This is a genomic window from Pseudarthrobacter sp. RHLT3-21 (assembly GCF_059383495.1).
Genome location: NZ_JBWZCI010000001.1, coordinates 230,687 through 287,769, shown reverse-complemented (window position 1 = coordinate 287,769; position 57,083 = coordinate 230,687). Strand labels below are relative to the sequence as shown.

The 57,083-nt window shown below is 64.9% G+C and carries 52 protein-coding genes and 1 tRNA gene (2 of these 53 running past the window's edge); 16 read left to right on the top strand and 37 right to left on the bottom strand.

The features are described from left to right. The 25 genes from AC50YA_RS01315 to argS all read right to left on the bottom strand — a co-directional run. Positions 1-1,025 carry the 5' portion of a bifunctional lysylphosphatidylglycerol flippase/synthetase MprF gene (locus tag AC50YA_RS01315; protein ID WP_494980590.1) on the bottom strand. Its footprint begins 1,525 nt before the window's first position, so 1,025 of the gene's 2,550 nt are visible here — the first part of the coding sequence; it begins with the start codon at positions 1,023-1,025; its stop codon lies off the left edge, out of view. Next, positions 1,022-2,329: an alpha/beta hydrolase gene (locus AC50YA_RS01310; protein ID WP_494980589.1), complete on the bottom strand. Its 1,308-nt coding sequence runs from the start codon at positions 2,327-2,329 to the stop codon at positions 1,022-1,024. The genes AC50YA_RS01315 and AC50YA_RS01310 overlap by 4 nt, the downstream gene beginning before the upstream one ends. A 4-nt stretch (positions 2,330-2,333) precedes the next feature. Continuing rightward, complete coding sequence (locus AC50YA_RS01305; protein WP_494980588.1) at positions 2,334-2,765, bottom strand: DUF2550 domain-containing protein; 432 nt, start codon at positions 2,763-2,765, stop codon at positions 2,334-2,336. 10 nt (positions 2,766-2,775) lie between these two features. Continuing rightward, positions 2,776-3,060 carry a F0F1 ATP synthase subunit epsilon gene (locus tag AC50YA_RS01300; RefSeq protein ID WP_160672012.1) on the bottom strand — a complete coding sequence of 95 codons (285 nt, stop codon included), beginning with the start codon at positions 3,058-3,060 and terminating at the stop codon, positions 2,776-2,778. Position 3,061: 1 nt separating this feature from the next. Continuing rightward, positions 3,062-4,516 (bottom strand): F0F1 ATP synthase subunit beta, encoded by a 1,455-nt coding sequence (atpD, locus tag AC50YA_RS01295; RefSeq protein WP_494980587.1) that lies wholly within the window; start codon positions 4,514-4,516, stop codon positions 3,062-3,064. 75 nt (positions 4,517-4,591) lie between these two features. Further along, on the bottom strand, positions 4,592-5,485 hold the full coding sequence (locus AC50YA_RS01290) for a F0F1 ATP synthase subunit gamma (RefSeq protein WP_494980586.1): 894 nt from the start codon (positions 5,483-5,485) through the stop codon (positions 4,592-4,594). Between the two features lie 75 nt (positions 5,486-5,560). Next, positions 5,561-7,198, bottom strand: coding sequence for a F0F1 ATP synthase subunit alpha (gene atpA / locus AC50YA_RS01285; protein WP_494980829.1), 1,638 nt, complete (start codon positions 7,196-7,198; stop codon positions 5,561-5,563). 83 nt (positions 7,199-7,281) lie between these two features. Then, positions 7,282-8,109 carry a F0F1 ATP synthase subunit delta gene (locus AC50YA_RS01280; RefSeq protein ID WP_494980585.1) on the bottom strand — a complete coding sequence of 276 codons (828 nt, stop codon included), beginning with the start codon at positions 8,107-8,109 and terminating at the stop codon, positions 7,282-7,284. Next, positions 8,109-8,660, bottom strand: a complete 552-nt coding sequence (locus tag AC50YA_RS01275) for a F0F1 ATP synthase subunit B (RefSeq protein WP_494980584.1) — start codon at positions 8,658-8,660, stop codon at positions 8,109-8,111. The genes AC50YA_RS01280 and AC50YA_RS01275 overlap by 1 nt, the downstream gene beginning before the upstream one ends. Before the next feature lie 56 nt (positions 8,661-8,716). Further along, entirely contained in the window at positions 8,717-8,920 is a 204-nt protein-coding gene (atpE, locus tag AC50YA_RS01270) for an ATP synthase F0 subunit C (RefSeq protein ID WP_009356484.1), read from the bottom strand. 78 nt (positions 8,921-8,998) lie between these two features. Then, positions 8,999-9,799 carry a F0F1 ATP synthase subunit A gene (gene atpB, locus AC50YA_RS01265; protein WP_494980583.1) on the bottom strand — a complete coding sequence of 267 codons (801 nt, stop codon included), beginning with the start codon at positions 9,797-9,799 and terminating at the stop codon, positions 8,999-9,001. Positions 9,800-9,880: 81 nt separating this feature from the next. Continuing rightward, positions 9,881-10,219 carry a hypothetical protein gene (locus tag AC50YA_RS01260; RefSeq protein ID WP_494980582.1) on the bottom strand — a complete coding sequence of 113 codons (339 nt, stop codon included), beginning with the start codon at positions 10,217-10,219 and terminating at the stop codon, positions 9,881-9,883. Further along, positions 10,212-10,694, bottom strand: coding sequence for a Cg1360 family ATP-synthase-associated protein (locus tag AC50YA_RS01255; RefSeq protein WP_494980581.1), 483 nt, complete (start codon positions 10,692-10,694; stop codon positions 10,212-10,214). The genes AC50YA_RS01260 and AC50YA_RS01255 overlap by 8 nt, the downstream gene beginning before the upstream one ends. A gap of 92 nt (positions 10,695-10,786) precedes the next feature. Continuing rightward, complete coding sequence (locus AC50YA_RS01250) at positions 10,787-11,899, bottom strand: MraY family glycosyltransferase (RefSeq protein WP_494980580.1); 1,113 nt, start codon at positions 11,897-11,899, stop codon at positions 10,787-10,789. Continuing rightward, a complete protein-coding gene (locus AC50YA_RS01245) occupies positions 11,896-12,855 on the bottom strand; it encodes a glycosyltransferase family 2 protein (protein ID WP_494980579.1) in 960 nt (319 codons plus the stop codon). Before AC50YA_RS01245 ends, AC50YA_RS01250 begins: the two co-directional genes overlap by 4 nt. Further along, the gene (locus tag AC50YA_RS01240) at positions 12,852-13,625 is read right to left on the bottom strand and encodes a WecB/TagA/CpsF family glycosyltransferase (protein ID WP_494980578.1); all 774 of its coding nucleotides are present in this window, start codon (positions 13,623-13,625) and stop codon (positions 12,852-12,854) included. Before AC50YA_RS01240 ends, AC50YA_RS01245 begins: the two co-directional genes overlap by 4 nt. Further along, entirely contained in the window at positions 13,622-14,494 is an 873-nt protein-coding gene (locus AC50YA_RS01235; protein WP_494980577.1) for an L-threonylcarbamoyladenylate synthase, read from the bottom strand. Before AC50YA_RS01235 ends, AC50YA_RS01240 begins: the two co-directional genes overlap by 4 nt. A gap of 15 nt (positions 14,495-14,509) precedes the next feature. Continuing rightward, complete coding sequence (gene prmC / locus AC50YA_RS01230; RefSeq protein ID WP_494980576.1) at positions 14,510-15,379, bottom strand: peptide chain release factor N(5)-glutamine methyltransferase; 870 nt, start codon at positions 15,377-15,379, stop codon at positions 14,510-14,512. 11 nt (positions 15,380-15,390) lie between these two features. Next, positions 15,391-16,464: a peptide chain release factor 1 gene (prfA, locus tag AC50YA_RS01225; protein WP_354252223.1), complete on the bottom strand. Its 1,074-nt coding sequence runs from the start codon at positions 16,462-16,464 to the stop codon at positions 15,391-15,393. Positions 16,465-16,571: 107 nt separating this feature from the next. Beyond that, entirely contained in the window at positions 16,572-18,818 is a 2,247-nt protein-coding gene (rho, locus tag AC50YA_RS01220; RefSeq protein ID WP_494980575.1) for a transcription termination factor Rho, read from the bottom strand. A gap of 297 nt (positions 18,819-19,115) precedes the next feature. Beyond that, on the bottom strand, positions 19,116-20,090 hold the full coding sequence (gene thrB / locus AC50YA_RS01215; RefSeq protein ID WP_494980574.1) for a homoserine kinase: 975 nt from the start codon (positions 20,088-20,090) through the stop codon (positions 19,116-19,118). A gap of 2 nt (positions 20,091-20,092) precedes the next feature. Beyond that, on the bottom strand, positions 20,093-21,199 hold the full coding sequence (gene thrC, locus AC50YA_RS01210) for a threonine synthase (protein WP_494980573.1): 1,107 nt from the start codon (positions 21,197-21,199) through the stop codon (positions 20,093-20,095). Further along, positions 21,200-22,516 (bottom strand): homoserine dehydrogenase, encoded by a 1,317-nt coding sequence (locus AC50YA_RS01205; protein WP_494980572.1) that lies wholly within the window; start codon positions 22,514-22,516, stop codon positions 21,200-21,202. Next, positions 22,509-24,014, bottom strand: coding sequence for a diaminopimelate decarboxylase (gene lysA / locus AC50YA_RS01200; RefSeq protein WP_494980571.1), 1,506 nt, complete (start codon positions 24,012-24,014; stop codon positions 22,509-22,511). The genes AC50YA_RS01205 and lysA overlap by 8 nt, the downstream gene beginning before the upstream one ends. A 5-nt stretch (positions 24,015-24,019) precedes the next feature. Continuing rightward, a complete protein-coding gene (argS, locus tag AC50YA_RS01195; protein ID WP_494980570.1) occupies positions 24,020-25,669 on the bottom strand; it encodes an arginine--tRNA ligase in 1,650 nt (549 codons plus the stop codon). Between the two features lie 170 nt (positions 25,670-25,839). On the opposite strand from argS, the gene AC50YA_RS01190 reads away from it, so the two are divergent. The 4 genes from AC50YA_RS01190 (at position 25,840) to AC50YA_RS01175 (ending at position 28,869) form a co-directional block, all read left to right on the top strand. After that, a complete protein-coding gene (locus AC50YA_RS01190; RefSeq protein ID WP_494980569.1) occupies positions 25,840-26,313 on the top strand; it encodes an FMN-binding protein in 474 nt (157 codons plus the stop codon). A 3-nt stretch (positions 26,314-26,316) separates the two neighbouring features. Beyond that, positions 26,317-27,183 carry an FAD:protein FMN transferase gene (locus AC50YA_RS01185; RefSeq protein ID WP_494980568.1) on the top strand — a complete coding sequence of 289 codons (867 nt, stop codon included), beginning with the start codon at positions 26,317-26,319 and terminating at the stop codon, positions 27,181-27,183. Further along, complete coding sequence (locus tag AC50YA_RS01180) at positions 27,180-28,718, top strand: ferredoxin--NADP reductase (protein WP_494980567.1); 1,539 nt, start codon at positions 27,180-27,182, stop codon at positions 28,716-28,718. The genes AC50YA_RS01185 and AC50YA_RS01180 overlap by 4 nt, the downstream gene beginning before the upstream one ends. 78 nt (positions 28,719-28,796) lie before the next feature. Continuing rightward, positions 28,797-28,869: transfer RNA gene (locus AC50YA_RS01175), tRNA-Arg, on the top strand. A gap of 192 nt (positions 28,870-29,061) precedes the next feature. On the opposite strand, the gene AC50YA_RS01170 is transcribed toward AC50YA_RS01175, so the two are convergent. Continuing rightward, complete coding sequence (locus tag AC50YA_RS01170; RefSeq protein ID WP_494980566.1) at positions 29,062-30,456, bottom strand: HNH endonuclease signature motif containing protein; 1,395 nt, start codon at positions 30,454-30,456, stop codon at positions 29,062-29,064. Positions 30,457-30,815: 359 nt separating this feature from the next. Here AC50YA_RS01170 and AC50YA_RS01165 point away from each other — a divergent pair, with 359 nt between their 5' ends. Together AC50YA_RS01165 and AC50YA_RS01160 are read left to right on the top strand one after the other, a co-directional pair. Continuing rightward, a complete protein-coding gene (locus AC50YA_RS01165) occupies positions 30,816-31,874 on the top strand; it encodes a M4 family metallopeptidase (protein ID WP_494980565.1) in 1,059 nt (352 codons plus the stop codon). A 60-nt stretch (positions 31,875-31,934) separates the two neighbouring features. Beyond that, positions 31,935-32,276 carry a protealysin inhibitor emfourin gene (locus tag AC50YA_RS01160; protein WP_494980564.1) on the top strand — a complete coding sequence of 114 codons (342 nt, stop codon included), beginning with the start codon at positions 31,935-31,937 and terminating at the stop codon, positions 32,274-32,276. Between the two features lie 31 nt (positions 32,277-32,307). Here AC50YA_RS01160 and AC50YA_RS01155 read toward each other — a convergent pair whose 3' ends face one another. Continuing rightward, positions 32,308-33,276, bottom strand: coding sequence for a GlxA family transcriptional regulator (locus tag AC50YA_RS01155; RefSeq protein ID WP_494980563.1), 969 nt, complete (start codon positions 33,274-33,276; stop codon positions 32,308-32,310). Positions 33,277-33,357: 81 nt separating this feature from the next. Here AC50YA_RS01155 and AC50YA_RS01150 point away from each other — a divergent pair, with 81 nt between their 5' ends. Then, complete coding sequence (locus tag AC50YA_RS01150; protein WP_494980562.1) at positions 33,358-33,525, top strand: hypothetical protein; 168 nt, start codon at positions 33,358-33,360, stop codon at positions 33,523-33,525. 100 nt (positions 33,526-33,625) lie between these two features. Here the strand turns inward: AC50YA_RS01150 and catA are convergent, their stop codons facing one another. The 3 genes from catA to AC50YA_RS01135 all read right to left on the bottom strand — a co-directional run bounded on the left by catA (position 33,626) and on the right by AC50YA_RS01135 (position 36,570). Beyond that, the gene (gene catA / locus AC50YA_RS01145) at positions 33,626-34,489 is read right to left on the bottom strand and encodes a catechol 1,2-dioxygenase (protein ID WP_494980561.1); all 864 of its coding nucleotides are present in this window, start codon (positions 34,487-34,489) and stop codon (positions 33,626-33,628) included. 63 nt (positions 34,490-34,552) lie between these two features. Further along, positions 34,553-35,662, bottom strand: a complete 1,110-nt coding sequence (locus AC50YA_RS01140; RefSeq protein ID WP_494980560.1) for a mandelate racemase/muconate lactonizing enzyme family protein — start codon at positions 35,660-35,662, stop codon at positions 34,553-34,555. Continuing rightward, entirely contained in the window at positions 35,659-36,570 is a 912-nt protein-coding gene (locus tag AC50YA_RS01135; RefSeq protein ID WP_494980559.1) for a LysR substrate-binding domain-containing protein, read from the bottom strand. Before AC50YA_RS01135 ends, AC50YA_RS01140 begins: the two co-directional genes overlap by 4 nt. 371 nt (positions 36,571-36,941) lie before the next feature. Here AC50YA_RS01135 and benA point away from each other — a divergent pair, with 371 nt between their 5' ends. From benA to hrpA, 7 genes are all read left to right on the top strand, one after another. Then, complete coding sequence (gene benA, locus AC50YA_RS01130; protein WP_494980558.1) at positions 36,942-38,309, top strand: benzoate 1,2-dioxygenase large subunit; 1,368 nt, start codon at positions 36,942-36,944, stop codon at positions 38,307-38,309. Positions 38,310-38,335: 26 nt separating this feature from the next. Continuing rightward, positions 38,336-38,890, top strand: a complete 555-nt coding sequence (gene benB / locus AC50YA_RS01125) for a benzoate 1,2-dioxygenase small subunit (protein WP_494980557.1) — start codon at positions 38,336-38,338, stop codon at positions 38,888-38,890. Between the two features lie 28 nt (positions 38,891-38,918). Then, on the top strand, positions 38,919-39,971 hold the full coding sequence (benC, locus tag AC50YA_RS01120) for a benzoate 1,2-dioxygenase electron transfer component BenC (RefSeq protein WP_494980556.1): 1,053 nt from the start codon (positions 38,919-38,921) through the stop codon (positions 39,969-39,971). Positions 39,972-39,973: 2 nt separating this feature from the next. Further along, a complete protein-coding gene (locus tag AC50YA_RS01115) occupies positions 39,974-40,783 on the top strand; it encodes a 1,6-dihydroxycyclohexa-2,4-diene-1-carboxylate dehydrogenase (RefSeq protein WP_494980828.1) in 810 nt (269 codons plus the stop codon). Between the two features lie 129 nt (positions 40,784-40,912). After that, entirely contained in the window at positions 40,913-42,415 is a 1,503-nt protein-coding gene (locus AC50YA_RS01110) for an MFS transporter (RefSeq protein WP_494980555.1), read from the top strand. Beyond that, positions 42,408-45,458, top strand: a complete 3,051-nt coding sequence (locus AC50YA_RS01105) for a helix-turn-helix transcriptional regulator (RefSeq protein ID WP_494980554.1) — start codon at positions 42,408-42,410, stop codon at positions 45,456-45,458. The genes AC50YA_RS01110 and AC50YA_RS01105 overlap by 8 nt, the downstream gene beginning before the upstream one ends. A 13-nt stretch (positions 45,459-45,471) precedes the next feature. After that, positions 45,472-49,413: an ATP-dependent RNA helicase HrpA gene (gene hrpA / locus AC50YA_RS01100; RefSeq protein WP_494980553.1), complete on the top strand. Its 3,942-nt coding sequence runs from the start codon at positions 45,472-45,474 to the stop codon at positions 49,411-49,413. A gap of 63 nt (positions 49,414-49,476) precedes the next feature. On the opposite strand, the gene AC50YA_RS01095 is transcribed toward hrpA, so the two are convergent. From AC50YA_RS01095 to AC50YA_RS01085, 3 genes are read right to left on the bottom strand one after another with little or no spacing between them, the layout of a single operon-like run. Continuing rightward, the gene (locus AC50YA_RS01095) at positions 49,477-49,905 is read right to left on the bottom strand and encodes an HIT family protein (RefSeq protein ID WP_494980552.1); all 429 of its coding nucleotides are present in this window, start codon (positions 49,903-49,905) and stop codon (positions 49,477-49,479) included. Beyond that, positions 49,902-51,089 carry an NAD(P)-dependent alcohol dehydrogenase gene (locus tag AC50YA_RS01090; RefSeq protein ID WP_494980551.1) on the bottom strand — a complete coding sequence of 396 codons (1,188 nt, stop codon included), beginning with the start codon at positions 51,087-51,089 and terminating at the stop codon, positions 49,902-49,904. Before AC50YA_RS01090 ends, AC50YA_RS01095 begins: the two co-directional genes overlap by 4 nt. Then, positions 51,086-51,973 (bottom strand): sulfurtransferase, encoded by an 888-nt coding sequence (locus AC50YA_RS01085; protein WP_494980550.1) that lies wholly within the window; start codon positions 51,971-51,973, stop codon positions 51,086-51,088. Before AC50YA_RS01085 ends, AC50YA_RS01090 begins: the two co-directional genes overlap by 4 nt. Positions 51,974-52,084: 111 nt before the next feature. On the opposite strand from AC50YA_RS01085, the gene AC50YA_RS01080 reads away from it, so the two are divergent. Continuing rightward, a complete protein-coding gene (locus AC50YA_RS01080; protein WP_494980549.1) occupies positions 52,085-53,164 on the top strand; it encodes a PLP-dependent cysteine synthase family protein in 1,080 nt (359 codons plus the stop codon). Positions 53,165-53,168: 4 nt separating this feature from the next. Here AC50YA_RS01080 and AC50YA_RS01075 read toward each other — a convergent pair whose 3' ends face one another. After that, entirely contained in the window at positions 53,169-53,825 is a 657-nt protein-coding gene (locus tag AC50YA_RS01075; protein ID WP_494980548.1) for an MBL fold metallo-hydrolase, read from the bottom strand. Between the two features lie 109 nt (positions 53,826-53,934). Between AC50YA_RS01075 and AC50YA_RS01070 the strand changes: the two genes are divergently transcribed. After that, positions 53,935-54,417, top strand: coding sequence for a Fur family transcriptional regulator (locus AC50YA_RS01070; RefSeq protein WP_494980827.1), 483 nt, complete (start codon positions 53,935-53,937; stop codon positions 54,415-54,417). A gap of 42 nt (positions 54,418-54,459) precedes the next feature. Here the strand turns inward: AC50YA_RS01070 and AC50YA_RS01065 are convergent, their stop codons facing one another. The 3 genes in view from AC50YA_RS01065 to AC50YA_RS01055 are tightly spaced (each overlapping or abutting the next) and all read right to left on the bottom strand, a layout consistent with a single transcriptional unit that may run on beyond the window. Further along, positions 54,460-55,335, bottom strand: a complete 876-nt coding sequence (locus AC50YA_RS01065) for a metal ABC transporter permease (protein ID WP_494980547.1) — start codon at positions 55,333-55,335, stop codon at positions 54,460-54,462. Continuing rightward, positions 55,335-56,150, bottom strand: coding sequence for a metal ABC transporter ATP-binding protein (locus tag AC50YA_RS01060; RefSeq protein ID WP_494980546.1), 816 nt, complete (start codon positions 56,148-56,150; stop codon positions 55,335-55,337). Before AC50YA_RS01060 ends, AC50YA_RS01065 begins: the two co-directional genes overlap by 1 nt. Beyond that, a protein-coding gene (locus tag AC50YA_RS01055; protein WP_494980545.1) for a metal ABC transporter solute-binding protein, Zn/Mn family crosses the window boundary here: on the bottom strand, positions 56,147-57,083 show its 3' portion. Its footprint extends 68 nt past the window's final position; the window shows 937 of its 1,005 coding nt (coding positions 69-1,005); the start codon falls outside the window, past its right edge; it ends in the stop codon at positions 56,147-56,149. The genes AC50YA_RS01060 and AC50YA_RS01055 overlap by 4 nt, the downstream gene beginning before the upstream one ends.

The following is a 57,083-nucleotide window of genomic DNA, read 5'->3' as shown; positions in this document are numbered from 1 at the left end:
ATCGCCGTGACTGCCACTTGAAGGGCCAATGTGATGCGCAGTGCCATGCGGCGGCCCCGGCGCATGCCGTCAGCACAGATGAGGAGCAGAACCACCGGCACAACTGCCAGGACGAGGCCAAACGGACCGGCGAAGCCCGTCCGCCCCACCTCCAGGCAGGATGCCTCCACTGTTGCTCCGCAGTTAGCTTCGAGCTGGCCCAGTGTGGGCATGGGGTTCAGCACCACGTCCCGGAGCAGCGCCAGCGGGCCCGTGGGCGTCCGGGCAACGGCGGTAAGGATGGGGCCCACGGCGAACACGGCCACCGTCAGGGCAAGCAGGTTCCTGGTTTCCCTGCCGCTCGAGCGGGGCGGGTGAAGCTGGCCGTGGTCGCCCTGGTTCCACCAGCTGGCCGCGAGACCCACCGCCGCACCTGCCAGGCCGATGACGGTCTCGGCATGCCCCACGTACAGAACCAGCAGGAGGGACACGGAGAGCAGTGCCGTGCGCAACCGGCGCCGCCACAGAACAGGAATCCTGCCGCTCGCGGCGAGCGAAGCCGCCAGGATAGCGGCATAGGGCCCGATCAGGCTGTTGTCCGCCATCAGCCCCAGCCAGCCGTCTCCCGCGTACCTCGCCAGCTGGGTCAGGAGCAGAAAGACTGTGACAGCCGCAAACTGGCCACCGAGGAAAAACGCTGCCGTCTGAAGGGGCCCAAGGCTCCTCTCGGCCAGTCCCAAGAGCAGCAGGATCATCAGGGTCGCCACCAGATAGGCCAGCGGGTTGGTCACAAAGAACAGTGACGTCACCAGGGCCCACCAGTGCCCGGCCTTCAGGCCAGGGGCGCTGACGCCTGCGACGGAAAGAAGCTCCTCCGGCGGTCCGCTGAGGAAGCTGCCGGTTGCCGCCCCGACCACCAGGAAAATGCCGAGGATACTGAGCGTCAGTGGCACGGACCGCAGGTAGCCCCACGTTCTTCGGCCGGCCGGGAGCACGACAGTTGACCAGAGCAGGGCCGGCGCACGGGTTTCGTCTGCCTCCCTCATTTGGCCCACCCCCAGTGTTCGGCCAGCAGCTCAAGCCCATTGTCCAGGCCGGGCGTCAGCACGTCCCACGAATGGCCGGTGTGCGCCACCACGTCCGAGCCCACGGTGAAACCTGCGCCGAGGGCCGCCGCCTCAAGTGTTCGAAGATTTGCCACAAACTCAGGATCGGTAGCCCCGGCCGCGAAATACGCCACACTGCCAGGATACTTGCGCTCCTTCAACAGAGTCAGCGGCAGCTGGGCATCAAAGGCGGCGGTGTCGCCGTGGAAAGCCGCGTCAACCGTTTTCTGGCGTTCCTTGGCCAGCGCAGGTTCGCTCTCGCTGGAAAAGGCGAGGACACCCGTGTACAGCTCCGGGTGGCGGGTGGCCATCTGAACCGCACACGTGGCACCAAAACTGAAGCCGCCTATGGCCCATTGCCGGTGGTCGGGGTCCACGTCCAACGTCCCTGAGATCCATTCCGGCACGTCCACCGAGAGGTAAGTGTCTGCCTTGGCGATGGCGCTGTCCATGCAGAGATTGTTCGCTGACTGGCTGCCGTTGGGATCAGGCACCACAACAATGGGCGCCACTCCCCCGTGCCGGGCGGCGAAAGTGTCCATGCGGGCCCGGAGCGACCCGCCGGTCAGCCAGTCGGCGGGGCCGCCGGGCTGGCCGGGCACCAGAAGCAGCACCGGAAGGCTGGGACGGTTCGAAGCAAAGTAGGCCGGCGGCAGGTAGATGTACGAGTCGCGCGGCTGGAGGCCCGAAGCAGTTCCTGGAATGGATGCGGTGCGGAGAACGCCATCAGCAGGGAGCTCATTGGCGGGTTTCCATCCGTCCAGAGTCGTTGCCGGGCTGTGCGGTTGGCGCATCAGCTCCCGCTCCAGCGCCGGGATGCGGCTCAGCGCCGTTCCCGTCAGGTCCGCAACAGTCCGGTTGAGGCCGAAATACGCGTTGATCTGCACCGCGGCCAGCAGCGCCACGGCGAGGAGGGCAAGCACATCCAGCACACGGCGGCGCCACGACCCCGTGGGGAGCCGGAGCAGCACCAGCAGAAGGGCGGCAGCGGCGGGAAACACCCACGCCAGGACGTCGAACGGCAGTTCTTCGGGAAAAGTTGAGGCCCAATAGATAAGGACCCAGTGGACTAGGAGCACCATGACGGCGGCGGCGGCCACGGCGGCGGCGACACTGAGGAACCAGCGGCGGCGGCCAAGGGCGCGCGGCAGCCAGATCAGGGACAGTGCGGCGGCAGCCCCAAGGGCCCAGGCGGCCCAGTACACCGGCCCGTCGGTCAACCGGATATCAGCAATCCAGTCCACGTGGCTAACGCCAGGTACCCACGCCGATGACCGGCCCGGCTTCCAGCCAGGAGGACAGCCCCGTGTAGGCATCGAATTTCATGGCCAGCCGCAGATCCTGGCCTTCGCACCGCAGTTCGACAATCACGACGTCGGGCTGGACCTTCACGGCTTCGGCGTCGGTGGGTTTACGCCGGCCCAGCAGTTCCAGGGAGCTGCGTTTGAACTTATGTTTGGGACGCACGCTCAGGGAAAGCAGGCGGAACCATTCCAGGTCGTTGTCCTGATAACGACAAACCCCCATCTGCCAACTGTTTCCAGCGATGCAAATGGAGGCGTCCACTGTGCCGAGGGCGCGCCGCAGATTGAAGCGGCGCACCCCCGAAAGGCACAGTACGAAAATCAGCAATCCGAAAGCGATTGCCAAGGCGACGAACGTAAGAGTCGGAGCGTCCATCAGTGTCGTGCTAGCGGATCCCAGCAGTAGCCGCGTCACCCAGTTGGGCGTTGTCAGCAACAATCACCACGCGGTTGTTGTCGACGGAGAAGAATCCCCCGTCAACGGCCACGGTAATGCGGTTCCCGGAAACCGGCTCAATGGCCAGTTCACCTTCGGCCAGGATCGCCAGCAGGGGCGAGTGGCCGGGCAGGATTCCGATCTCACCATCACTGGTGCGGGCCTTGACCATCTTGGCCGCTCCGGACCACACGAAGTGATCCGCTGCGACAATCTCAACCTCAAGCTCAGCCATATTACTTGGTCTGTTCCTGGATCTTGGCCCACTGGCGCTCAACGTCGTCCAGGCTGCCGACGTTGAAGAACGCCTGCTCTGCAACGTGGTCAAGTTCGCCGTCGCAGATAGCGGTGAAGCCTTCAACCGTGTCCTTGATGGTAACGGTGGAGCCTTCCACGCCGGTGAACTGCTTGGCGGTGTAGGTGTTCTGGGAGAGGAACTGCTGGATACGGCGTGCACGCGACACGACGATTTTGTCCTCTTCCGACAGTTCGTCAACACCAAGGATGGCGATGATGTCCTGGAGTTCCTTGTTCTTCTGCAGGATCTGCTTGACGCGGACAGCCGTGTTGTAGTGGTCCTGACCGATGTACTGCGGGTCCAGGATGCGGGAGGTCGACGTCAGCGGGTCAACGGCCGGGTACAGACCACGGGAAGCAATTTCACGGGAAAGTTCCGTGGTTGCGTCCAGGTGTGCGAAGGTCGTGGCCGGGGCCGGGTCGGTGTAGTCATCTGCGGGAACGTAGATGGCCTGCATCGAGGTGATCGAGTGGCCCTTGGTGGACGTGATGCGCTCCTGGAGGAGGCCCATCTCGTCAGCCAGGTTGGGCTGGTAGCCCACGGCCGACGGCATGCGCCCGAGGAGGGTGGAAACCTCGGAGCCTGCCTGCGTGAAGCGGAAAATGTTGTCGATGAAGAGCAGCACGTCCTGGTTCTGCACATCGCGGAAGTACTCCGCCATGGTCAGGGCAGACAGTGCAACGCGCAGACGCGTTCCCGGCGGCTCATCCATCTGGCCGAAGACAAGGGCAGTGTCCTTGAGGACGCCCGCCTCTTCCATTTCAACCCAGAGGTCGTTGCCTTCACGGGTACGCTCGCCAACACCGGCGAATACCGAGGTACCACCGAAGTTACGGGCCACACGGGTGATCATTTCCTGGATCAGAACCGTCTTCCCCACGCCGGCGCCGCCGAACAGGCCGATCTTTCCACCCTTGATGTACGGGGTGAGAAGGTCGATGACCTTGATGCCGGTTTCCATCATCTCGGTGGAACCCTCAAGCGTCGCGAAGGCCGGGGCCTTGCGGTGGATGGGCCAGCGCTCGGTGATCTCGAGTTCGGCCTCCGTCACGTCAAGCGGCTGTCCGAGGACGTTGAAGATGTGTCCCTTGACGACGTCGCCGACGGGCACGGAGATGGGGGCACCCGTGTCCACCACAGCGGTACCGCGGACGAGGCCGTCGGTTGCCTGCAGGGAGATGGCGCGAATCACGTTGTCGCCGAGGTGCAGGGCAACCTCGAACGTGATGGTCTTGGTCTCACCGTTGAGAGTAATCTCGGTGGTGAGTGCGTTGTAAATCGAGGGGATTGCGTCAGCCGGGAATTCGACGTCGACAACCGGGCCAATAACACGTGCAATACGGCCGGTAGCACCGGTCGTCGCGGCTACGTGTTCGGTAGCAGTGGCAGTCATCTCTCTCACTTCACTCAGTAGATGGCGTGGGGTTAAGTTTGTTCGTTAGTGCAGGTACAGCTGGACCGGACCGGGCTAGGACGCATTCAAGGCGTCGGCACCGGCAACGATTTCAGAAAGCTCCTGCGTAATTTCAGCCTGTCGGGCAGTGTTGCGCAGACGCGTGTACTTCTTGATGAGGTCCGTGGCGTTGTCGCCGGCAGACTTCATCGCCCGCTGGCGGGCTGCAAGCTCGGAAGCTGCTGCCTGCAACATGGCGGCAAAAATGCGTGACTCGATGTAGCGCGGCAGCAGGGCATCAAGGACCTGCTCCGCTTCCGGCTCGAATTCGTAGAGCGGCAGGAGGTCCGACTCGGACGCCGCCTGCTCTTCAACAACCTCGAGCGGAAGCAGACGGATAACCGTCGGCTCCTGCATCACCATGGACTTGAAGCGGGTGTAAACGACGTGGATCTCGTCGACGCCGCCCTCTTCGTAGTCTGTCGCGAAGGCTTCGAGCAGCGCCGCGCCGACTTCACGGGCAGTTCCAAACTCGGGCGCATCGGTGTTGCCGGTCCACACACGCTCGTAAGGAAGGTTGCGGAAGTCAAAGTACGCCTGCGCCTTGCGGCCCATCACATACGTCTTGACTTCTTTGCCCTCCCCGCGGAGCAGCTCGTTGAGGCCAACCGCCTGCTTAAGCACGCTTGCCGAGTAGGATCCGGCAAGGCCACGGTCAGCACTGATGACCAGGACGGCGGCCCGGCGGATCTGCGCCGGTTCGGTGACCAACGGGTGGTCGATTTCGCTCTGGCTCGCGACAGCAGAAACGGCACGCGTAATCGCGTTTGCGTAAGGCAGTGAAGCCGCTACGCGTGCGCGGGCCTTGCCAATGCGCGAGGTAGCGATCAGTTCCATCGCCTTGAAGATCTTGCGCATCGACGTGGTCGAGCTGATCTTCTGGCGGTAGACCCGAATCTGGGCTCCCATACTTTTCCTTTCCTAAGATCCCGATGGCCGGGACTGCCGGAACCTCAAAGGTCCCGCCAGTCCCTGCCAGCGAAACTAGCGCTTCTGCTTGACGATTTTTTCCTGGTCGACGTCGCCCTCTGAGATAGCGTCGTGCTCCTCGTGGCCGGCGCCTACCAGGCGGTTGTCACCCTCGCCGAAGAAGCCCTTTTTGAAGTCCACAATCGCGGTCTTCAGTGCTTCAGCAGTGTCGTCGTCCATAACGTTGGTCTGAGCCAGCGTCGTCAGGATGGAGGACTTGTGCTTGAGGTGCTCCAGGAATTCGGTCTCGAAGCGGTTGATGTCCTCAACCGGAACCTCGTCGAGGTAGCCGTTGGTACCAGCCCAGATGGACACAACCTGGTTCTCGATCGGGAACGGTGAGTACTGGCCCTGCTTGAGCAGTTCCATCAGGCGGGCACCACGGGTCAGCTGCTGGCGCGATGCGGCATCGAGGTCCGATGCGAACATGGCGAACGCCTGCATGTCGCGGTACTGGGCCAGTTCCAGCTTCAAGGTACCGGAGACCTTCTTCATGGACTTGACCTGCGCAGCACCACCAACGCGGGACACAGAGACACCCACGTCAACAGCCGGACGCTGGTTGGCGTTGAAGAGGTCCGACTGCAGGAAGATCTGGCCATCCGTAATGGAGATCACGTTGGTCGGGATGTAAGCAGAGACGTCGTTTGCCTTGGTTTCGATGAGCGGCAGGCCGGTCATCGAGCCTGCACCGAGCTCGTCGGAGAGCTTGGCACAACGCTCCAGCAGACGGGAGTGCAAGTAGAAGACGTCGCCCGGGTAGGCTTCGCGTCCCGGCGGGCGGCGCAGCAGCAGTGAAACTGCACGGTAGGCCTCAGCCTGCTTGGAGAGGTCATCGAACACGATGAGGACGTGCTTGCCGCCGTACATCCAGTGCTGGCCGATGGCCGAACCGGCGTACGGTGCCAGGTACTTGAAGCCTGCGGGGTCAGACGCGGGGGACGCCACAATAGTGGTGTATTCCAGTGCGCCGTTGTCCTCGAGAGTCTGGCGGACAGCCGCGATCGTCGAAGCCTTCTGACCGATTGCCACGTAGATGCAACGCACCTGCTTGGTCACATCGCCGGAAGCCCAGTTGGCCTTCTGGTTGATGATGGTGTCGATGGCAATAGCCGACTTGCCCGTCTGGCGGTCACCGATGATCAGCTGACGCTGACCGCGGCCGATCGGGATCATGGCGTCGATAGCCTTCAGACCGGTCTGCATCGGCTCGTGGACCGACTTACGCTGGGTCACGCCGGGCGCCTGGAGTTCCAGTGCACGGGTGGTTTCGGCCTTGATCTCGCCGAGGTCGTCGATGGGCTGACCCAAGGGGTCAACCACGCGGCCGAGGAAGGCGTCGCCTACCGGTACGGACAGAACCTGACCCGTGCGGTGGACTTCCTGGCCTTCTTCGATTCCGGTGAAGTCACCGAGTACGATGACACCGATCTCGCGGACGTCAAGGTTCTGGGCCAGGCCCAGGGTGCCGTCTTCAAAGCGAAGCAGCTCATTCGCCATGACCGAGGGAAGGCCCTCAACACGGGCGATGCCGTCACCTGCGGTTGTTACACGGCCAACCTCTACGCGCTCTGCGTTTCCGGGTTCGTAGGACGCCGCGAACTCGTTCAACGCATTACGGACGTCGTCGGCGTTGATGGTCAATTCGGCCATCTGCAGTCCCTGCTCTCCTGTTTTCGTGATCATCGTTGCTCACGATGACCGGGGTTTCGTTTCGTTAAGTTGTGCTTGTCCGGCTAACCGGCCAGTTGGCGGTGAAGCTGTCCCAGCCGGGCGACAACCGAAGCGTCGAGCACTTCGTCACCCACCTGGACGCGGATTCCGCCGATCAGTTCAGGATCAACAGTGATATTGACCTTGAGCTCGCGACTGTACAGGGTGTTCAGCCCTGCCTGGAGGCGGGCGAACTGCGTCTCCGTCAAGGGACGGGTGACGCTGACCGATGCAATCCAGCGCTGCTGCCGTTTGGCTGCCAGCTCGGCGAACCGGGCTACCAGGCTGGTGGCCTTAATGCCGCGCGGCTGGGAAACTGCCTGCGCAATGAGGACTTTTGCTTCCTCGCCTGCGCCGGGATGCAGCTTCTGCGCCAACCCGATCTTCGCAGCAGCACTGGCCTGCGGCTCCGACAGAGCACGTTGTACCTCATGGTTGGAGGCAACGGCCTGGTTGAAGGAGAACAGATCGTTCTCCAGCTCTTCCAGCCCAGAGATTCCGGAGGCAGAAACGGCCGACTTGTTTTCAGCAACGGCGATGACCACCGTTGCGGCAAGCGTCTCGAGTGCATCGCCGATATCTCGGGCCGATGCCCAGCGTGAACTGGCCAGTCCGCCCGCGATGTCCGCAGCCTCAGCGGAGACTTTTCCGCCAACAAGCTGCTTGACCAGCGCAGACTTTTCGTCACCGGTGCGGGACGGGTCAGTCAGGGCGCGGCGCAAGCCAGCCGAGCTGTCCACCGTTCCCAGGATTCCGAAGAGTTCCTTAGCCAACTGCAGCGAGGCCAACGGAAGTTTTGCTTCCAGTTGGGTCAGCGCCGTGGTCAGCGATTCGCTCGATACACCTGACATTACTTAGCTGCACCTGCGTTCTGGTTCTCCAGATCTGCCAGGAAGCGGTCAACCACACGAGCGGAACGCTCGTCATCGTTGAGCGCTTCGCCGACGATGCGGCCTGCCAGCGTGGTGGCCAGCGTGCCTACCTCGGAGCGCAGGGACACAACTGCGGCCTGGCGCTCCGATTCGATCTGCACGTGTGCCTGGGCCGTGATGCGGGCAGACTCAGCGGCGGCCTTTTCCTTCAGATCTGCAAGAATCTGGGCGCCTTCTGCACGAGCTTCCTCGCGGATGCGGTTAGCTTCTGCGCGGGCGTCCGTGAGCTGCTGCTTGTACTCTTCGAGGGCGGCTGATGCTTCTGCCTGGGCCTTTTCAGCCTTGGCAATGCCGCCTTCGATTGCCTCTGCGCGCTCTGCAAACGTCTTTTCGAACATCGGGACAATGAACTTGACCACGATGAACATGAGGACAGCAAAGCCGGCGAGGACAACGCCCATTTCCCAGACGTTGGGTACCAGTGGGTTAGTCTCGCCCTCTGTGGCGGCTGAGATGATCACCTGGTTCATAATTCACCCGTCCTTTTCTACTCGGTTCTGGATGTTCGCTTGGTTCTGAAGTCGGACTAGAGAACGAAAGCGAAGACCAGGCCGAGGATGGCGAGGGCTTCAGTCAGCGCGAGGCCGAGGAATGCGATCGGCTGCAGGACGCGCTGGGCTTCCGGCTGACGTGCTACGCCGTTGATGTAAGCGGCGAACACGAGACCAACACCGATACCACCGCCGATTGCGGACAGACCGTAACCTACGAGGTTGAGATTGCCTTCCATTTTATTCCTTTCAAGATGCCATCTATGTGGCAGGTTGTTTGGTTTGCTTCATCCCCGTGAGGGGAAGTTTGTGGGTGCCTAGTGGCTGTCCGCGTGCAGTGCGCCTTCGATGTAGATGGCGGTCAGCAACGTGAAGACATAGGCCTGCAGGGCCATGATCAGTGCTTCCAGCATGTACATGGCGACAGCACCGGCGATGACCAGAAGGGAGGTTCCCTTGAGCAGGATGTTCTCCTGCATTACGAGGAACTCAATGCCCGAACCGGCGATCATGACGATCAGGTGACCGGCCAGCATGGTGGCAAACAGACGGAGGCTGTGCGTGACGGGCCGGACCAGGAAGTTCGAGATGATCTCGATCGGGATGATGAGCGGGAGAATATAGACCGGTACGCCGGAGGGTACGGTGGCCAGCTTGAAGTACTTCAGGCCGTTCTTCTTGATGCCGATGGCAATCCAGGTGATGTAAACAATGCCCGCGAGGACATAGGCGCCACCGACGTGGGAGAAGCTCGGGATCTGAAGCACGGGAATTGCGCCGTAAATGTTGTTTACGAGGATAAAGAAGAAGAGGCTGAACAACAGCGGCACATACTTCATAAAGTCTTTGCCACCGATAATGTCCTTGGCGATGCTGTTACGCACAAAGCCATAGGCCATTTCACCAGCGAACTGGAGCTTGCCGGGAACAAGCTGCTGCTTCCGCGCAGCTAGCAGAAAGAATGTGGCGATAATGACGACCGACAGGATTACGAGCAGCATCTGCTTGGAGAATCCGTCAGCCACCCCCCACGGCAGGATTGCCGGCAGGTGCATTTCTTCAATTCCAGGAGGATTGAACTCTCCTGAATCTTGGGCCGGGAGCGCAAGCGCGATCAACGCGTTTCCTCTCTGCAGTGTCCATCATTGGGCGTTGGTCGAGGACCCGCGGATTTGTGCTCCGCAGCTCCCCCTGTGAAATTATTTGGCATTTGTGTTTCCGTCCGCGGACGGGCCGCTGTCTGCGCTGCTCTTACCGGCCGGGGTTCTGGAACTGGTAAGGCCATGCATGTGGGAAAGATAGAAACCTCCGAGAGCTCCAAGCAGAGCGCCTGCGAGCACGATCCAGCGGGTTCCGCACAGATAATCCAGACCCCACCCTATCAAACTCCAGACGATGATTCCGCCAATAATGTAGCTAAAGACGGCCATTCCGGCGTTGTATCCGCCGTCGTTGTTTTCGGCCGACACCCCCGGCGTGGGAGCAGCGTTCCTGGGCACGGAGGAACCGTTTTCCGCTGTTCGTTTCCGATCAGACATCGTTTGGCTCCTTGGGCTCGGGGTCGTTGTAAATCTGCAGGCGCGCCGTGCTGAAGCCATAGATTTCGGCGGCCTGCCAGAAGACAACAGTGGCAACGGCACCAATCAGGAACCATTGTCCGTGAAGCCAGGCAGGTGCTTCGATCACAAACAGGACAACCGCGAAACCCACGACCTTGACGAAGTAGGTGGCCACGAACATTCCGATGGCACCTGAGGGGTTGTTGCGCCCCATGAAGTGGCCCACCAGAAGACTGATGGCGAAGAAGAGCATCACCAGGAGGCCGCCCAAAGTACTGGACAGGACGCCGCTGGGGCCGTTCAGGACCACAGCCGGGATGCCCGCCAGGATCAGTGCGCCTGCACCGGCAGCTGAACTGAGCGCGAGGAGGCGAAGCCACAGGGATCGCGTGGGACCGGAAACACCAACGGGTCCGCTGCCGGACGCACGTCCGGATTCGGCGTTGGAGGTCATAAGATCCCAATCGTCGGCGCCCTGGGGCTGGGTGGAGGGCAGCTTGGGCTGCCCCTGAATTCTACACGAGATAGAAATAAATCCGAACGCTGTTACGTCGGCGACTGGTCACTGTGGCGGCGCAGGTATGGCCAGGCCGTAATCAGGCCCATGACCAGCGTGGCGAAGATGTCGGAGGCCAAGACAACCTGCCAAGGGAAGACTGCAAAAGCCAATCCCCCGAAGGACAGGATGGCGGTCCAGAGGTACATCAGGATCACAGCCGTCCGGTGCGAGTAGCCGATATCCAGCAGCTTGTGGTGGAGGTGGCCGCGGTCTGCGGACCATGGCGAACGTCCCCGCGCCGTCCGGCGGACAACGGCGAGGCCCAGGTCAAGCAGTGGCAGGAACAGTACGGCGAATGGCAGCAGAATCGGTATGACTGTGGAGATACCGTTGGCGCGGTCGTACAGCCCTGAGCCGATCTGGCCGGTGGAGACGATGCCGGCGGCCGCCATCAGCAGGCCGATCAGCATGGCACCGGAATCGCCCATAAATATCTTGGACGGGAACCAGTTGTGCGGCAGGAAGCCGATGCAACTGCCAACGACGACGGCGGTGAGGAGGGTGGCAAGGTCCGAGTAGTCCAACAGGACGGCGTTTCGGTGCACCCAGTATGCCGTGAAGAAGAAGGCAGTTCCCCCGATGATGGCCACACCGGCGGCCAGCCCGTCGAGGCCGTCAATGAAGTTGAAGGCGTTCATGGTGGTGACAATGAGCCCGGCCGTCAGTACCACCCGGAGCAGTTCGTTTTCCAGGTAGATCGGCTCCGGGACCCACGGGACAATGGTCATCCGGACTCCCCAGATGGCCACCACCAGGGCCGCGGCGCTCTGGCCAATGAGTTTGACCCACCACCGGATGTCCAGGAGATCGTCCGCGATCCCCACAAGCACGATCAGCGCAGCGCCCGCCAATACGCCCCATGGCGAGAAGTTGTTCCGGTAGATGTCCTTGACGAAGAAGGACTGGCTGGCCACGATGAGGGCCACCAGTATGCCAAGAAAGATGGCCACACCGCCCAGCCGGGACACCGGCGTCGTATGCATGTCACGGCTGCGGATGGGGGCGTGGAGTTCGAGCCGGTGCCCGATGACCCGGGCACCCCAGGTGGCCCCGTAGGACACAATGGCAGCCGTCAGCCCCATCAGGAGGTACATGATCATGTGACGGGTCCCCCTGCATGCCGAACATCGCGGAGCGGATAGATTCCGCTGAGCACCTGCTCGTTACTCCGGGGCGCCTTCATTCCATGCAGCAGCCCGCGCAGGAGTCCCTTGATGAGGAGGAGCCTGTTCGGTGAGACGGCAATTGTCCGGGTCCAGTTGCGGGCGGAGGCGCCTGAGTACAGCACCTTCTCCCAAGGCGTGAGGGCAGCTGATCGTGTGTAGATCCAAAGTTTGTTCCGCACTTCGTAGTAGAAGCGCGCACCTGGATCAGCACCGGCGTCCCCAAAGGACTTCGTGTGGTGGTTCGCCACTGACTTTTCAACGGAGATGGCATTCCTGGCCCGGGAGATCCGAGCTGTGTACTCCAGATCGTCATTCCAGATGAAGTAGTCGGCGATGGGAAGTCCATGGTGCCGTATCTGCCCGGCTTCGATCAGGATCGAGACGAAAGACGCGGTCCTGATCTGCAGTCCCCCGGCCCGGCCGGCGATCCCGCGGTCGTCCTCGCTGGCACCCAGCCGTGGACGCATCCGGTTCATCGGGTGGTCCCGCCCGTCGGTCCAGACCACCCGGCTGGCAACAAAACTGGGCTCCCCACCGGATTCAGCAGCGTAGGCGTGTGAAGCTGAAAGGGCTTCTTCGAGCGTCCGGGGCTGCGGTTCCGTGTCGTCGTCCATGATCCAGACATAGTCTGCTGCATGGTCCAGGACCGCGCGCTCCATGCCCACCACAAACCCGCCGGCCCCGCCCAGGTTCTGCGGGAGCCTGATGGTGTCCGTGGGAACCGGTCCGTCATACGCCGCCAGGAAACCCTGGGTGCCGTCTGTGGACGCATTGTCGACGATGACGATCGTGGAAGGCAGAACTGTTCCGGAAGTGATGCCTCGGAGCGTGGTCTCGAGGAGGTCCCGACGGTTGTACGTAACAACCACGGCGACGACGTTCTTGGTCATTTGCTGGCCTCTGTATCCGTGGATCGAAATTTCCGGCTGGCCAGGACAGCGGCCAGCTTCCAGGGCTCAATGAACACGCGTCCGAAGACCCTCCGGGGTGAGTGAATGAGACGCCACAGCGATTCAAAGCCCAGCCGGCCCAGCCACCGCGGGGCGAGCCGCTGGTGGCCGGAAATCTGGTCCACTGCGCCGCCCACAGCACCATACACTGCGTCAGGGAGGTCGCCGCGGCGCTGCCACAGGAAGGTTTCCTGCAATGGCATCCCCAATCCCACAAGGACGAGATTCGGCCGGAAGGCCCGAAGTTCCTCGACGACGGCGCGTTCCCGGTCCGGGCCCCAGTTCTCCCCTGCGAGGCCCAGAATCTCTGTTTGGGGCAACTGCATCCTCAGCCGGCGGCAGGCCTCTTCGTTGCCGCGGCTGTTGGTCCCCACCACGGCCAGCCGGTCGAGGCCGGTCACGGACGCCAGGTGTTTGATCCAGTCCGTGGAACCGACGCGGAAGCTGGAATCGGCCGCCGCAGCTGCTCCTTGCCGCTTCCAGATCGCGTATACGGGTGCGCCGTCCATCAGCACAACGTCTGCGGAGTCGTACAGCGCCTTGAAGCCGGGAAGCGTGTGATAAAGGTAGCAGCTGTGCAGGTTGTGACCGACAACAGTGCGTCGGCCCCCCGCGGCAATGAGATCGCCGAGAGCTTCTGCCATCCGGTCTTCGGGCAGCGCAGTGACCTCGACGTCCAGGAGCCTTAGGCGGTCGCGGCCAACGATCATGCCTCCGGATCCTTCTCGGCGGGCGCTGAGGGCTCCCGGGTGGCGGGTGCGTCTTCCCCGGCTCCTGCGGCCTCCTTGGCCACTTCGGCCGTTGTGGCCCCGTCAACCTCTGCGGCTTCCGCGGCCACTGCCGTTTCGGCCACGGCTGCTTCCTCTGTCACGGCGTTTTCCTCGATCACTGCGGCTTCCTCGGGCTCAGCCATCGGAATTTCGCCCAGGCCCAATACCCCAGGAACGTGCTCCCGCAACTGCTCCAGGGACACGGCGCCGTTGCGCACCACGCGCAGGAGCGTCCCGGTGGCGTCCACAATGGTGGAGGGCACGGCGTCGGTACCTTCGACGGGTCGGAAACCGCCTTCGAGGTAGACCTCCACGGACTCCGCGAGCTGGGCGCGCGCCTCCGCGGCGGTCTGCGCCGGTGCCTGGCCGGTCCGGTTGGCGGAGGACACGGCCAGCGGACCGGTCAGGGTCAGGAGTTCCTGGGCCACTTCGTCGGCGGGCATGCGCAGGGCCACGGTTCCCTGGGTCTCGCCCAGGTCCCAGTCCAATGACGGCTGGGCGTGCAGGATCAGGGTCAGTCCCCCCGGCCAAAACGCCTCTGCCAGCTTACGGGCATCAGCGGAAACATCTGTGGCCAGGCCGTCCAGCGCGTTGATCCGGGGAATCAGTACCGGCGGCGGCATGGTGCGGCTGCGCCCTTTGGAGGCCAACAGCATGGTGACGGCCTGCGGCGAGAAGGCGTCGGCGGCTATCCCGTAGACCGTGTCCGTGGGGAACACCACGCACTTCTTTTCGCTGATGGCACGCTGGGCATGCTCCAGGCCAAGGGCGCGCTGATCCTCTGACGTGCAGTTGTAGGTTGTGGTCACTGGCCTATTCTTTCATCACTCGTGGTGCGGACCGGCAAGGACGGCGCTGGTGGCGCGTTCCTTGCCGTTGAGGTCCAGGTGCGTGGTGATCTCCGACCAGGCACCCGTCCGCTGCATCATGCCGGCGATCCAGCCGGCCTGGACTTCCGCGTGTTCCATCACGAAGTAGCCGCCGGGAACCAGCAGCCGGGCAGCCGAGGCGGCCGCCGCCGTCGGAAGTTCCATGCCGTCCGCTCCCCCGCCGTACAGGGCTTCGGGGGGATCGTGGAGGGCTACTTCGGGTTCATTCGGGATGGCTTCGGCGGGAATGTAGGGCGGGTTGGAGATCACGACGTCGAAAGTTCCGTTGAGCTCCGGCAACGCGTTGCGGAGGTCCCCCAGCACCAGTTTGACGCCCAGCGGCGCCAGGTTCCTGGCCGCCCACGCATGGGCGAACGGGCTGAACTCCACGGCGTGGACTTCGGCGCCGGGCACTTCGTGGGCAATGGAGCCGGCGATCGCGCCCGACCCCGTTCCCAGGTCCACAATCCGCGGGTGCGCCATACCCTTGACGTGGTCGATGACCAGTTGCACAACGGACTCTGTTTCCGGCCGGGGGATAAAAACCCCCGGCCCGACCGCAAGCTCCAGATACCTGAAATGCGCTACACCCGTAATGTGCTGCAGCGGGATCCGTTGGGCCCGTTCAGCAACAAGTTCGGCATAGCCAACAGGCGCTGGAGTGTCCCCCAGCATCATCGCCCGGAGCCTGCCGAGCCCTACCCCGAGCAGGTGGTCCGCCAGGAGTTCCGCGTCAACGCGGGGGCTGGGGACCCCGGCGTCCCGGAGGATCGCGGTGGCCTCGCTGACGGCAGCCGCGAGGGGCTGCTCCGACCCGAGTGTCATGGACGCCGGGGCTAGTCGCCGATGGCGTCCAGGCGTGCCTGTTCGTCCATCTCGATGGCGGACTGGATGACCGGTTCCAGGTCACCGTTCATGACCTGGTCCAGGTTGTACGCCTTGTAGCCGGTGCGGTGGTCCGCGATCCGGTTTTCCGGGTAGTTGTACGTGCGGATGCGCTCCGAACGGTCCATGGTGCGGATCTGGGACTTACGCTGGGCCGAGTTCTCGGCGTCGATAATTTCCTGCTGGTGCGCCAGGATGCGGGCGCGGAGCACGCGCATACCTGCTTCGCGGTTCTGCAGCTGGGATTTCTCGTTCTGCATGGCCACCACGATGCCGGTGGGAAGGTGCGTGATACGGACAGCGGAGTCCGTGGTGTTCACGGACTGGCCACCGGGACCTGAGGAGCGATAGACGTCGATCTTGAGGTCGTTCTGGTTGATGTCCAGCTCTTCGGGCTCGTCAACTTCGGGAAGGACCAGGACGCCGGCAGCAGAAGTGTGGATGCGGCCCTGGGATTCGGTGACGGGCACACGCTGCACGCGGTGGACGCCGCCTTCGAACTTGAGCCGTGCATAGACGCCCTCGGCAGGATCGTTCGAGTTGCCTTTGACGGCCATCTGGACGTCCTTGTAGCCACCGAGATCGGATTCGTTGGCTGAGATGAGTTCAGTCTTCCAGCCGCGGGATTCAGCGTACCGGGTGTACATGCGCAAGAGATCGCCGGCGAACAGTGCGGCTTCGTCGCCACCTTCGCCGCCCTTGACCTCAAGGATCACGTTGCGGGCATCGTCAGGGTCCCGCGGGATGAGCAGTCGGCGCAGGTTGGCCGAAGCAGCCTCCAGGGCCACCTCCAGCTCAGGCACCTCGGCAGCGAACTCAGGGTCCTCCGCAGCCATCTCCCGCGCAGCGGCGAGGTCGTCCTCAAGGGCATGCCACTTGTTGTATGCCTCCACGATGCCATTGAGCTGGGCAGACCGCCGCCCCAGCTTCCGGGCCAGCCGCTGGTCAGCATAAACAGCCGGATCCCCCAACTGCGCCTGGATAGCATCATGCTCATCAAGCAGGCCCTGTACGGACTCAAACATTTCAAAACCTCTTTCGACTCTTACAAGTCTAGTTTCACGGGACTTAACGACGAACCGCCCAAAATATGCCGGCCACCAGGCCGGCATATTTTGAGCGGTGAGCGCAGCTACTTGTCGTTATCCGACTTTGCACCAAGCGTTGTCTTCTGGACCTGCATGAGGAACTCGACGTTGCTCCCGGTCTCCCGGATCTTGTTGGTCAGCAGCTCAAGGCTCTGCTGCGTTTCGAGTCCCGAAAGGACGCGGCGCAGCTTCCACATGATCTTGACTTCCTCGGGGGAAAGCAGGTTCTCTTCGCGGCGTGTGCCGGACGCGTTGACGTCCACGGCCGGGAAGATGCGCTTGTCCGCCAGCTGGCGGGACAGGCGGAGCTCCATGTTGCCGGTGCCCTTGAACTCTTCGAAGATGACCTCGTCCATTTTGGAACCGGTCTCCACGAGGGCAGTCGCCAGGATGGTCAGCGAGCCGCCGTTTTCGATGTTGCGGGCCGCACCGAAGAAACGCTTCGGCGGATACAGCGCGGCGGAGTCGACGCCACCGGACAGGATACGGCCGGAGGCCGGTGCTGCCAGGTTGTAGGCACGGCCCAGGCGGGTCATGGAATCCAGCAGGACCACCACATCCATGCCCATTTCCACCAGGCGCTTGGCGCGTTCGATGGAGAGCTCGGCCACGGTGGTGTGGTCATCGGCGGGACGGTCGAAGGTGGAGGCAATGACCTCACCCTTGACGGTCCGCTGCATGTCCGTGACTTCTTCGGGACGCTCGTCAACGAGCACCATCATGAGGTGGACCTCAGGATTGTTGATGGTGATGGCGTTGGCGATGGACTGCAGGATGAGCGTCTTGCCGGCCTTCGGCGGGGAGACGATCAGGCCGCGCTGGCCCTTGCCGATCGGGGCAACCAGGTCGATGACGCGGGGGCCGATCTTCTTGGGGTCGGTCTCGAGGCGCAGGCGCTCGGACGGGTACAGCGGAACCAGCTTGGCGAATTCGACGCGGTCCTTGAGCTCTTCCGGCGTCTTTCCGTTGACGGAGGTGACGCGGACGAGGGCGTTGAACTTCTGGCGGGCGGTCTGCTGGCTGCGGTCTTCGCCTTCACGCGGTGCACGGATGGCACCGACGCAGGCGTCGCCCTTGCGCAGGTTGTACTTCTTGACCTGGGCGAGGGAGACGTAAACGTCGTTCGGGCCCGGCAGGTAGCCGGAGGTGCGGATGAACGCGTAGTTCTCCAGCACGTCCAGGATGCCGGCGACGGGCAGCAGGACGTCGTCCTCGGTGACCTCGACGTCGTCGACGTCCGGTCCCTGAGCACGGCCCCGACGGCGGTCGTTGCGGTCGCGGAAACGGTCGTTGCGGGAGTTGTCCCGGCTGTCCTGGCCACCCTGGCCGCCGGAGCGGTCATTGCGGTCGTTCCGGTCCCTGCGGTTGCGGCGGTTCCGGCGGCTTCCGCCGTCAGAATCGTCGTTGTCGCGGGTGTTGTCGCGGTTGTCATCGCGGCGGGCACCATCACGCTGGCCGGCGTCACGGCTGCCTGCGTTGTCGCGGCCACCATCGGTGGTCTCGCGGGCGGTGGTCTCGCGGGCGGTGGTCTCGCGGGCGGTGGTGTCACGAGACGTGGTCTCGCGGGCGGTGGTTTCACGGGCTGCGGTGTCGCGGGCGCCACGGGTGCGGCCGCTCTCCCGGCGGTCAGCACGCTGGCCGTCGCCTGATTCGGCACCCTGGGAATCAGCGCGCTGGGTTTCGGTGCGGTCAGCCTGGCGCTGTTCAGCGGCGGGCTGCTCGGCCGGAGCCTCAGTGGCTTCTGCCTGCGTTGACGTGGCGGCCGCTTCGCCGCGGCGGCGGTTACGGGTACGCGGCTGGCGGCGTTCGCCTTCAGCTGCTGGGCCGGCCTCAACAGGCGCCGACGCCGGAGCCTCAGCGGGGGCAGCGGCCGGAGCTTCGGCTGCTGTTGCCGCGGCCGGGGCCGTAACTACTCCGTCGCTGACTGCGCGGCGGCTGCGTCCACGGCCACGGGCACGGGTCCCCTCAGCGGCCGGAGCCTCCGAGGTTTCGCTTGCGGCAGCCACCGGTGCGGCAGCGGCCGGGGCTACGTGATTTTCGGTCGCCTTTTCGGCAGCCTTGGCCGGGGCCTTACTTGCTGACGTGCCTGCGCGATGGGCAGAAATGGCGGTCACCAGATCCCCCTTACGCATGCGGGATCCACCGGAAATCCCCAGCTGGCTGGCAAGTGCCTGCAGCTGGGCGAGCTTGAGGCCGGCGAGGCCACTGCTCTTGGCGGGTGCGGCCGTTAACGATCCGGCAGCAGAAGTTGATGGTTCCACAGCTGAAGACAGCTCAGTGGTTTCGGTCACGAAGGATCCTTCCCCCTCGACGGCGTCCAGACTGGGAGCTGGACGCGATGATTTGATCTGGGCTGCAGTTCAGATCTGCAGCCGACATTTTCGGTCTTGCCGGTTGGATTTCGGCCAGCAGGGCCGGATACTGATTCACCTCACGCACCGATTAATGGCGGGGCGCCGGGCTGACGGTTCAGGGGCAGACAATTCAGCTGCAGATTCCTGCGACAGACCAAGCAGGCGGCACCGGAAAATATTGCGCAGTAGGAGATCACTAACAACTGAATGCAGCTGCCGATCAGATAGGCGGAATTACCGCCGGTGCAAGTCCACCTTAGCACCTTCGACGTCCACTGCCAGCTTCAGCACGCGCCAGCCGATGCCCGGCGTGTTCGCCCCTGTAAAGGACTCAATAAACCCAAGCACCTCAGCGGCTTCGGCTTCGCCGTCGGCGAGAACCAGGACCGTAGGTCCTGCACCCGAAACCACTGCCGCGTGGCCCGCATTGCGCAGTGCCCTGATGAGGGCCGCGCTGGGGCGCATCGCCTCGGCCCGATAGCTCTGGTGAAGGTAATCCTCCGTACCGGCGTGCAGAAACTCGGGCTTCTGGGTCAGTGCATGGATCAGCAGCGCAGCCCGGCCGGAGTTCATGGCCGCGGCATGATGGCCCACAGACGCCGGCAGAAGGGCGCGCGCGGCCTCGGTGGACAACTCAAAATCGGGGACAGCCACGATGGGAATCACGGAGCCGGCCACGGTAGCGCACGTGCTGCTGTACTGGTCACTGTCCTGCCATGACAGCGCCAGTCCGCCGAAAATCGCGGGCGCGACGTTGTCCGGGTGGCCTTCCATCTCGCTGGTCAACTGCAGGATCCAGTCCCGCCCGCGACGCCCCGCTTCGGGAACCATCGCGTTGGCAGCCGAGACGGCCGCCACCACGGCCGATGCCGAGGACCCCAGGCCGCGGCCATGGGGGTTGACGTTCATCGCCGTGATCCTGAGTCCGCCGTGCCGGTAGCCCAGCCGGGAAAACGCAGCTTCCATCGCCCTGACCACCAGGTGGCTGGCGTCCCGCGGCAGCGTGTCCGCCCCCTCGCCGCTGAGCTCGAAGACGAGCTCAGCGGATTCGAGGCTTTCCACCGTCAGGGTGTCGTGCAGAGCCAGGGCGAGGCCCAGGCTGTCGTAACCCGGTCCAAGGTTGGCACTGGTGGCCGGGACCCTGACGGTGACGCGCTGTCCTGCCTCGATGACGGGCAGGTCAACGGCGGTGGGCGAGGTGGTTTCCAAGGCTACTTTTCTTCCAGTCCCAGTTCAGCTGCGACGGTCACGACGTCGTTGGAGACCTTGACGGGCTGCACTTCGCTGCCGTCCTCGGTCCGGAGGGCCCACTGGGGGTCTTTGAGGCCGTGGCCGGTCACGGTTATGACGATCGTCTTGCCGGTGGGAACTTCACCGGCGGCGTGCTTCTTGAGCAGGCCGGCCACACCGGCGGCGGAGCCGGGCTCCACAAAAACGCCTTCGCGGGCGGACAGCCAGCGGTGGGCATCCAGGATCTGCTCGTCAGTCACGGCGTCGATGAATCCGCCGGACTCGTCACGGGCCGCGATGGCACCGTCCCAGGATGCCGGATTGCCGATCCGGATGGCAGTGGCGATGGTGTCCGGCTCCGTGATGGGGTGCCCCGCCACGAACGGTGCCGCACCGGCTGCCTGGAAGCCCCACATCTGGGGGGTCTTGGTGGACACGGCAGGCAAGGTTCCGGCTGTTTCGGATTCGTACGGCGCCGAGTACTCCTTGTAGCCCTTCCAGTACGCGGTGATGTTGCCGGCGTTGCCTACGGGCAGGACGTGGATGTCCGGAGCATCGCCAAGCGAATCGACAATCTCAAACGCGCCCGTCTTCTGGCCCTGGATGCGGGCGGGGTTAACGGAGTTGACCAGGAACACCGGGTAGGACTCCCCCAGCTTCCGTGCAATGTCCAGGCAGTTATCGAAGTTGCCGTCCACCTGGAGCAGCGTGGCGCCGTGCGCGATGGCCTGGCTCAGCTTGCCCATGGAGATCTTGCCTTCGGGGACCAGCACGGCGCATTTCAGCCCGGCTGCCGTGGCGTAGGCCGCAGCGGAAGCTGAGGTGTTGCCGGTGGACGCGCACACCACGGCCTTGGCACCGGATGCAACGGCGGCCGTCATGGCCATGGTCATGCCGCGGTCCTTGAACGAGCCGGTGGGGTTCATCCCCTCGACCTTCAGGTACACCGTGGAACCGGTGAGCTCGGAGAGCTTCTGCGCGAGGACCAGCGGGGTGCCGCCTTCGCCCAGCGTGATGACCCTGGTGGATTCCGTTACGGGCAGACGGTCAGCGTATTCGCGGATAACGCCGCGCCATTGGTGAGCCACTTAGACTCCTTCTACCCGCAGAACGGATGTCACTGAATTGATGACGTCCAGGCCCTTGACGGCCTCGACGGTGGCTGCGAGGGCAGCCTCTGATGCGCGGTGGGTAACGATCCGCAGTTCGGCCGACTCCACCTTGGACTCTGCGTCCCGGTGGATGGTCTGCCGCATGATTTCGATGGACACGCCGTGCTCCGCAAAGAGCTGGGCGATCCTGGCCAGCACGCCGGGCTGGTCGGCGACATCCAGGCCGATGTAGTAGCTGGTGATGGCCGCGTCGATCGGCAGCGCCGGAACGTGGCCCGTGGTGGTCTCCGTGCGTCCGGGTCCGCCAAGCACAATACGGCGGGCTGCCGAGACAAGGTCACCCAGGACGGCAGACGCCGTCGGAGTTCCACCGGCGCCCTGGCCATAGAACATCAGCTCGCCGGCGTTTTCGGCCTCGATGAAGACCGCGTTGAAGGCGCCACGAACGGCGGCCAGCGGGTGCTCGCGCGGCAGCAGCGTGGGGTGCACGCGCACGGAAACGCCTTCGCCGCCGTCGGCATCGGTGAGCTTTTCGGCGATGGCCAGCAGCTTGATGACAAAGCCGGCGTCTTTGGCCGCGGCAATGTCCGCCGCGCTGACGGACGTGATGCCCTCACAGTGGACGTTCTCCAGGGCGAAGCGGGTGTGGAAGGACAGCGAAGCCAGGATGGCAGCCTTGGCTGCGGCATCGTGGCCTTCGACGTCGGCGGTGGGGTCAGCTTCCGCGTAACCGAGGCGCTGGGCCTCGGCGAGGGCGTCCGCGAACTGGGCGCCGGTGGAGTCCATCTGGTCCAGGATGAAGTTGGTGGTGCCGTTGACGATACCCAGCACACGGGTGATGCGGTCGCCGGCCAGGCTGTCGCGGATGGGCCGCAGGATGGGGATGGCGCCGGCCACGGCAGCTTCGTAGGACAGCTGGACGCCGGCCTTGTCGGCCTCTTCGTAGAGGGTGGGGCCGTCCTGCGCCAGCAGGGCCTTGTTACCGGTGACCACGCAGGCGCCGTTACGGAGGGCGGACAGGATCAGTGTCCGCGCAGGTTCGATCCCGCCCATCAGCTCGATCACCAGGTCGGCATCCTTGACGAGGGTCTCGGCGTCGGTGGTAAACAGTTCCTGCGGAAGCTCCACGTCACGCTTGGCGTTCACGTTGCGCACCGCGATGCCGCTGAGTTGCAGGCGCGCCCCGGTACGGGCGGCAAGGGCGTCGGCGTCCTCAATGAGAATCCGCGCAACCTGGGCCCCAACGTTGCCACAGCCCAGCAGGGCTACTTTCAGGGTTCGCAATTCAGTCATTCGGCACTCCCATGTCGCGGTTAAGCAGATCTTCTTCGGTTTCCCCGCGGACAATCAGCCGGGCAGATCCGCCGCGCACCGCGACAACGCCCGGCCGGGCCAGATAGTTGTAGTTGCTTGACAGGGCCCAGCAGTAGGCGCCGGTCCCCGGTACAGCAAGCAGATCACCGGCTGCCACGTCCTCGGGCAGATATACATCTCTAACAACTATGTCGCCGCTCTCGCAATGTTTGCCCACCACGCGGGACAGCTGCGGGGACGCGGCGGACGAACGGGAGGCCAGAATCGCCGAATAATCCGCGTCGTAGAGCACCGGGCGGGCGTTATCGCTCATGCCGCCGTCCACTGACACATACCGGCGGGGATGCGTAACGTTCTCTTGGCCTGCGTCGCTGGCCGGAGCGTCCACCCGCACGGTTTTCAGGGTGCCCACCTCGTACAAGGTGAAGGTGGTGCTACCTACGATGGCGCGTCCGGGTTCGATGGAAATCCGGGGTGAGGTGATCCCCAGCTCGGCGCACGTGGAACGCACGACGGCGGCCATCGCCTGCGCGATGTCGGCTGCGGGGCGGGGGGTGTCCACCGGGGTGTAGGCAATGCCGTAGCCGCCGCCAAGATCCAGCTCGGGCATGGCAATGGAGTACTTTTCCTGCATGGCAGCGTGGAAGCGCAGGAGCTTCTGCGCAGCGAGTTCAAAGCCGTCCGGCTCGAAGATCTGGGAGCCGATGTGGCAGTGCAGGCCCAGCAGTTCGATGCTGGCGTAGCCCGTGGCTGCAGCCACAGCCTCCTCCGCTGCTGACAGGCCGGCCTGCTCAGTGGAATCCCCGGCCATGGAGAGGCCGAACTTCTGGTCCTCATGCGCGGTGGCGATGAACTCGTGGGTGTGCGCGTGCACGCCCGGTGTCAGTCGCAGCATGACCTTGGCTATTTCGCCGCGGCCCGAGGCGATCTTGGCGACGCGGTCCAGCTCATCGAGGCTGTCCACCACGATGCGTCCCAGCTTCATATCCAGCGCACGGTTGATCTCGGCGTCGGATTTGTTGTTGCCGTGCAGGCCCAGGTTCTCGCCCTTGATGCCGGCCCGGGCGGCTACAGCAAGCTCGCCGCCGGAACAGGTGTCCAGCCGGAGCCCTTCGTCCGCCACCCAGGCGGCCACTGCGGTGCACAGGAAGGACTTACCCGCGTAGTAGACGTCCACTCCCCCGCACATGTCGGCGAACGCGGCATCAAAGGCGTCCTTGAAGGAGCGGGCGCGGGCCCGGAAATCGGTCTCACTCATCACAAAGAGCGGCGTGCCGAACTGTGCCTTGAGCTCGCTGACGGCGATGCCGTCGATGGCCAGCTCACCGGCGTTGTTCTTCCGGACATCCTGCGCCCACATGGGTTCGTGGAGCGCGTTCAGGTCCGCGGGAACGGCGAGCCAGTCAGGGGCCAGCGGGGATGCGGTGTTCGTGTCCTGTGCTGACACCTTCTGGGCCGAAATTTCCTGTGCCGACATCAGTTTCACATCCGTTCCGGTGCGGACACGCCCAGCAGGTCCAGTCCGTTGGCCAGCACCTGGCTGGTGGCGTCGTTCAGCCACAGGCGCGTGCGGTTGACGTCGGTGACGGCTTCGTCGCCCTGCGGGGCAACACGGCAGGCGTCGTACCAGCGGTGGTAGGCGCCGGCAATGACCTCGAGGTGGCGGGCCACGCGGTGGGGTTCGCGCAGTTCGGCGGCTTTGGCCACAATCGAGGGGTAGCTGCCCAGGTAGGAGAGCAGTTCGTTTTCCGTGGCGTGGTCCAGCAGTGCGGCGTCGAACGCGCTCCGGTCCACGCCTGCAGCCACGGCGTTGCGGGCCGTGCCGCGGGACCGGGCGTGGGCGTACTGGACATAGAACACCGGGTTCTCGTTGCTGTGCTTCTTCAGCAGGTCAGGATCCAGCGTGAGCGGGGAATCCGCCGGGAAGCGGGCCAGGGAATAACGCACCGCGTCCTTGCCAAGCCAGGAGATGAGGTCCTTGAGCTCGATGATGTTGCCCGCGCGTTTGGACAGCTTGGCGCCGTTAACGGACACCAGTTGGCCGATCAGTACCTCGATGTTAACCTCGGGATCATCGCCGGCGCAGGCGGCGATGGCCTTGAGTCGGTTGATGTAGCCGTGGTGGTCCGCGCCCAGGAGGTAGATCTTTTCGGTAAAGCCGCGGTCCTTCTTGGAGAGGTAGTAAGCGGCGTCCGCGGCAAAGTAGGTGGGTTCGCCGTTCGCGCGGATCATCACGCGGTCCTTGTCGTCCCCGAAGTCGGTGGTTCGCAACCAGACCGCACCGCCGTCGTCGAACACGTGGCCCTGCTCGCGAAGGCGGGCAACGGCACTCTCGATGGCGCCGGCGTCGTGCAGTTCCTGCTCCGAGAAGTAGACGTCAAAAGCAACGCCAAAGTCGGCGAGGGTGTCCTGGATGTCCTTCATCTGCGCCTTGTAGGCGGCGGCACGGATAACCGGCACGGCGGCGACCTCGGTGAGTTCACGGATGGCGGGGTGCTCGGTCAGGACGTCATGGCCGAGGTCGGCGATGTACTGGCCCGGGTAGCCGCCGTCCGGCACGGGATGTCCGTGCAGCCGTGAGTAGACAGAGTTCGCGAACACGTTCATCTGCGAACCGGCGTCGTTGATGTAGTACTCGGCGGTGACCTCCGCGCCCGAAGCACGCAGCACGCGGGCGATCGCATCGCCCAAGGCGGCCCAGCGGGTGTGGCCGATGTGCAGCGGACCGGTGGGGTTCGCCGACACAAATTCCATGTTCACCACGTGGCCGGCGAGCGTGGTGGTGGTGCCGTAGTCCCGTCCGGCTTCCACGATGGCCTTCGCCAGAGCTCCCGCTGCGGCGGCGTCCACGGTGATGTTCAGGAAGCCGGGGCCGGCGATGTCCACGGCAGAAACGCCGTCGATGGACTTCAGGCGGGCGCTCAGGATGGTGGCGAATTCGCGCGGGTTGGTGCCGGCCTGTTTGGACAGCTGGAGGGCGATGTTGGTGGCCCAGTCGCCGTGCTCCCGGTTCTTCGGTCGCTCCACGCGCACCACATCAGGGACAGCTGATGCGGAAAGCGCGATTTCGCCAGCGGCGACGGCGTCTTTCAGGCAGGCGGATATGGCGAGGGAGAGTTCTTCGGGAGTCACCCCTCTAGCCTACCGGGGGCCGCCACGTGGACGAATTTGGACATGGTGCGTGACTGTTTCCGCGAACTTTTCCGCACAGCGGACGCACTGCTGATTCACAGGGTGAACCATTACGCTGAATCCGACGTCGAGTACACCGTAAGCACCCAGCCCACGAAACGAGCCCCAATATGAGACCGTCAGTCCGCAAGAGTGTTTTCGTCGGCATCACCGGCCTGTCCCTCGCCGGAACGGTCGCTGGCTGCGCGCCGTCGGCAGCGCCGACCACACCCGCTGCGACTTCCGGCAACACGTCAGGCGCCTCCACGGCCCCGTCGGGCACGGCATCAACCCTGGCCAGCAGCGGTTCCCTCTATCAGGACGGCACCTACAGTGCCGACGGCACGTATGTTTCCCCCAATGGCACGGAGACCGTCGGGGTTGAGCTGACGCTCGCCTCCAGCACGGTCACGGCCGTGAACATCACCCAGCACCCCTCGAACCCGAACACGCGGAAATTCCAGGGCGAGTTCGCCGGCGGGATCGCGGCGCAGGTTGTGGGCAAAAGCATCGACGAACTCAACGTCTCCAAGGTGGCAGGGTCCTCGCTCACCAGCGGCGGCTTCAACCAGGCCCTGGACAAGATCAAGGCCGAGGCGCAGTAAGCCGTGCCGGACCCGGAGGACTTCCGCTTCGACGGGATCGGTACCCGTTGGGAAATCTCCACGCCCAGTCCGCTTGACGCCAGCGTCCGCGCCCGGCTGCTCGCCGTGGTGGAGCGGTACGACGGCGACTGGTCCCGGTTCCGGTCCGATTCGACAGTCAGTGCCATGGCCCGTGAGCCCGGGCGGTATGAGCTGCCAGCGGAAGCGGCGGACCTTGGCCGGCTGTACCGCTCCTTGTACGACATCACCGGCGGAGCGATGACCCCCTTGATCGGTGCCAGCCTGGAGCGCCTCGGGTACGACGCCGCATATTCCCTGCGGCCCGCAGGGTCCGCGCTTCCGGCACCCCGCTGGGAGGACGTCCTGGCGTGGGACGGCAAAGTGCTGACCGCCTCCGCTCCCGTGGTCCTGGACATCGGTGCCGCCGGCAAGGGGCAGCTGGTGGACCTTCTCGCTGTTGAGTTGCGCTCCTGTGGCGTGGACTCCTTCGTGATTGATGCCAGCGGCGACCTGCTTCACCGCGGCCCTGATCCGGTGTCCGTGGCGTTGGAACACCCGTACGATCCGGCGAAGGCAATCGGGACCGTGCCGCTGGCCGGCCGCGCATTGTGCGCGTCGGCTTCCAACCGACGGGCATGGGGTGACGGCCTGCACCATGTGCTCGATGGCACCACCGGGCTGCCCGTCAGCACGGCGGTAGCCACGTGGACCATGGCGGAAAGCACTATGGTTGCTGATGCTCTGGCCACCGCCCTGTTTTTTGTCCCCGGCAGCGAGCTGGAACGGAACTTCGACTTTTCCTGGCTGACGGTTTTTTCTGATGGAAGTGCTGCCTATTCAGCCGGATTTGAAGGGACACTGTTCTCATGAGCCCCGTTGATGCTCCCAAGACAACCGCCGTTTTCGCCGCCGGCCGGTTGGACACCCTGTTGGGCAAGTACACGATGTACCGGCTGATCCTCCTGGTGCTGGCAGCCCTTGCCGCGTACAGCCTCCTGCTGAATGCCCTCGGCTGGCTCACGTTCGGCATCCCGCAGATGCTGGTCCACCTGGCCCTGTGCCTCGGCTTGGCCTACCTGTCCAACCGCGGCCTGGCTGCCCTTTTCCACGTCCGCCCGCATTCCGAGTCGTCGCTGATCACCGGCCTGCTGCTGTATTTCCTGTTCTGGCCCTCCTTTATGCCCATGGATGTGGCGGGCGTGGCCCTGGCCTGTGTGCTGGCCTCCGCCTCGAAATACGCGTTGGCCTGGCGCGGCCGGCACATCTTCAACCCCGCCGCCGCCGGAGCGTTTGTGACCGGGCTGACCGGATTGAACATCGCGACGTGGTGGGCGGCGACCCCCGCCATGCTGTGGCTGCTGGTCCCCGGAATCCTCCTGGTGCTCTACCGGACGCGGAAGTCGCTCATGGCGGCCGTGTTCCTTGTGGTTGCCACATCAATTGTGAGCGCTGAGTTGCTGCAGGCAGGGCTTAGCCTGGGCAGCGCACTCTGGCAGGCCCTGGCCCAACGGCCGTTGCTGTTCTTCGTCGGCTTTATGCTGACGGAGCCCCTCACCCTCGCGCCGCGCCGCTGGCAGCAGCTTGCGCTCGCTGCAGTCGTTGGTGTGGTCTTCGCGGTGCCGTACAACTTCGGCTTCATCGCCAACTCGCCGGAGCTGGCCTTGCTGGTCGGCAACCTGCTCGCGTTCCTCGTGGGTCAACGCGGCGGGCTCAGGCTCCGGTTCACTGGCTCCCGTCCTCTGACGCCGAGCACCACGGAATTCTCGTTCGAACCGTCCCGGCCCGTCCGCTATATGCCGGGACAGTACATGGAACTGGATCTGCCGCACGCCAAGTCGGACGGTAAAGGCCGACGCCGGGTGTTCAGTTTGACCAGTGCCCCCGGTTCGGAGACGGTGAAGTTTGGCATCCGAACGGCGGAGCCCCTGTCCGCGGCGAAGAAAGTCCTACTGGACCTGAAACCTGGTGATGAGGTGGCTGCAACGTCCGTGGGCGGAGATTTTGTCCTGCCCCGCGATCCCCGGGCCCCCGTCCTCCTGATCGCCGCGGGCATCGGTATCACGCCTTATCTTGCGCATCTCTCTTCCGGCGCGGCCCAGGACCGGGACGTGGTTCTCCTGCTGCTGGCGCGCAATCCTGCGGAAATTGCCTACGCGGCGGAGCTGCAGGCGTCGGGGGCGCGCATCCTGGCACGCCTCGCGGATGGGTCCGTCCCGCCGTCGTTCGTCACCGATGCCGGGAACGGAGGGCACCTGGACGGGCCCGCAGTGCTCGATCTGGTCCCCGACATTGCCGACCGCGCTGTGTACATCTCCGGGTCGCCTGCGAGCGTCGCTTCGCTGCGCCGTGCAGCCCGGAAGGCCGGCGCGCGACGGGTGCACGTCGACTCTTTTTCCGGGTACTAAAGCCCTCCGTTTTTCCTTGCGGGCACCTTCCTGCTAAGCTCTAGGACGTCCCGCTGGCAACGGCAGGATCCCTGAATTGCCCTCGTAGCTCAGGGGATAGAGCGTCTGCCTCCGGAGCAGAAGGTCGTTGGTTCGATTCCAATCGAGGGCACAGATGAAACCCCCACCGCTTGCAAAAGCGGCGGGGGTTTTCTGCGTTCGTCGCCCTGGACGCGAGCGGACACTTGAGGCCCTACCGAGCTTGCACGTCCGGACACGGACCGCATGTGTACAGCGGCGTGTCTGTCGCACGCTGACCCTTCAGACTCCGCGGCTGGGGCCGATGCCTCACCACGCAGCCCAGCTACGGCGGCGTTGTGCTCGATGCCCCTGTTGTTTCCAGCGCTGGCAAGGACGGTGGTTCCCAGTCGGGGTGTTCGCTGGGGTAGTGCCGTCCGGTGGGTGATATCCAGCCGGGTGGTTCATTCTTTGTGGCGCTGGTGGGTATCCATCCGGTGGTGTGTCTGAGCCGGTGATGCCTGGGGCACGGCTGGCTGAGATTTAAGATCCCGGTGCTGCCGCCCTTGGACCAGGCGAGGAGGTGGTCTGCATCGTTGCCCAAAGACTGGTTGCCGCAGCCCGGGAACGGGCACTTCCCGTCCCGCAACCGTAGCCATTGGCGCTGGGCTTTCGTGATGCGGTAGCTGGTCCGCCCGATCTCCAGCGGAGCGCCGTCGCGGGGGTCGATCAGGACACGGTGGAAGGACTCCGCACCGTCGGCGATCAGCTGCCGCGCCATGGACGGCGGGATCGGCCCGTACCCATCCAGGGTGGCCGGCTCATCCGTGATACCCAGCAGCGAAGGCACCGGGACCGTGACGAGGACCTGCGCCCTCGGCGACGGAACACCGCCGACTATTTCCCCAGCTGGGTCCCCGGTGTTGCCGAGCAGCCAGGTCGCCGCGGTGTCGGCGCGGAGTTGGCAGAGGGTCCGTTCCTCGTCGGGGCCCTGGAGTGCTCGGGCGGCGGTGGTGGTGCGGTCCCAGATCCCGGTGGCGGTGTCGGCGGGGAGATAGGCCGAAAGCCAGGCCATGCCATCGCGGTCCGGGGCGTACTCGAGGCGCCGGTCCTCCGCACTCCTTGTGTGGCGTTTTTCGATGCTGACCGGGTGATGCCGTTCCCGCCAGGTCCGGGCCTTGTGCCGGAACCGCCCGGGCACGAGGCCACCGGCCGGGCACCCGCGGGCAGGGTTAACCGCGTCGGGGTCCAGGAAGTGCGCTTCCAACGCCGTGGCGCCGGCAGGGTCCAGGTTCACGGTTTCGTCGACCATGATCCGGGCGTGCTGCCAGGAGATCGTCCCGGACTGGAGGGCGGACAACGTCAGCGGCAGGGCGGTGGTCAGTTCGTGGGCTTCGGCGAGCAGGGCGCCGGCGGTGCGTTCGCTGACCGTCAGCACGCAGGCGACCTCGGCGACCACAGCCATCTCCTGGGCCGTGTGGTCCTGCGGCGACTCGGCCGGGCCCGCCAAGGCCTCGGCAGAGGCGGCAAAATCGGCGGCCGCATGGACCTTCAGAGCCGCCATCTTCGCCTCCCCGCGGGCGACTCCAGCCAGCGTCTGCAGGGCGATCTCGGCCCTCCGGCGCAGCGGATCAGCACCACGTGAACCCTTGAAGTCTGCTCCGCCACGGAGCACCGCAGCAAGCTCAGCAAAGGACGCCGCAAGGGCCTCAGCCGTCGCCACAGCTCCTCTGCTATCCATACTCAAAGCATCCCAGCAGGGTGTGACAATAACCGCGTGGATGAACGCCTATGTGGATAACTCCGCGACCAAGACGACATCAAGGCCGCCATCCGGGCCTCCAGACTGGGGCACCCCGGCGGGCCCCAGAAAACTCCGCGGCATCCTGAGCCCCTGACCAGGCGGCAGTTCCCAGCTGCCCTGAGGGCCCAACTGTCCCTTCGCACCATGAAGCAGGCCTCAACTGTCCGTTCGCGCCAGACAGTTCACGCGCCATGAAACAGGGCCCCAAGTGTCCCTTCGCGCTGGATTGAGTGCGCCTTCAACAGATTGTCGCTGGCCCCTCGTAGGCTGATTCAACGAATTCGAGGGGGTAGGCCTTGCACATTCCAGCCACATTCTGTTCCATCATTCCGCCTTACTTGCTGCGGCGGTTGGCGCGTCTGGACGAGCCGCGGTTTTCCGCCGCCGCGCGGGCGGCCAAGGAAGCGCTGAGCCACGTCCGGTCAGTCCAGTCAGCCCGTACCCTGCCGGCTCCGGCCGCTCCCCCGTCACTGCGCGATGTCCGCCCGGGCCCGCCCAACAGGATCATCTACGATGCCGGCGGTTCCGAGAACCTGCCCGGCAAGCTGGTGCGCAAGGAAGGTGAACCGGCTTCAGGCGATCAGTCGGCTGATGAGGCGTACGACGGCCTTGGGCACACGCATCGCCTGTTTGCCGACATCTTCGGCCGTAACTCCATCGACGGCCAAGGCCTGCCGCTCGATGCTACTGTGCACTTTGGCAAGCTCTACGACAATGCTTTCTGGGATGGCCGGCAGATGGTCTTCGGCGATGGGGACGGCGAAGTTTTCGAGCGTTTCACGCGGTCGCTGAGCGTCATCGGGCACGAACTCACGCACGGCGTCACGCAGTACTCGGCGGGGCTGGCTTACCGCAACCAGGCAGGCGCCATCAATGAATCCATGTCCGACGTTTTCGGCGCGCTCGTGGAACAGTACCTGAACAGCCAGTCCGTGACCGAAGCCAGCTGGCTCATCGGCGAAGGACTTTTCACGCCTCAGGTTGAGGGATCGGCTCTCCGCTCGCTGAAGGCCCCGGGCACAGCGTACGACGACGACGTGCTGGGTAAGGATCCCCAGCCAGATTCGATGGACTCGTACATGCGGACCAGCGCGGACAATGGCGGCGTCCATATCAACTCCGGCATCCCCAACCGGGCCTTCTACCTCACGGCGGAGTCCCTCGGCGGCAACGCCTGGGAGGCACCGGGACGGATCTGGTACGACGCACTGACCGGCGGCTCGCTGCCTGCCACCGCCACCTTCCGCGTTTTCGCGAGGTCGACGGCGGCCTCCGCCGTCGAATTGTTCGGCACCGATTCGCCGGAGCATGACGCCGTGCGGCAGGCGTGGGAAACTGTGAAGGTCAAGCTTTAGTTGAACGCCTGCCCGCCGCGAGCCGGCGGCCAGGCTGCAGGAAAGCCCAGGACCCAGGTCATGAAGATCAGTGTGGAGCGCAGCGGCGGCATCGCAGCCCTGACCCGCGTATGGACAGTGCACGCCCAGACCGCGAGCGCCAAAAGCCAGTGGCAACCCATTGTGGAAGCATGCCCTTGGGACGCGGTACCCAAGACCGTCAGCGCTGCGGCCTCGGAGGTACAAGGCAACCAGCCCGACCGATTCATCTATTCGATCCGGGCCGGCCAGCGCCGTGCGGCGTTGCCGGAGCAGGCTGTCACAGGACCATGGCGTGTGCTGGTGGACAGCACCCGGGCGGCCTCCGAGGACAGCCCCACACGGCAAGACAATCCGGGACCGCAAGGGCCGTCCCCGGCCTAATGGCGCGGCCACTGCTGAGCTGCGTCGCCGGCTACCCTGCCGTGACCAGCTGTCCCCGGAACGCCCGACGGTAGGACTGCGGGCTGGTGTCCAGCACCTTGGCAAAGTGATGCCGGAGCAGGACTGGGTGGCCAAAGCCCGATTCCCGGGCAACTTCGTCGATGTTGAGGTCAGTGGATTCCAACAGCTCCTGCGCCCGGAGGACCCGCTGCGAGTTCAGCCAGGCAGCAGGTGTGGCCCCAGTTTCGGACCGGAAGCGGCGGGCAAAGGTCCTGGCTGACATGTGCACGCGTGACGCCAACTCAACGACGGTGTGCTCCTGCTCCAGGTTCTGCACCATCCAGCGCAGCAGCTCTTCCATCGGCGCCGATCCACAAGGAGGCATGGGCCGGTCGATGAACTGAGCCTGGCCGCCGTCGCGGTGGGGCGGCACCACCATGTCCCGCGCAATGGCAGCGGCCACGTTGGCGCCCAGCTCAACGCGCACCAGGTGGAGGCAGGCATCAATCCCTGCCGCGGTGCCGGCACTGGTGATCAGATTGGCGTCCTGAACATAGAGCACGTTTTCATCGACCTGCACTTCCGGGTACCGGCTTGCGAGCTCATGGGAATAGTGCCAATGCGTGGTGCAACGCCGCCCGTTCAGAAGTCCGGCACGGGCCAGGGCGAAGGCTCCGGAGCAGATGGACATGACCCAGGCGCCCCTGGCGTGCGCGGCGCGCAATGCCTCCAGCACGGATTCCGGAACATCCTCATCGCGTCCGTACGGCGTCATGATCACCAGGTCCGCATCCGCCGTGGCATCCAGACCCAGGGGGACGTTCATGGAGAGGCCTGATTTCAAGCGGACGTTTCCGGGTTCTGGCGTGCAGGCCCGAAAGTCGAACGCGGGGACATTACTGCCGCGTCCCGACCTGTCGATGCCAAACACTTCGCACGCGGTGGCGAACTCGAAGATCGAGAAGTTGGGGACAACGATGACTGCCACTGATTTCAGCATGATTCCATCATGGCAGAAATTCGAGCTTTCTGGGCATTTCTGCCACTGTTTCTTGAGCATGCGCCGGAGCAGCATTGAGTCATGGAAATCTTCGGAATCGCCCTGGTAGTCCTGCTCCTCGTCGTTCTCGCCGCCACCGTCTCAGCGCTCCTGCGTGATGGCCGCGGCCACACCCCGCCCGTCACCTCCGACCAACCCTGGTCCTCTTTGGACCTGCCCAGCGTCAACTACACCCTGCGCATTTTCTAACCCGCAGGCATGCCTCAATCCGCCATTATTGTTAACCTATTCACTATTAACACGAAAGGACCCGGCTCATAAGAGCCGGGTACTTTTGTGTCCTGGCGGGTTAGGCGCGGACTGCGTCCAGAACGAAGTCATAGGTGACCTCGTTGCCTGCCCCGTTGCCGCGCTCGGTAGGGCTCAGAACCAGTTCCGGCTTGACGGCCGAAGCAATGTCATCGGAAAGGTGCTGGTCGCCGGCGAAGTAGAGCTGGGCGGTCAGGAGCTGGTGGCCGGGTGCCGACACCTTCAGGTGCAGGTGTGCGGGGCGCCAGGCGTGCCAGCCGGCCGCAGAAATCAGCTTGCCGCAGGCACCGTCGGTGGGGATCTGGTACGGGGCCGGCTGCACGGTGTTTAGCGCAAAGTTGCCTTCGGCGTCGGCCGCAACGGCCCCGCGCAGGTTCCACTCGGGCAGTCCGGGGGCGAACTGGGAGTAGAAGCCGTTGTCGTCCGCGTGCCAGATTTCCACCTTGGCGCCAGCCAGGGACGTTCCGTCGACGGCACGGACCTGGCCCTGGAACAGCAGCGGCGTTCCACCTTCGTCCTCGCGCATCGGCAGGGTTGCCGGCGTCTCAAATTCCGGGGAACCCGGAATGTAGTACGGGCCCTCGATGGTGCCCTTGTTGCCTTCGCGGTCCTCGGTGGAGACTTCTTCCACCACGTGTTCCACCCAGACGTCCATGAACAGCGGCCATTCGCCGTCTTCGCCCACGCTGATCAGCCAGGCTTTGAGGGCGTTGAACTCGTCGTAGGTCACCTTGTGCTTGCGGATGGCGTCGTAGACAGCGCCGAGGACTTCGTTCGCCAGGAGGGATACGCGCTCCTTGGGAACCTCGATGGTGGCCGTCTTGCCGCTCTCGCGGAAGCGCTCTGTGGCCGCGCTTCCGGACTCTGCTGCCTTGGCATCAAATTCGGTCAGGTTGTTTGTCATAACAGACTCGCTTTCATGGTCCGGCGCCGGCTGCAGTGCCGGCGCTTGGTTGGGGTAGGGGTTTCAGTTGCCTTGGTCGAGGCGGTATTTCGCCAGCTTCCCGGCGTCGATGTCGAGGCCGATGCCGGGGACCTGGCGGACGGACAGGCGGCCATCCATGATTTCAAGGGGTTCGGTCAGAAGGTCATCGCTCATGTCCAGGAAGTTGGACAGTTCTCCCGCGCGCCGGGTGGTGGATTCGAACGCGGCACCGAACGTGACGGTGCACAGGGTGCCGATCTGGCCGTCGATCTGGTTGCCCATCACCACTTCGGCACCCAGGCCGTCGCACTGGAACAGCACACGCTGGGAGTGCGAGAAACCGGTCCGTGCCGTCTTGATGCTGACGGCGTTCGCCGCACCGCTGAGCAGTTCGCGGGTTACTTCGCCGGGTTTCGTGGCGCTCTCGTCCGCCACAAACGGGACATTACAGTGGTCAACGAGCCATTTGCGGCCCAGAACGTCATCCGCCGGGCACAGTTCTTCGGCGAGCGTGAGGTCAAGGTCCGCCATGGCGTTCAGTGCACGGAGGGATTCCGACGGCGTCCAGCCGCGGTTGCCGTCGATGTACAGTTCGATGTCCCCGCCCATCTCCTCGCGGAGGGCCCGGCAAACGTCGACATCCAGTCCGAACGGCCGGCGGCCAACTTTCACCTTGAAAGTAGTGATCCCGTAGGTACTGCGCATCCGCTCGGCCTCGGCCACCATCTTCGCCGGTTCGGCGAAGCCGAGCATGTGGCTGACGCGCATACTGTCGGTAAAGCCGCCCAACAGCGCCGTGACGGGCTGCCCCAAGGCTTTTCCGATAACGTCCCAGACAGCCATGTCCACTGCCGACTTCGCAGTGGGATTGCCCACCGTCCTGTTCATCACGGCGTGCATCGCTTCGCGGTCCAGGATGGACATCCCGACGAGCTGGGGCGCGAACAGTGTCTTAATGACGGCCACAATGGATTCCTGCGTTTCACCATAGGTGAAGGGCCGCGCCGGCGCCTCGGCCACTCCCACAATCCCGTCATCGCTGGTGACGCGGACCAGCACGTGGAGGGCGGTGTGCACCTCTCCGCTGGCGAACCGCAGGGGCTTCACGTAGGGAATGGCGAACGGAATCGCCTCGATGGACGTAATTTTCACGGCAGGCTCCCGGAGTGGATCGAGTCAAGAAAGATGTTGTTGTCCTCGAGCATGCCGAGGAATGAGGCGACCACTGGCGAATCCGCGGTGCGGCTCCAAGCCAGCGCCAGCTCGACGTCGTCCGCTCCTGTCACCGCCCGGTACTGGACGCCCGCGAGCGCGATGCCACGGACGGATTCAGGGAGGATGGCGACGCCGAGGCCGGCCGCGACCAGGGAAAGCTGCGTGGACGTCTTGGCCGATTCGTGTGCCACACGAGGGTAGTAGCCTGCTGCCCGGCAAGCGCGGACCACTGCATCGTGGACCACGGACTGACCGGACGGGTACATGATGAAGTCCTCCGCACGGAGTTCGCCCACGGACAAGCTCTCGGCAGCTGCGAGGCGGTGCCCCTCCGGCAAGGCCACCACGAAAGGTTCGCGCGCTATGGGACGCATTTCGAGCGACGCATCGCGGACCGGCAGCCGGAGCACGCCGACGTCGAGTTCGCCGGAAACCAGTGCCAGTTCGATGGCTGGCGTCAGCAGTTCCGTGCGGATATCCAGCACCACGTCCGGAAGCTGCTCCTTAACGAGCCGCGCGAGGATGGGCAGCTGGGTGTATGACGCCGTCCCCGTCAGTCCGATGCGCAGTGTTCCGGCCTTGCCGTCCGCAAACCGTCGCGCCCGGCGGCCAGCCTCGTCAACGCTGCGGAGAATGCGCTGGGCGTCCAACAGGAAGGACTCGCCCGCAGGTGTCAGTTTTACGCTCCTTGTGGTGCGGGCAAAGAGCTCGATACCAAGCTCGGCCTCCAGATGCCGGATCTGCTGGGACAAGGGCGGCTGGGCCATTTGCAGCCGCTCGGCCGCCTGCCCGAAGTGGCAGGTTTCGGCAACCACAACGAAGTAGCGCAGGTGACGCAGTTCCATGCTCCGGGTGCTCCTTCGTTGTGTTCTGTGCTCTTGTTTGCCGTGCCCTGCGTGGTGCCCTGCACGGTGCCCCGCTTCGTGGGCAGTGTGTGCTGGCCAACAGTTGCGGGCTGTTGGTTCACCAGCGTAAGCCTCAATTTAGTATTCAACAAATACCCAATTTCGTGATTTTCAGACGTGAAAAGTCTGAATATGCACCTAGCCGACCTTAGGCAAATACCTAGTGTGACCGGCACCACGCCACTGGCAGAGTTGGCTGCATTCAGTAGACCGTCCGTTCGTTCGGCGGTCCGCCCGGGCAACACAACCGGGTAACCGGGCAATGCAGCCTGGCAAACGGGCGACGCAGCCCGATACCGATAGGAGCCAACATGACAGAGACGCTGGCGGGCATCCAGGCCCACCTTGACCAGGCCCTTGTGGAGGACCACGAGAATGGCGTTTTCCGCGCCAAGCGGAGCATCTTCACGGACGAAGACCTGTTCGAGCTGGAAATGAAGCACATCTTCGAAGGCAACTGGGTGTACCTGGCCCATGACAGCCAGATCCCCAACGTGGGCGACTACTTCACCACGTACATCGGCCGCCAGCCGATCATCATCTCCCGTGACAAGCAGGGCGGACTGAACGCCCTCATCAACGCGTGCAGCCACCGCGGCGCTATGCTGTGCCGCCGCAAGACGGACAACCGCACCACCTTCACCTGCCCCTTCCACGGCTGGACCTTCAACAACACCGGCAAATTGCTTAAGGTGAAGGATCCCCGCGACGCCGGTTACCCGGAGCAGTTCAACAAAGAAGGCTCACACGACCTCACCAAGGTGGCCAGGTTCGAGAGCTACCGGGGCTTCCTGTTCGGCAGCATCAACCCGGACGTCAAGCCGCTGGAGGAGCACCTGGGTGAGTCCACCAAGATCATCGACATGATCGTGGACCAGTCCGATGATGGCCTGGAGGTGCTGCGCGGCGCGTCCACCTATACCTATGACGGCAACTGGAAGCTCCAGGCCGAAAACGGCGCCGACGGCTACCACGTGTCCGCAACGCACTGGAACTACGCCGCCACCACCGCCCGCCGCACCACGGGCGAGTCGGCCAACGAAACCAAGAACATGGACGCCGGCGGCTGGGCCAAGCAGAAGGGCGGCTACTACTCCTTCGACCACGGCCACCTCCTGCTCTGGACCGAATGGCTGGATCCGTCCAACCGTCCGCTGTTCGACCGCCGCGACGAGCTCGTGGAGAAGTACGGCGAGGCCAAGGCCGACTGGATGATCAACATCTCCCGCAACCTCTGCCTGTACCCGAATGTGTACCTGATGGACCAGTTCGGCTCGCAGATCCGGCACTTCCGCCCCATCTCCGTGGACAAGACCGAGGTGACCATCTACTGCATCGCACCGAAGGGCGAAAGCGACGAGGCCCGGGCCAGCCGCATCCGCCAGTACGAGGACTTCTTCAACGCCTCGGGTATGGCCACGCCGGATGACCTGGAGGAATTCCGCTCCTGCCAGAAGACCTATATGGCCACCGCAGCGCCGTGGAACGACCTCAGCCGCGGCGTGACCCATCAGGTCCAGGGGGCGGACGCCAACGCCGACCTGATCGGACTCAAGCCGATCTCCAGCGGCGCCCGGACTGAAGACGAAGGCCTCTACCCGATCCAGCACGGCTACTGGGTGGACACCATGCGCAAGGCTGCAACGGCCGAAGCAGCCGACGCTGCAGCCCAGAACTAGTCCGGCACGAGACCGAGGAGAACCCCATGACCCAGACCACCGACGTCGCAACACCGGACGCTGCCAAAGCTGCTGCAGGAGCTACCACCGTCCCCGCCACATTGGAAGAAATCCGTTCGTTCCTCTACCGCGAAGCGCGGTTCCTGGACGACCGCGAGTTTGACCGCTGGCTTGACTGCTACCACCCCGAAGCAGAGTTCTGGATGCCTGCCTGGGCCGACGACGACGAGCTCACCAGCGACCCGCAGCGCGAAATTTCGCTGATCTACTACGCCAACCGTGGCGGCCTTGAGGACCGTGTGTTCCGTATTAAGACGGACCGCTCCAGCGCCACCAGCCTCCCCGAGCCGCGGACCGGCCACAACATCACCAACGTGGAGGTCATCGGCTGGCGCGGCGAGCAAGTGGACATCCGCTTCAACTGGCACACGCTGTACTACCGCTACCAGAACATCGACCCTTACTTCGGCACCTCGTTCTACACGATCGATTACGCCGGCACGCAGCCCGTCATCAGGAAGAAGAAGGTCGTCCTGAAGAACGACTACATCCACCACATCGTGGACATCTACCACGTCTGATCTTCCGACCGATTCGAATCGAGTTTCCATGAGTTACCAGATTGCCCTCAGCTTTGAGGATGGTGTCACCCGGTTTGTAACCGCGAACAAGTACGAGACCGTTGCTGACGCAGCCTACAAAAACCGCATCAACATCCCTTTCGATTGCCGCGACGGCGCCTGCGGCACCTGCAAGGCCTTCTGCGAGGCAGGCAAGTACGACGGCGGCGACTACATTGACGAGGCCCTCACCGAGGACGAAGCAGAGAAGGGCTTTTGCCTCCCCTGCCAGATGGTCCCCGAGACCGATCTTGTGCTCCAGATTGCCGGTACCTCCGAGATGGCCAAGGTAGGCGCAACCACGTTCGAGGGCACCGTCAAGGAGCTCACCTGGTTCGCGGACAACACGGCGGCGCTGACCCTGACCGTGGAGAACCGCGGCGACCTCAAGTTCCTGCCCGGCCAGTACATGAACTTTGCTGTCCCGGGCACCGATGCCGTGAGGTCCTATTCATTCAGCAGCGGCCCGTCAGCGGACGAGCTGCGCTTCCTCATCCGCACGGCACCGGACGGCGCCATGACTACCTACCTCAAGGAACGCGCCGCCGTGGGCGATCTGCTCCCGCTTACCGGCCCCATGGGCAGCTTCTTCCTCCGCGACATCAAACGGCCTGCCCTGATGCTGGCCGGCGGCACCGGCATCGCGCCACTGCTGTCCATGCTGGACAAGATCGCCAACGGCCTGGATGAAGCTCCCGCATTCCCGGTGCACCTCGCCTACGGCGTCACCTTCGACAAGGACCTCGTGGAGCTGGGCAAGCTGCAGCAATACGCCGCAGCCATCGAAAACTTCACCTTTGACTACTGCGTGGCCGATCCGGAAAGCTCTGCCCCAAACAAGGGGTACGTGACCCAGTACATCACCGCCGGGCAACTGAACGACGGCGACGTGGACGTTTACCTTTGCGGCCCGCCCGCCATGGTGGACGCTGTCCGCAAGTATTGGGATGTACAGGGAATCACACCCGCCAACTTCTACTACGAGCGGTTCGCGGTGGGAAGCACGACGGCGGCTCCCGCCCTTGCCGGGGCCGGCGCTTGAGCATGACGGGCGCCCGGCTCATCAGCCCGGGGCGCTTTGCGGGGAAGGTCGTAGTAGTGACCGGCGCCGCGCAGGGAATCGGCCGTGCGGTCGCCGCACGCGTCGCCGCCGAAGGTGCCGATACCGTCCTGGTGGACCGCGCTGAGCTCGTCCACGAGGTGGCCACAGACCTCGCCGGCACAACCGCAGACTGTGCCACCGCCGTCGGGGTTACCGCAGACCTGGAAACCTACGAAGGTGCCAGCGGCGCTATCGAGGAAGCGCTGAAGCTGCGTGGCCGGATCGACGTCCTGATCAACAACGTGGGCGGCACCATCTGGACCAAGCCGTTTGAGCACTACGGGCCGGAGGAAATCACCAAGGAAATCCAGCGGTCGCTCTTCCCCACGCTGTGGACCTGCCGGGCTGTCCTGCCGCACATGATCAGCCAGCAGGGCGGCGTGATTGTGAACGTCGCCTCTGTGGCCACCCGCGGCGTCAACCGCGTCCCGTACGCTGCCGCCAAGGGCGGGGTCAAAGCGATCACCGCGGCACTGGCCCTGGAAGCGGCCCAGCACGGAATCCGTGTGGTGGCCACCGCCCCGGGCGGCACTGAGGCGCCCCCGCGCCAGGTGGCGCGCGGCCCGCAGCCGGAAGGCGACAGGGAGAAGGCCTGGTACCAGCAGATTGTGGACCAGACCATCGACTCGTCCCTGATGAAGCGCTATGGAACCTTGGACGAACAGGCTGGCCCCATCGCCTTCCTGGCCTCCGACGAAGCGTCGTACATCACGGGAAGCGTGCTTGCCGTAGCCGGCGGCGACCTGGGCTAGCACCAGGACGAGCACAAAACACGGCGCCACCGCCATTGGTGGCGCCGTGTTCATCCCCACCACCCTTGCATCACCCACGCGCAGTACCCACCGGCCGCAACGACGCGGCCCAAGGCAATGGAGCCCGCAATGAAAGCACTCCCCATATCCGGTGACGCCACCGGCACCAAGACTGTTCGCTGGGTGATGGCCATTGCGGCCGCAGCCCTGCTCTTTGACGGCTACGACCTCGTAGTCTACGGAACAGTTGTCCCCTCCCTCCTGAGGGACCCGAGCCAGTTGGGCGCACTGGATCCCGCCCAGGCCGGCGCCCTCGGCAGCTACGCCCTGATGGGAGTGCTGGTGGGGGCGCTCACGGCCGGCGCCGTGGGCGACTTCCTCGGCCGCCGCAAGATGATGCTGATCAACATCGTCTGGTTCTCGGTGGGCATGGCCCTCACGTCCCTGGCCACGAGCATCCCCGCCTTCGGCTTCCTCCGGTTCCTTACCGGGATCGGCGTGGGCGCACTCGTGGCTACGGCCGGAGCCGTCGTGGCTGAGTTCGCCCCGGCCGGAAAACGCAACTTCTACAACGCAATTGTGTACTCGGGGGTGCCGGCGGGCGGACTGCTTGCTTCCTTGCTGGCCATAGTGCTCAACGGCCTCACGGACTGGCGGGGCCTCTTCCTGATCGGTGCCCTTCCGCTGGTCATCCTGTTCCCCCTGGCGTTCTTTAAGCTTCCCGAATCACCGCGCTGGCTGGCTGCGCGCGGCCGTACGGACGAGGCGCTCCGGCTCTCCCTGAAGACGGGCATCGCCCTTGAAGGCACTCTGACTGCGGGCAGCGCAGCTGACAGCGGCGCCCCTGCCGGCGCCAAGGCTGACGGCAACACGTCCGACGGCGGCACGGCAGCTTCGCGGTCCCGCACCGCCACGCCGCCGCCGGCGCTGCGCAAGGACGGAAGCCAGCTCGCCGGTTTCGCGGCGCTGGCCTCTGGAACGTACCGTAAGCCCACCATCCTGTTGGGTCTGATGAGTTTCTGCGGTCTGCTGCTGACATACGGCCTGAACACTTGGCTGCCGGAAATCATGGGTCAGCATGGCTATGGCAAGACTTATTCGTTGACCTTCCTGCTGGCCCTGAACGCAGGTGCGGTTGTGGGCGGCCTGGTCGCCTCGAAGTTTGCCGACAAATTCGGCCCCAAGGCCATCGTCTCCACCACCTTTGTGATCGCCGCGGTTGCCCTGGTGTTGCTGACCCTGAGCTTCCCGCTGCCGGTACTGCTGATAGCCGTGGCTTTCGCCGGCGTCGGCAGCCTGGGGACGCAGGTTTTGGTGTACGGCTTCGTGTCCAACTTCTACCCCACCCCTGCCCGGGTGGCCGGTGTGGCGTGGTGCGCCGGATTTGGCCGGCTCGGCGGGATCGTGGGGCCGCTGGTTGGCGGGTTCCTGATCAGCGCGCAGGCCCCAAGCAATGTGGCGTTCCTGGTCTTTGCCGCAGTGGCAGTTATCGGAGGTCTGGTGACCACGGTGGTCCGCAGGCCGCAGGCGGCGCCCGCCCGCGCCGAAGCCCCAGTCGAAGTACCGCGCGATGCACCACCTTCGGCTCCGGACACCGTCAGCCAGTCCGCTAATGTTGGGAACCATGTCTGACACCACAGCACAACCCGCAGCGGAAGAACGCGCCCAGCAGGCCAAGCAATTGCTCGGCCTGCTGGGCGCTGCCCGTTCCGGAGTGCCCTCGGTTGCGGTCATCCGGGGCAGCAAGGGCATGGGAAAGACCCGCCTGCTGGAGTGGTTGCTCCGCACCGGTGCCGGCGGTGAGAACACCCCCCGGCAGAACGTGCCAGGCCGGAACCCGCCAGGCCAGAACCCTGCGCACGATTCCAGCGCGGACGTCATTGTTCTGCGGGCAGCCGGTGCGGCGTCCGAGCAGCATCTTCCCTTCGGCACGATTGAACAGTTGCTGGCGCCACAGGCCACCGGCCCCCGTGGCTACGGCAGCCCTGGTTCGGTGAGCGGGTTTGGTGACCGGCTCCTTGGCGTAATGGACACGCTGAGCGCGGCCGGCAACGTCCTGGTCCTGTGTGTCAGCGACCTCCAGCTTGCCGATGCCGGCTCCCTGCGGGCGCTCCTGTACGCACTTCGCCGGGCAGGTCAGCTTCCGCTCCTGACCATCCTCACCATGGATCCGGACCGGCGTGACGCAACACCCCACGAGGCGGCGGCCCGTGACGCGGCGGCTCCCGATACAAGGCCACATGACGCAGAAGAGGACGAAAGAACTGCCGCTCTGGAGGACCTGTTGAGGTTTCCGGGTGCACACACCATAGTCCTTGGCCCCCTGACGCCGGCGGACGTCCAATCGATGTGGCGTCCCGGGTCGGGTCCCGGCTTGAGCATGCCGGCGGCGCGCGCGCTGGTGGACCACACCGGCGGCGACCCCCACCTGATCCGGTCCCTGCTGGACGAGTTCCCGCTCTCGGCCTGGTACGCCAGCCACGATTCGTTGCCTGCACCGACCAGCTGTGTCGCGTCCACCGCGGCGGCCCTCAAAGAATTGTCTGCCGACGGCACGGCGCTGACCCAGGCGGCCGCCGTCTTGGGCAGGAGCTCACAGCTATCGCTGGCAGTGGACCTTGCCGGCATCCAGGACGCCGCGGCCGCCGTGGCCGCCGTCAGCTCTGCTGCCGCCGCGGGGCTGCTGCGGCTGAGCACGGCCGGCGCCGAAACCAGGCTCGAGTTCCCCCTTCCCGTCCTCAGGTCCGCCGTCTATCAGCACCTCGGACCGGCACTGCGCTCGGAGCTCCACACCGCCGCCTCGCGCATCATGGGCTCCGACGCGCAAAAGCTCAAACACCTTGCCGCCGCGGCTTTGCTGCCTGACGAGGACCTCGCCGCCGAGCTGGAAGCGACCGCAGAAGGGTTCGCTGCCCAGGGCGCCTGGCGTCAGGCTGCTGAGGCCTACACCCAGGCCGCGCGCCTGCACCCCCAGCCGGCACAACGGGAAAAGTTGGTTATCCGCACCGTGGACGCCATGGTGGGCGCGGGCAACCTGGGCAGGGCGCTGGCCGCGCTGGACACTTTGGATTCGTTCGCCCCCGGACCGCTCAGCGATGCCGTCCGCGGCTACCTGGCCATCCTTCGAGGGCGCCCCGCACAGGCGGACGCACTGCTCCAGAAGTCATGGACCGCCGTCGACCCTGCCACCGCCCCGGAGACTGCCGCCGGAATCTGCCAGCGCCAGGTCCTGCACGCCCTGGCCCGCTTCCATGGCCGGGACCTGGTGATGTGGGCCGAACGCGCCCGGCGGCTGGCACCGCCGGACAGCCCCGCCGCCGTCGAAGCGCGGGCCATAGAAGGCCTCGGGCTTGGCGCCATGGGCCGCCACGAAGAGGCGGAACGCAGCTACGGGAACGAGAACGACGTACACCGGCATGGTGCCCAGCGCCTACGGCTCGACATGGGCAAGGGCTGGCTGCACCTGGCCAGGGATGACGTGGAATCGGCCAGGGACGAGCTCGCCGGAGCCGTCTCCACAGACTTCGCCCATGGTTCACAGCGCATTGCCCTCTGGGCGCAGGGATGGCTGGCCAGGGCCGACTTCACGCTGGGGGCCTGGGATGATGCGCTCCGGACCGTCCAGGCCGCTGCCGCCGCGCAGGAAGAGTCAGGAATAGAGCTGCTGCGGCCGCTGATCCACTGGACCGGCGCCCAGATCCATGCCCTCCGGGGGGACTGGGATGCTGCCGCAGGGCACCTGGAACAGGGTGCCGCACCGGCCGACAGCTATCCGGTCATGCTTTTGCCCTACTGCCTCGCCCAGGCCCAGGTGGCGGAGACTAAGGCTGATTACGACGGCGTCCTCCGGGCCTTGGTGCCCATCCTGCGGATGCCGCGCACCACCGGCATCGACGAACCTGGCTTCTGGCCCTGGCAGGACCACTACGCCAACGCGCTCGTGATGACCGGCCGGGTGGATGAGGCCGACGCTTTCCTGGTCCCCCATGAGCGGCTCGCCGAGCAGCGCCAGCACCGTTCATCAATGGCCCGGCTGGCTTACGTCCGCGGCCGGATCCACGCTGCCGGCGGCGATCTGGACGCGGCGCGGGCCAGCTTCCTGGGCGGCCTGCGGCAACTCGACGGACTCCCGATGCCCTACGCCCGTGCCCGCGTCAAGTTTGCCTACGGCCAGTCGTTCCGGCGTGCCGGGAAACGGCGTGAAGCGGCCACCATGCTCACGGAGGCCCGTGACCTGTTCGAAGTTCTGGGCGCAGGAGCGTACGTAGAGCGGTGCTCACGGGAGATGCGTGCCAGCGGCGTTCCGTCGGGGGCCGGCGGCCGAAGAGTGGACCTGCCCGGGGCCGGCAGTACCCCGGCAGGCAGCCGCACGACGGCGGGTGGTCGGCCGAGTGCCGCGGCGGCGCATCGTGGCATTGCCCCGCAGGGTGACCTCACGGAGCAGGAGACCGCAGTGGCAGACCTCGTGGCCGCAGGGCTCAGCAATAAGGAAGCCGCCGCGGAGCTGTATGTCTCGGTCAAGACCGTGCAGTATCACCTAACCCGGATCTATGCGAAGTTCCACGTCACGTCCCGCTCCGGCCTGGCGGCCGTGTATCCGGGCGGCCGGGAGCAGGGCGGGGCCGGCAACGGGGTAGCCAGCAGCAAGCGCGGGAAACAGGCGCCGCCCCAGTAGACTGGCTGCAGCCATGACATTTCATATCTCCTACCCTGCTGAGCTGCCCGTTTCCGAGCGCCGCGAGGACCTGAAGGCTGCCATTGCAGCGAACCAGGTGACCATCATCGCCGGCGAGACCGGCTCCGGCAAGACCACCCAGATCCCCAAAATGTGCCTCGAGCTGGGACTTGGCGACAACGGCCTGATTGGGCACACCCAGCCGCGGCGGCTCGCAGCCCGCACGGTCGCTGAGCGCATCGCCGAGGAACTCGGTGTGGAGATCGGCCAGGAAGTCGGTTTCCAGGTGCGGTTCACCGGCGAAGTCAGCCGCGCCACCAAGGTCAAGCTCATGACCGACGGCATCCTGCTCGCAGAGATCCAACGCGACAAGCTGCTACGCAAATACAACGCCATCATCATTGACGAAGCACACGAGCGCAGCCTCAATATCGACTTCATCCTGGGCTACCTCAAGCGCATCCTGCCGCAGCGGCCGGACCTGAAAATCATCATCACGTCGGCCACGATCGATCCGGAGCGATTCGCCAAGCACTTCGGGTCCGACGACGAGCCCTCCCCCATCATCGAGGTGTCCGGGCGCACGTTCCCTGTGGAGATCCGGTACCGGCCGCTTTCCCAGCCAGCCGGCGGGGCCGACGAGGACGCCTCCGACGACGAACTTGAAGAGGACCGCGATCCCCTCGACGCCGTCTGCGACGCCGTGGACGAGCTCGCCACCGAGGCCCCCGGCGACATCCTGGTCTTTTTCTCCGGCGAGCGCGAAATCCGTGACGCAGCAGAGGCACTAAACGCCAGAATCCAGTCCAACCGGCGCCTGGCGGGCACCGAGGTGCTCCCGCTGTTCGCCCGCCTGAGCCTTCAGGAACAGCACAAAGTGTTCCACCCCGGCCGCAACCGCCGGATTGTGCTGGCTACCAACGTGGCCGAGACGTCCCTGACGGTCCCGGGCATCAAGTACGTCATCGACACCGGCACGGCCCGCATCTCCCGCTACTCGCACCGCACCAAGGTCCAGCGGCTGCCCATCGAGCGTGTGTCGCAGGCCTCGGCGAACCAGCGCTCCGGCCGGTGCGGCCGTGTGTCGGACGGCATCGCCATCCGGCTCTATTCGGAAGAGGACTTCGAGTCCCGGCCGCTGTTCACGGATCCGGAAATCCTGCGCACCAACCTGGCGGCAGTCATCCTGCAGATGACCGCCATGGGCGTTGCCCGCGGGCCCAAGGACGTGGAGAACTTCCCGTTTGTCGAGCCGCCGGACTCAAGGGCAATCAACGACGGCGTGACGCTCCTGCGCGAGCTCGGCGCCTTGAATGCCGTCCGGCCAGGTGACGCCAAGAGCGGCGGACTGACCGCCGTCGGACAGCAGCTTGCCCAGCTGCCGGTGGATCCCCGCCTCGGCAGGATGATTGTGGAGGCCGGCAAGCGCGGCTGCGTCCGAGAGGTAATGATCCTGGCCGCGGCACTGACCATCCAGGACCCGCGCGAGCGTCCAACGGACAAACAGCAGCTCGCCGCAGAGAAGCATGCCCGCTTCCGCGATGAAAACTCCGACTTCACCGGCTTTCTGAACCTGTGGAACTACCTGCAGGAGAAGCAGCAGGAGCTCTCATCGACACAGTTCCGCCGCCTGTGTCGGACCGAGTTCATCAACTACCTGCGGGTCAGGGAATGGCAGGATCTCTTCGCCCAGCTCCGCCAGATGGCCCGCCCGCTCGGGATCAGCCTGGACAACCAGCGCCTGGCCGATCCCGTGGGCAACCACGAGGGCATCCACATGAGCCTGCTGTCCGGCCTACTTAGCCACATCGGCATCCTGGACGAGCGCAAGCGCGAATACGCGGGCGCCCGCGGCAGCCGCTTCGCAATCTTCCCCGGCTCGTCGCTCTTCAAGAAGTCCCCCACATTCGTGATGGCGGCCGAACTCGTGGAGACGAGCCGCCTCTGGGCCAGGGTTGCAGCCAAGTTCGATCCCGCCTGGGCAGAACAGGTGGCACCGGATCTCGTCAAGCGCAGCTACAGCGAGCCGCACTGGTCCACAAAAATGGGCGCGGTCATGGCGTATGAGAAGGTCACCCTGTACGGCGTGCCCATCATCCCCCAGCGCCGGGTCAACTACAGCCGAGTGGATCCTGTGCTGGCCCGCGAGATGTTCATCCGGCACGCCTTGGTGGAAGGCGACTGGAAAACGCACCACAAGTTCTTCCACCGTAACCGCGCCCTTCTCCTTGAGGTCGAGGAGCTCGAAGCCAGGATGCGCCGCCGCGACCTGCTGGTGGACGACGAAACGCTGTTTGAGTTCTACGACGCCAGGATCGGCCCCGACGTTGTCTCCGAACGGCACTTCGACAAGTGGTGGAAGGAGGCCCGGCAGCAGAATCCGGACCTCCTGGACTACGACAAGTCACTGCTGCTCAACAACGACGCCGATGACCTCGACGAAGCCGCTTATCCGAAAACCCTGATGCACAAGGGCTTCGAGCTGCCGCTCAGCTATGAGTTCCACCCGGTGGCGCCCGGCTCACCCCCCAACCCGTCCGACGGCGTCACGGCCGAAGTCCCGGTGCTCTTCCTGAACCAGCTCAATGATGCCGCCTTCCGCTGGCTGATCCCTGGCCAGCGCTCGCAGCTTGTGGCTGCCCTGATCAAGTCACTCCCCAAGCAGGTCCGCAAGAACTTTGTCCCCGCTCCAGATGTGGCCCGGCAGGCCGTTGCTGCCCTGGAATCGGACTTTGATCCGGCCCACGATGAGCTGGAAGCTTCACTGGAGCTGGCCCTGCGCCGGATCCGCGGCCACGTCATCCCACCCGGTTCCTGGAACTGGGACGCTGTGCCGTCCCATCTGCGGGTGAGCTTCAAGGTTGTCGATACCCAGGGCAAGGTGCTGGATGAGGGCAAGGACCTCGCAGCCCTGCAGGAGCGGCTGGCCCCGGCAACACGCCGCGCCATCGCGGAATCCCTGGGGGCGACGCCGGGAACCACCGCGCCGCAGTATCTGGGAAATTCGAAATCACCTGGAAAGTCCGGCGGAACAGTACCCGCGGCATCGGCAGGCGGAAATCCAGCCGGCAGCGGCACAGGCTTCAGGGAACAGACCGGCCTGACGGAGTGGGCATTCGGCACAGTGCAGCGGCAGGTCAGCAACACTGTCAAGGGCCACACTGTCACCGGCTATCCAGCGTTGGTGGATGAAGGAACATCCGTGGCGCTGCGTGTCTTCCAGACTTCGTCGGAGCAGCTCGAGGCCATGCGCGGCGGTGTGATCCGGCTCCTCGCTTTCAGGGTACCGGCACCGGACCGCTACGTCCTGGAGCATCTCAATAACACCGAAAAGCTGACGTTCAGCCAGAATCCGCACGGTTCAGTGTCAGCCCTCATTGCCGATTGCGCCCTGGCTGCCGTGGACAAACTGACCCCCGCGGAACTCCCGTGGGACCGGGGGTCATTCGACGCCCTCTACGAGCAGGTCCGGGCTGAACTCATCGACACGGTTTTCAGTGTGACGGCCGTGGTGGAGCGTGTCCTGGCCAGCACCCGGCGCATTGAGAAACTGCTGAAGGGCACCACCAGCCTGGCGCTCATCAGCGCCCTGAACGATGTCCGGAGCCAGCTTGAGCAGCTCGTGTTCCCGGGATTTGTGGCCCGCACAGGATACAGGCAGCTGAGCCACCTCCCCCGCTACCTTGCCGCCATCGAAAAACGCCTCGAAAAGCTCCCCGGCAATGTCCAGCGGGACGGCCTGAGCATGGCCGCGGTCCAGCGGCTGGAAGACGACTACGACGACGCCGTGTCGGCCCTGCTGCCCGGGCGCCGGGTGGGTGCCGAACTGACCCAGGTCCGCTGGATGATCGAGGAGCTGCGGGTTAGCCTCTTCGCCGTCGAACTCGGAACGGCCTATTCCGTCTCCGAAAAGCGGATCAGGGCTGTCCTTAATAAGGCGCTCGCGCCGGCCTAGGACGGCCAGGCCACTGCCTGCCGGCCCCTCACCTGCAAGGCGCGGCCGGCGCGGGCGTCAGGCTCAGCCTGCGGGAACGAACTCCGCGTAGCCAGCGGCCCGGAGCCCGGAGCGCAGCTTTTCGGCGTTCGCGTCCAGCACTGCGGGGTCCGGGTTCTGGTCCGCCGAGGCGAAATCGAAATCAGCCATGGTCGTGGACGGCCACACGTGGACGTGCAGGTGGTTGATCTCGTACCCGGCCACAATCAGCCCCGCCCGCTCGGCGGGGAAGACGTCCAGCTGCACCGCACCGATCCGCCGGGCCACTTCCATCACCTTCGCGAGGGTTTCCGGGGACGCATCGGTCCAGCGGTCCACCTCCTCGGTGGGGACCACCAGGGTATGGCCGTCTGCCAGAGGACCCGTGGTCAGGAACGCCGCAACGTCAGCCTCCCGCCAGACAAAGCGTCCGGGGATCTCGCCATTGATGATTTTGGTGAACAGGGTGCTCATGCGTCTGCCTTCGCGGCCGGAGCCTGCAGGGTGCTGGTGTCCAGCACAAACCGGTATTTGACGTCGCCTGCCACCATGCGGTCGTAGGCCTCATTCAGCTGGTCTGCGCGCACCAGTTCGATGTCGGCAACCACGTTGTGGGCGGCGCAGAAATCGAGCATCTCCTGAGTTTCTGCAATGCCGCCGATCAGTGAGCCCGCATACGCGATCCGCCGCCGGATCAGGGCTCCGGGGTTGACCGGGGGCATGGCGTCCGACGGCAGGCCCAGCTGGAACAGCGCACCGTCTACGCGCAGCGTGCGGAAGAACGGATTCAGGTCGTGCGGAGCGGCCACGGTGTCGATGATCAGGTCAATGGTGCGGTCCGCTGCGGCCATGGCGTCCTTGTCCCGGGACAGGATCACTTCGTCGGCACCGAGTTCCAGCGCGGCCGGCACCTTGCCTTCGGAAGTGGTGAAGACCAACACCCGCGCCCCCATGGCCTTGGCGAGCTTCACGGCCATGTGTCCGAGCCCGCCGAGCCCCACCACGCCCACTACGTCGCCGTCCTCCACGTCGAAGTGCCGCAAGGGAGAGAACGTGGTGACACCGGCGCAGAGCAAGGGGGCGACGGCGGCCGGGTCCAGGTTGCCGGGCACACGGACCACGTAGCGCCGGTCCACCACCACGGCGGATGAGTAGCCGCCCTGGGTGATGGCATCGCCGTTCCGCGAATCCTTGGCGCCGTAGGTCCCGGTCAGGCCGTTTTCACAGTACTGTTCCAGGCCGTCCAGGCAGCTTTCGCATTCGCGGCAGGAATCAACGATGCACCCGACGCCCACGCGGTCCCCCGGGGTGAAGTCAGTCACTGCCGAGCCGACGCGGCTGACAGTTCCGACGATTTCGTGGCCGGGGACCAGCGGATATTTCTGGCTGCCCCATTCGCCGCGCGTGGCATGCACGTCCGAGTGGCACAGGCCGCAGAATTCGATGGCAATCTCGACGTCGTCCGCTTTCGGGGCACGCCGGGCAATCGTCAGGGGTGCCAGGCCGCTGTCAGGGGAAACCGCGCCATAGGCGGCTGCCAGCAGGCCTGTGCCGGGATCAGTATCCGGATCGGTGTCCAGATCCGCAGGATCGGTAACAGCATCATTCGGCAATATGGGGCGGGCAAGGGGCGGCGGTACGGGGCGTCCTGGGGTCATCCTTCGACGCTACCCCCGCGGGCCGCCGCATTGCCACTCGGCTGGCTGCCGGTCGCCACCGGCAACGCGGGATTGTTCGACCATTCCGAGAAGGATCCCGGGTAGAGGGCGGCCCGGAATCCGGCGATTTCGAGGGCGGCTACCTCATGGGCGGCGGTCACGCCCGAGCCGCAGTACACGGCCACCGGGACGTCGTCGCGGACGCCGAGGTCTTCGAACCGGCGCCGCAGTTCGTCCGCCGGCAGGAAATGCACGGCCCCGTCCACGTTCTCCGTTGTTGGTGCGCTCCGGGCGCCCGGAATGTGGCCGGCGCGGGGGTCGACGGGTTCAAATTCGCCCCGGTACCTTTCGCCGGCCCGGGCATCCAGGAGGACGCCCGTTGCCGGCCAGTCTGCCGCTCCGGCCGCGTCGATGCTGGGCATCCTGCCTCCAGCAGGGGAAACATCAAAGGAAACACGCCCGACGACGGCGTCCACCGGTCCGGTGTCCAGCGGCAGTCCGGCGTCCCGCCAGGCGACCAGGCCGCCGTCGAGCAGGTACACGTCCTGGAACCCGGCGTTGCGGAGCATCCACCAGAGCCGGGCGGCAGCCATGTTTCCGCTGTTGTCATAGGCCACCACAACGTCGCCGTTGTTGATCCCCCAGCGCCTGGCGGTTTCCTGGAATTCCGCGTCGGTGGGCAGCGGGTGCCTGCCGCGGGCCGGGGTGGCCGGAGTCGCCAACTCGGTGGCAAGGTCCACAAAAACTGCCCCCGGAAGGTGGCCTCCAAGGTAGTGTTCCCGGCCGTGCGGGTCTCCCAGCGCCCAGCGGACGTCCAGCACCACAGTTCGCTGGCCGGCGTCGAAACGCGCCGCCAAAGCCGGGACAGCCATCAGTGGACCCATCGTTCTCCTTGGCATGTGCTTGTGAGGTGTGCAGTCAATGATCCAACTCTAGCTGCGGCAGAGCGCCTGCCAGGGAGGGCCAGGCGCTCTGTCGCAACTAGAGTTGGTTGGGTGAAGAACGCGAGCGCGGACCGGGCCTGGGCTGACGAGGCCATCCGAAAAGTCAATGCAGAAAACAACCGGTCCGCCGATACCCATCTCTATTCGGTACCGCTTCCGCAGCACTGGGGCGTCCAGCTTTACCTCAAGGACGAATCCACGCACCGTTCGGGGAGCCTCAAGCACCGGCTGGCCCGCTCGCTGTTCCTGTTTGGCCTGGTCAACGGCTGGATCCGCGAAGGTACCACCATCGTGGAAGCTTCCAGCGGCAGCACCGCGGTCTCGGAGGCATATTTCGCGCAGCTCCTGGGGCTGCCGTTCGTAGCGGTCATGACCCGCACAACGAGCCCGGAGAAGATCGCGCTGATCGAACGGTTCGGCGGCTCGTGCCTGTTGGTTGACCATGCCTCAGAGGTTTATGCCGCGGCGGCGGAAGTCGCTGCCACGTCCAACGGCCACTACATGGACCAGTTCACCTACGCGGAGCGTGCCACGGACTGGCGCGGGAACAACAACATCGCGGAGTCCATCTTCGGGCAGCTGGCGTTGGAGGAACACCCCGTTCCCCGCTGGATCGTGGTGGGTGCGGGGACCGGCGGCACCAGCGCGACCATCGGCCGCTACCTGCGCTACCGCGGACACGACACACGCCTTGCGGTGGTAGACCCGGAGAATTCCGCGTTTTACCCCGGTTGGCTGAACGGTACGGGTGGGACCAGCACCGGCCTGCCGTCACGGATCGAAGGCATCGGCCGCCCGCGGATGGAACCGAGCTTTGTACCCGCCGTCATCGACCACATGATCCAGGTTCCCGATGCCGCCTCCGTCGCAGCCATGCGGCACCTGCACACCGTCGCCGATCTGCACGCCGGACCGTCCACCGGCACGAACCTGTGGGGTGTCTGGCAACTCGTGGCGGAAATGGTCGCCGAGGGACTGCGCGGCAGCATTGTGTCGTTGATGTGCGACGGCGGCGACCGCTATGCGGGCAACTACTACAATCCCGAGTGGCTGTCTGGCCAAGGCCTGGACCCCGAGCCGCACGAGGAAGTCATCCGCCGGTTTTTCGAGACCGGCGTCTGGAACGCGTAGCTGATCAGACCTCCACGGATTGCCGTGGGGCAAGCCGGGTGTACTCGGTGCCGTATTTCCGGCCCAGCCGGGCCACATGGGATTCTGCGACCTTCAGGCCCGTTTCGTTCAGCAGTCCGTCATGGATCTGGAATGCACGCGGGGCCCGGACGGCGATGACAAAATCCACCACCTCGCTGATCTTGCTCCAGGGCGCGTGGATCGGAACCAGCAGCGTCTGCACGCTGAGGCCGTCGGGGACTATAAAGGAGTCCCCCGGGTGGTACACGTTGCCGTCCACCAAGTAGCCGATGTTGGCGACGATGGGAACCTGCGGGTGGATGAGTGCGTGCTGTCCGCCGAAGCTGCGGACGTTGAAGCCGGCCGCGTCAAAAGTGGAGCCGGGTTCGACCGTGTGGATCCGGGCTGCCGCCTGCGGTGCCTCCTCCCGCAGGTGGGCGGCCACGCCGGCCGGTGCGAAGACCGCCAGGCCGTCCGAGCCGCGCAGCGCGTTGACCATGACCGGCACATCCACGTGGTCGCCGTGCTCGTGGGTGATGAGCACAGCCTGCGCCCCGTCCAGGGCTTCGGCCGTTTCGGAGAATGTTCCCGGATCCAGCACCAGCACCCGGCTGTCCTGCTCAAGCCGGACGCACGCATGGGTGTATTTTGTCAGCTTCATAGCGCCAGCCTAGGGTCCGGCCCCAAGCCTGTCCAAGGCAAGCCTGGCGGCGCGCTCCCGGCTGGTAATCTGGATGATTGCCACCGTCCCTCAGGAAGCGAGTACCTTCATGCCGTTCGGCACCAAAGCTGACGCGACGCCGTCGAACGCTGCATCCGGCGCAGGCACGGTCAGTGTGCCCGGCAGGGAGCAGCGCGTCACTAAGCAGCGTGTGGCCGTTAGCGCTGCCCTGGACGAGCTGGATGACTTCGTCAGCACGCAGGAGCTCTACCGTATCCTGCAAAACAAGGGCGTTTCAGTTTCCTTGGCAACGGCGTACCGGATCCTGCAGTCCCTCGCCGACGACGGCCTCGTGGACGTGCTGCGCAACGGCGAGGGCGAAGCCGTTTACCGGCGCTGCGCCGTGACCGGGCACCACCACCATCTGCTGTGCCGCAACTGCGGGAAGGCCGTGGAAGTCGAAGCCCCGGCGGTGGAAACCTGGGCCGCCCGGATCGCCACCGAACATGGCTACACCGAGGTGGCGCACACCGTGGAGATCTTCGGCCTGTGCCCGGACTGCACAGCCCTCAGGGCCGCTGGCAAGCTCTGAGGGCCTGCGCCGCCGCAACCTGGTGCATCCCGCTTGACCGTGTCAGCGGGCGTGCACCAGCCGGCCATTGATGCCCTTTCTGGCCCGGACACTGCCGACGATCCGGCACACCACATAGATCAGGAATGACAGCGTGGTGACATAGGGGCTGATGGGGATCCGCCCGCCCAGGGCCAGCAGGATTCCGCCCACTGTGGCCGTGACGGCAAAAAGGACGCTGAGCGCCACCACCGCCACCGGAGCGGACGTCACGCGGAGTGCGGCGGCTGCCGGAGTGATCAGCAATGCCAGCACCAGGAGCGCACCGACCACCTGGATGGACAGCGCTACGCTGACTCCCAGCAGGACCATAAAGACCAACGCGAGCGTCCGTACGGGCACGCCACGGGCTTCGGCCAGATCCGGATCAACGCTGGCAAAGTTCAGCGGACGCCAGATGGCCGCCAAGACCGCGATGACCACGACGGCGGCGCCGGCGAGGACCTGGAGCTGGACGGTGTCCACTGAGACGATCTGCCCCGTGAGCAGGCCGAACTTGTTGGCGGCACGGCCTTCGTAGAGCGACAGGAACAGGATGCCGAGCCCCAGTCCGAACGGCATGATCACCCCGATAATGGAATTTTTGTCCCGTGCCCTGACCCCCATCAGGCCCAGGAGCAGCGCCGCCGCCACCGAGCCGATCAGCGAGCCGAACACAATGTCCGTGCCGATCAGGAGCGCAAACGCTGCCCCGGCGAAAGAGAGCTCGGAGATGCCGTGGACGGCGAAGGCCAGGTCCCGTTTCATCACGAAAGTGCCCACCAGCCCGCCGAGCAGGCCCAATACGGCCCCGGCCCAGATGGAGTTCTGGACCAGCACCAGCAGCTCCCCGTAGTTCTCGAAGCTGAAGATCGCTCCGATGATGCTGTCCGCATCCATCAGGCCACCTCCCCCACCGTGGCGTGGACATCGGCATGGTGGTGCGTGGTCGCGTCGGGCAGGCCGACGACGACGATGCGCCCGTTTGCGTGGATGACTTCCACGTGGCTGCCATAGAGCTCGGACAGGACCTCGGTGGTCATGACCTCTTCCGGGGTCCCCACCCGGAACCGTCCGCCGGCCAGATACAGCACCCGGTCAACGTAATCGATGATGGGGTTGATTTCGTGGGTGACAAATACCACCGCGCTGTTCTGGGCGTGGCACTGCTTGTTGATCAGGGCGCTGACGGCCTGCTGGTGGTGCAGGTCCAGGGACAGCAGGGGTTCGTCGCAGAGGAGGACCCTGGGGTCCGTGGCCAGCGCCTGGGCCACCCGGAGGCGCTGCTGCTCGCCGCCGGAGAGCTGGCCCACCGGGACTTTGGCGTAGTCGCTGGCGCCCACCAGTTCCAGCAGCTCATCGATCCTGCGGTTTGCCCGGGACATGCCCAGCCGCAGCCCCCAGCGGTGGCCGTCCACGCCGAGCCCCACCAGGTCCCGGGCACGCATGGGGGTGTCCGGAGCAAAGGATTTCTGCTGCGGAATGTAGCCGATCAGGTTGCTGCCCCGCTCTACGGGACGGTCGCCCAGCGTGGCCCGGCCGGACTGCAGTTCCTGAAGGCCCAGGAGGACCTTGAGGAAACTGGTCTTTCCGCTGCCGTTGGGGCCCAGGACGGCGAAGAACTCACCGGGCCTGATATCCAGGTCGAGATCCTCCCAGAGCAAGCGTTTGCCGAACTGCAGGGACGCCCCGCGGAGGCTGACCACCGGTTTCAACTATTTTTCTCCAAAACTTTGCTGACGTTGTCAACATTGTCCGTCATCCACTGCAGGTACGTCTTGCCTTCGGGCAGGGTTTCGCTGAAGTCAATGACAGGAACGCCGGCTGATTCGGCTGCCTTTTTCAGCGCCTGCGTCTGTGGTCCCTCTGTCTGCGCGTTGTAGGCGAGGAACCTGATGTCCTTGGATCCGGCCAGGTCCGTAGCGGCCTTCAGCACCGCTGGCGGCACGTCCGAGCCTTCCTCGATCGCGGCTGTGTAGTCGGACGGCGTCCGGTTCTCCAGCCCTGCCGCCTCGAGCAGGTACAGCGGGACGGGCTCGGTCACGGCCACGGCTGCGCCTGTTCCGTTGGCCTTCAATGCGGCGAGCCTGGCGGCCAGGCCGTCCACCCCGGCTTTGAAGGTTGCGGCATTGGAAGTGAACAGGGGTGCTGAGTCCGGTTCGAGTTCACCCAGCTTGGCCGCCAGTGAATCAGCGAGCTTGCCCATGGCATCCAGGCTGTACCAGGCGTGTTCGTTGAACTCCCCGTGCTCGTGATTATGACCGTCAGCCGACTCGCTCGCCGCTGACGACGACGCCGACGAATCAGCGTGGTCGTCCTCCGGAGCCAGGCCAGCCACTTCGACGGCACTGACGATATTGCTGTGCGGGATGTTGCTGTCATCGGCCATCTTGTGGAGGAAGGCGTCGTAGCCGCCGCCGTTCTCGATCACCAGTTCCGCTTTGGAGACCAGCAGCCGGTCCTGCGCGGTGGCCTCGTACGAATGCGGGTCCTGGCTGGTCTTGGTGATGATGGAGGTGACGTTGACTTTGTCCCCGCCGATGATGGCGGCGATGTTCCCGTACACGTTGGTGGACGCCACAACGTCGACGACGCCGGCGGATGAATCCGTGCCGGACGCCGTCGACGGCGCGCCGCCGGAGCCGCAA

What these genes read in the sequence shown, in the direction of transcription:
- atpE (WP_009356484.1), bottom strand. Translation starts at nt 8,920, where the DNA reads ATGGAAGGCAATCTCAACCTCGTAGGTTACGGTCTGTCCGCAATCGGC.
- benC (WP_494980556.1), top strand. Translation starts at nt 38,919, where the DNA reads ATGAGTTACCAGATTGCCCTCAGCTTTGAGGATGGTGTCACCCGGTTT.
- AC50YA_RS01180 (WP_494980567.1), top strand. Translation starts at nt 27,180, where the DNA reads ATGAGCCCCGTTGATGCTCCCAAGACAACCGCCGTTTTCGCCGCCGGC.
- AC50YA_RS01170 (WP_494980566.1), bottom strand. Translation starts at nt 30,456, where the DNA reads ATGGATAGCAGAGGAGCTGTGGCGACGGCTGAGGCCCTTGCGGCGTCC.
- AC50YA_RS01240 (WP_494980578.1), bottom strand. Translation starts at nt 13,625, where the DNA reads ATGATCGTTGGCCGCGACCGCCTAAGGCTCCTGGACGTCGAGGTCACT.
- prfA (WP_354252223.1), bottom strand. Translation starts at nt 16,464, where the DNA reads ATGTTTGAGTCCGTACAGGGCCTGCTTGATGAGCATGATGCTATCCAG.
- benA (WP_494980558.1), top strand. Translation starts at nt 36,942, where the DNA reads ATGACAGAGACGCTGGCGGGCATCCAGGCCCACCTTGACCAGGCCCTT.
- AC50YA_RS01260 (WP_494980582.1), bottom strand. Translation starts at nt 10,219, where the DNA reads ATGTCTGATCGGAAACGAACAGCGGAAAACGGTTCCTCCGTGCCCAGG.
- AC50YA_RS01070 (WP_494980827.1), top strand. Translation starts at nt 53,935, where the DNA reads ATGCCGTTCGGCACCAAAGCTGACGCGACGCCGTCGAACGCTGCATCC.
- AC50YA_RS01085 (WP_494980550.1), bottom strand. Translation starts at nt 51,973, where the DNA reads ATGGGTCCACTGATGGCTGTCCCGGCTTTGGCGGCGCGTTTCGACGCC.
- AC50YA_RS01075 (WP_494980548.1), bottom strand. Translation starts at nt 53,825, where the DNA reads ATGAAGCTGACAAAATACACCCATGCGTGCGTCCGGCTTGAGCAGGAC.
- AC50YA_RS01160 (WP_494980564.1), top strand. Translation starts at nt 31,935, where the DNA reads ATGAAGATCAGTGTGGAGCGCAGCGGCGGCATCGCAGCCCTGACCCGC.
- AC50YA_RS01275 (WP_494980584.1), bottom strand. Translation starts at nt 8,660, where the DNA reads ATGAACCAGGTGATCATCTCAGCCGCCACAGAGGGCGAGACTAACCCA.
- atpA (WP_494980829.1), bottom strand. Translation starts at nt 7,198, where the DNA reads ATGGCCGAATTGACCATCAACGCCGACGACGTCCGTAATGCGTTGAAC.
- AC50YA_RS01115 (WP_494980828.1), top strand. Translation starts at nt 39,974, where the DNA reads ATGACGGGCGCCCGGCTCATCAGCCCGGGGCGCTTTGCGGGGAAGGTC.
- AC50YA_RS01290 (WP_494980586.1), bottom strand. Translation starts at nt 5,485, where the DNA reads ATGGGAGCCCAGATTCGGGTCTACCGCCAGAAGATCAGCTCGACCACG.
- benB (WP_494980557.1), top strand. Translation starts at nt 38,336, where the DNA reads ATGACCCAGACCACCGACGTCGCAACACCGGACGCTGCCAAAGCTGCT.
- AC50YA_RS01090 (WP_494980551.1), bottom strand. Translation starts at nt 51,089, where the DNA reads ATGACCCCAGGACGCCCCGTACCGCCGCCCCTTGCCCGCCCCATATTG.
- catA (WP_494980561.1), bottom strand. Translation starts at nt 34,489, where the DNA reads ATGACAAACAACCTGACCGAATTTGATGCCAAGGCAGCAGAGTCCGGA.
- AC50YA_RS01305 (WP_494980588.1), bottom strand. Translation starts at nt 2,765, where the DNA reads ATGGACGCTCCGACTCTTACGTTCGTCGCCTTGGCAATCGCTTTCGGA.
- AC50YA_RS01255 (WP_494980581.1), bottom strand. Translation starts at nt 10,694, where the DNA reads ATGACCTCCAACGCCGAATCCGGACGTGCGTCCGGCAGCGGACCCGTT.
- AC50YA_RS01095 (WP_494980552.1), bottom strand. Translation starts at nt 49,905, where the DNA reads ATGAGCACCCTGTTCACCAAAATCATCAATGGCGAGATCCCCGGACGC.
- AC50YA_RS01105 (WP_494980554.1), top strand. Translation starts at nt 42,408, where the DNA reads ATGTCTGACACCACAGCACAACCCGCAGCGGAAGAACGCGCCCAGCAG.
- atpD (WP_494980587.1), bottom strand. Translation starts at nt 4,516, where the DNA reads ATGACTGCCACTGCTACCGAACACGTAGCCGCGACGACCGGTGCTACC.
- AC50YA_RS01110 (WP_494980555.1), top strand. Translation starts at nt 40,913, where the DNA reads ATGAAAGCACTCCCCATATCCGGTGACGCCACCGGCACCAAGACTGTT.
- lysA (WP_494980571.1), bottom strand. Translation starts at nt 24,014, where the DNA reads ATGTCGGCACAGGAAATTTCGGCCCAGAAGGTGTCAGCACAGGACACG.
- AC50YA_RS01150 (WP_494980562.1), top strand. Translation starts at nt 33,358, where the DNA reads ATGGAAATCTTCGGAATCGCCCTGGTAGTCCTGCTCCTCGTCGTTCTC.
- AC50YA_RS01205 (WP_494980572.1), bottom strand. Translation starts at nt 22,516, where the DNA reads ATGACTGAATTGCGAACCCTGAAAGTAGCCCTGCTGGGCTGTGGCAAC.
- AC50YA_RS01300 (WP_160672012.1), bottom strand. Translation starts at nt 3,060, where the DNA reads ATGGCTGAGCTTGAGGTTGAGATTGTCGCAGCGGATCACTTCGTGTGG.
- hrpA (WP_494980553.1), top strand. Translation starts at nt 45,472, where the DNA reads ATGACATTTCATATCTCCTACCCTGCTGAGCTGCCCGTTTCCGAGCGC.
- prmC (WP_494980576.1), bottom strand. Translation starts at nt 15,379, where the DNA reads ATGACACTCGGGTCGGAGCAGCCCCTCGCGGCTGCCGTCAGCGAGGCC.
- AC50YA_RS01245 (WP_494980579.1), bottom strand. Translation starts at nt 12,855, where the DNA reads ATGACCAAGAACGTCGTCGCCGTGGTTGTTACGTACAACCGTCGGGAC.
- AC50YA_RS01280 (WP_494980585.1), bottom strand. Translation starts at nt 8,109, where the DNA reads ATGTCAGGTGTATCGAGCGAATCGCTGACCACGGCGCTGACCCAACTG.
- AC50YA_RS01065 (WP_494980547.1), bottom strand. Translation starts at nt 55,335, where the DNA reads ATGGATGCGGACAGCATCATCGGAGCGATCTTCAGCTTCGAGAACTAC.
- AC50YA_RS01250 (WP_494980580.1), bottom strand. Translation starts at nt 11,899, where the DNA reads ATGATCATGTACCTCCTGATGGGGCTGACGGCTGCCATTGTGTCCTAC.
- AC50YA_RS01190 (WP_494980569.1), top strand. Translation starts at nt 25,840, where the DNA reads ATGAGACCGTCAGTCCGCAAGAGTGTTTTCGTCGGCATCACCGGCCTG.
- AC50YA_RS01135 (WP_494980559.1), bottom strand. Translation starts at nt 36,570, where the DNA reads ATGGAACTGCGTCACCTGCGCTACTTCGTTGTGGTTGCCGAAACCTGC.
- AC50YA_RS01155 (WP_494980563.1), bottom strand. Translation starts at nt 33,276, where the DNA reads ATGCTGAAATCAGTGGCAGTCATCGTTGTCCCCAACTTCTCGATCTTC.